Genomic DNA, 57,074 nt, shown 5'->3' with positions numbered 1-57,074 from the left:
TGAGCCGGCCGATATGCGGTGATCCTGCCTGAGGTCGGTCCGCGCCGCCCGTCAGGCTTCACGTTTTCGCGCAACTGAGTGGGACGGCTGACGCTCAATATATGGGAAGTTGTCGCAGCAATGGGTCACGTCGGCCGCGAATATCTCGCGCGGTTGTCGCAATTTTTGCCCACGCTTCCGTTTCCATGCAGGCGCTCTTTCCGTGCGTAACCTTCAGCCGCGGCATCGCCGAGCGGTATCCATCACGACGCTTGCTTCGTCCAGCGGTAAGCTTCTAGTGTAATTCGGAACCGTAACAGAGATCATCGGGGCAGCAATGCACCGCACCGGTGCAGAACCATCCTGAGTGATCGCTGAATTGTTGCTGTCGGACCTCGCGCTGCGTGGGAGACGACGTATGGCTGTGCGTCCGATCATCGGCGGATGGGAGCCGCGCGGCATCGCCGCCATCACGACCGATGAAGCGCGCCGGCTGGTTCGCCTTCCCGTTCCTGGCCTCGTCGGGGATCTGCACCAGGATATCGGGCGCGAAGCGCTGGCGCTGCGCATCTGCGGTTCACTGGCCGCCGAAGAGATGCGCGACGAGCACCTCATCGAATTGCGCAGCCGCTTCAAGGACGGCGTTCCGGTCGATTTCGTCGCCGACATCGTCGCGGAATCGGAGCTCGAGCAGGTCCTGATCAGCGCGTTCCGGCTGGAGGAGCGGGCCGGCGATGCCGACCGCTTCCGCTACGAGATCGTGCTCGTCGAATACACTGAGCCGCCGGCGCCGCCCGCGCTGGGGCTGCCTGGCGACCTGGGCGACCTCGGTCTGGACATCGACCTTGGCCTCGACCTGCTGGACCTCGCGGGTCTGATCGGCGGCGTGCCGCCGCTCGGCGATCTTCTCGCACCGGTGGAGGAGGGTGCTGCCTCCCTGAAGGATGCGCTCGGCGGCGCCGGCGAACTCCTCGCCCCGATGCAGCGGCTGTTCGGGTGACGCCATGGGGCTCGGCACCGACCTCGGCGGGCAGCTCGACATCGGCGGGGTGGTTGCCGAGCTGGGAACGCTGCTCGGCCAGTCCGGCGCCGATCTCGGCAGCATCGTCCCGCCGGTCGATCCCGCGGCCCGGGATGGTGCGACCCAGGCAACCGCCGGGATCTCGCTCGACGCCGTCCTCGGCGCGACGACCCGCCTGACGGGCGCCATCACGCCGCTGCTCGGGCGCGTGCCGAGCGCGGCGGCGATGCTGCCGGCGATCGAGGATGCGATCCTGCTGCTGGAGCAAGCGGCCACGCCGGACCTCGCCGGGCGCGTGGAGGCCCTGGTCGTCGGGCTGGATGCGAGCGTCGCTGCGGAGCAGGGCGGCACGCTCGGCTTGGTGCTGCGCATTCTGGAGGTGGTGCGCCAGGCGCCGGAGGCGGATCTGCTGCGCGGCGTCGCCACCGGACTGGAGCGGCTGGTCTCCGGCGGCGCGCCGATCTCAGGCCAGGCTTTTGGCGGCTTCGGGGAACTGCTCCCCGCCTTGGCGGGCGCGGCCGGGGCGATCGGCGCGCTGGCGCGGCTCGACGGGACGCTGGAGGAGGCGGAGCGGGTCGCGGGGTTCGCGGCGCAGCAATTGGACCGTGCCGCGCTGGACGGGCTTCAGGCCGAAATCGCGGTGAGGCTCGGCAGCGGACCGACCGCGCTGAGCAGTTTCGTGGCGGGCCTCGACCTGGATGACGCCGCGGCCGTGGCGACGGCATCGCGCGAGCTGTCCGTCATTACCGAGCGGGTCGGCAGCATTGCGGCGACGCTGCGCGGTGGTATGGCCTTCGGCGAAGCGACCGTCGCGCATCTCGATCTCTCCACGCTCCGCGCGACGGTCGAAGTGATCCGCGGCGAAATCCGCGGCGCCGACCTCGCGCCGCTGGAGCGCGCCGTGTTGGGGATCGCCGAACGGCTGGCCGGCGTCTTCACCCTCGATCTCAGCCTGGCGCCGGCGCAGAGCTTCGATGCGATGCTGACGCAGCTCGAAGGCCAGCTCGAGGCGCTGTCGGAGAAGATCGGCGAGATCGACATCGCGCAACTCCTCGGGCCGATCGGCGAGGGGCTGGCGCTGGTCACTGGCTTGCCGGGGCGGCTCGTTACGGTGCTGGAGGAGGCGACGGCGCCGATCGGCGACGCGCTCGACCAGCTTCGCGATGCGGTGCGGGCCTTGCCGCTCGACGACGTGGCGAACCAGCTTCGCGGCGTCATGGCGGCGATCGCCGGGGCGATCGAGACGCTGACGCGCATCCTCGGCGGCGTCGAGGATGTCCTGCGCGACGCGGCGGACCAGGCGGACGGCGTCCTCGCGACGGCGGAACAGGGGATCGACGGCTTCAAGTCGGCGGTGGACGGCGCCTTTGCCGGCGCGCGCCAGATCGTCGAGACGGCCGACCTCGACGCCGTCGCCGGCGAGATTGAGACGAACATCCGCGCTTTCCTCGACGTCGTCGCCCAGGCGGACATGACGCCCTTCTTTGATGCGGCATCGGGCGCCATCGGCACCGCCGCCGGGGTGGTGGAGCAGGTGCCCTTCGATCTGCTGCCTGATTCCATGGAGCAGGAGGTGGTGGATGCCATCCGCCCGGTGAAGCAGGTGGATGTCGACGGCGCGCGGCAGCAGATCGAGGTGACGCTCGAAATCGAAGACGGCCGTTTCAACCTGCGCCCGGCGCTGGAAGAGGCGGTCGCAGACATCAAGCAGCAGGTGACGGCGCTGGTGGAGGAAGTTCGGGCACTCGACCCCGAGGTGCTGGCCGCGCCGCTGCAGGCGCCGCTCGACGATTTCCGCCAGCAGGTCGCGGCGATCCGGCCGGATCTGGAACTGGCACCGCTGCGCGAGGCGATCGACACGGCGAAAGCAGCCATTGCCGAGCTCGATCCGGCCGACCTGCTGCAGCCGGTCGATCAGGCCTTCGACGATCTGCTCGCGGCGATCGACCGTTTCTCGCCCGATCAACTCGTCGCGCCGCTCGACGAGCGGATCGACGCGGCGCGGGAGAGCCTCATCGAGCTGGTCGGCCTGCGCGACTGGCGTGACCGGATCGACGAGACGGAGGCGGAGCTGGGCCGGCTGATCGGCCTGCTCGACATCACCACGCTGGAGCGCGAGTTGACCGTCGCTCTTCGCGCCTTCCAGTCACAACTCGCCGATGCGCCACGGCTCGGCATGATCGACGCCCTGCTGGCGCTGCTCGGGCCGCTGCTCGGCGGTGCCGGGTCCCGCGATGCGCTCGCCCGCGCCGCCACCTGGCTGGAGGAGGGTGGCGGCGCGGCGGCGCGGCTGGGCGAGCGGGCAGGTGCGATCCGCGCGCGCATCGACGAAGCGGCGGCCGTGGTCACCGCGACCGACCCGGGCGCGCTCGCGGCCGGCCTGCGGACATCGCTCTCGGGCCTTTCGGCGGCGATCGCGGCGCATCCTCCGGGGCCGGCGCGGCTGCAACTCGAGGCGTCGCTGTCGATCGAGGCACCGCTGGCCGCGCTCACCGCGATGCAGGCGCCATGGCGGCAGTATCTCGCCGCGCTCGATGCCGCGCGGCAGGCCGCCCGAGACCTTGGCGCCGAGGGCTTCTCGGAGGCCGACGCCGCGGCCCGTCGTCTGGCCGGCGCCGTCGCACCGCTGGCGCCGATCGGGCGGCTGACCCGCGAGATCCTACGCCCGCTCGGCCTCACCCGGCTCGATCGCGGTCTGGCCGGGCTGATGGAGGAGATCTTCGCGGTCGCCTCGCCTAAGCGCCTCGCCCAGATCGCGACGCCGCTCGTCGCCGCCCTGCGCGGACGGCTCGATGCGCTGGTCGCCGCCATCACCGGGCCGATCCGCACCGCGATCGACGACCTGCTGGAGGTGGTCGGCATCTTCGACCTGTCGCCCCTGCGCGAGCGGCTGGCGGCGATCACCGCGGCGGCCAAGGCCGAGATTTCGGGCTTCCGCCCGAGCACGCTGCTGGCCGAGCCGCTTGCCGCCTTCGCCGCCGCCAAGGCCGAGATTGCGGCTTTCGATCCGCTCGGCGCCGTGACCGAGGCGCTCGACCGGCTGCAGGCGAGGATTGTCGGCATCCTCGGCAAGCTCGATCTGGGGGCGTTGCTGGAGCAGCCGATCCAGCTCTTTGCCGCCATCATGGAGGCGCTGACGCGGCTCGATGTCGACCGGCTGCTCACCCCGGTGCTGGATCAGCTCGACGCCCTCGCCGCGCAGGTGCAGGCCGGGCTCGAAGACACCTTCGGAGCCTTCAAGCGGCTGCAGGATGCGCTGCCGGACCGTGTCGGCGGCACCAGCGTCGGTGCCAGCGCCTCGGTCAGCGTGGGTTAGGGGGGGGAGGGGAAGCATGCCCGCCGTCGCCACCCACACCGCGATCATGTTGCTGGCGCGGGCGCGGCTGAAGGATCTCAGCGCGGTGCTCGATGCGCGCATCCGCGCCTATCCGGCGAATCAGCAGCCGCTCGTGCTCGAGCGCCGGCTGCTCGACCTGGCGAATCAGGCGATCGCGGCCTTCGCGGCGGACCCGCTCGCGCCGCAGGACGTGCTGGGTGGTGCGGCGCTCGGCGCCGGTGTCTCGAAACTCGCGGTGATGGGGGCGATGGGGCCGGACATCCCGGCCTTCTCCAACCTGCTGCAGCCCGGCCAGGCCTGGTTGTTCGACACCGTCCACAAGGCCAGCCCGGATTCCGACCGCGAATTCGTCATCGCGCATACCACGGACCTCGCCTTCGACATCTGGGCGAAGGCCCTGCCGCGCATCCGCGCCGAGGTGGCGCAGGACAAGCAGGATGTCGCGCTGCAGCGCGTGCGCGCCTATGTCCTAGGGCATCTCTGCCACGTCGCCGGCGATCTCGTCTCGCATCCCTTCATCGCCGACATCGAATGGCACCTCGGCACCGATGCGCGGGAGAAGCTCTCCCACGCGGATGGCGAGGGCTCGCACGACGCCGCCTCGGCGCAGCGCGTCTTCGGGCGGGGCGGCCTGCGCGACGGGCCGGACTGGGAAGGCGCCTGGCCGAAGCCTGGCGACGAGGTGCCGGACCAGCTCTTCGCCGCCTATACCGAAGCACTGGAGACTGTCCTCAGTGCGCAAAGCAACCGGCCCAAGGGGCTGGCCGATTTCGAGCGCATCCTGCAGTCGCTCGAACCGCCCGTACTCGACGACGGCTTCATCAAGGATGGCTACGAGACGCTGAAGAGCGGCATCATCCGCCATGTCTACGACCGCGGCGCGCCGGGTTGGGCGCTGCTGCTGACGCCGGCGATGCTGCCCATCATCGCGCTGCCCTTCCTGGCGCTCGCCCTGCCCGGGCTGCGCTTCCTGCCGCTCAACAGCAATGAGGCCGATACCGAGCGCCAGGTCTTCGAGATGATCGCGCATGCGATCTACCCGGCGACGCTGTCGGGTGTGATCTACCAGGCGATTTCCATGAGCGTCTCGATGCGGGGCGAGAAGCCGCGGCAGGTGCTGAGCCTGGTCAGCCTGATCGTGCACCTGATCCCGGCGGTGCTGTTCTATGTCGAATCCGGGCGCCAAGCCTGGCCGCCGGAAGTCCGATGGACGCTGCTTTTCGCGCTGCCGCTCGCGATCCAGGGCATCTTCATGGGTTTCACCATCGCCGACCTGACGCGCAAGACGGAAGGTTCCAAGCTGCACAAGCGGCGGGCCGTGACGACGCTGCTGCCACCCCTCTTCACCATCGGCATGCTGGTCGTCTGGGCCGTCTTCCTGCTGGTCTTCGTCGGCTTCCTCGCCATCACGGCGACCATCAGCGGCATCGCGGAACTGGCGAGCGACGATGGCTTCAACCCGGTGGCGCCGGCCTTCTGGATCGCCGCGGTGGCGTGGTTCGTGCTCGGCATCGTGCTGTGGGTCTGGGCCTCCTTCAAGCTGCGCGACATCAAGCTGCCGGAGACGCCCGACCTGTTCGCGGCGCAGAAGCGGCATGTGGTGCGGCTGTTCGACGAGGAGACGCTCTACCTCGATCCGGTCGCGCCGAACCCACGCGTCTTCCCCTCCGGCCGTCGCGCGCTGGCGCGCCTCTGGTGGACGGGGGAGGGCACGATGAGCATCCGATCCGACCGCTTCGGGCTCGTCTTCCGGCTGAATCATGGCGGCGCCGACCGGCCGGACCAGGTGGTGCCGGCGCCGGTCGCGCCGATGACCCTCGCCGAGTACCTCACCTTCCTCACCGCCACCATCCAGGACCATGCCGGCGCCACAGGCAGCCTGCAGGCCCGCGCCCTGCAGCCGGCGGAGGATTACGAGCTTCCTCCCGGCGCGGTGTTCGCCGCGCATGGCGATGGCGGCAGCACTGAGGAGGAGGTGCGAGACGGAGCCGCGCGCCTCATCGCCCTCGGCACCGCAGATGATGACGCTGCCCATGTCCTTCAGCACGCGCCGAAGGTCTGGCAATCGATCCGCTTTGGGCCGCTCGCGCCCGTCGCGCGCACCGTGCTCGACCGGGAGGGTGAGCAGACCGGCATCGAGGCCGCGAACGGCTACGCCTATGTCCACGATCACAACGCGGCGCAGGGACGGGGCCGCATCGATTCGGATTCGCTGATGAGTCTCGCCGGCGATCTCGGCGCGCTGCTCTGCCTCGGCGCCATGCCGCATCTCGGCGGTCCGGACAATGAGCGGATCTTCCAGGTCTTCCGCAACTGGAGCCTCGACCGCCGGCGCGTCAACGAATGGCGCATGCTGATCGCCGGGCGCGCCTGGAGCGAGAAGACAGGCCCCGACCGCTATGACGCCGCGATGCCGCAGGGCGCGCATGGGCCGGCCGACCAGGCGGCTTGGCGCGCGCCGATCGGCGCAGCAGCGGCGGGCGAGGCGGAGAACACTGCATTGGCCCAGGGCTGGGTTCCGGCCTTCCGCAAATGGCTCGACGTGATGCGCGAGCCTGCCCAGGACCCGAATGCGGCCGCCGCCTTCAGGCCCGATGATCCGACCAACCGCGCGCTCAGCCGCGCCGTCGCATGGCTCCTCGACCTGCCCGAGCCGGCGACGCGGGTGAATGGATAGGCCGCCATGCCCGAGACGGCCTTCCTCGACGCGTTGGCGAATTTCCTCGAAGGGCCGGCGGGGCTCGTCCCCACGCCGGCGCTGGTCGGCATCGCGGTGCCGGTCGCCGTGACGGAGCTTCCCGCACTGGCGCTCGCCTTGCCATCGGTGGAGCGGGTCAGCGGCGGTGCCGGCGGCGCGGGCGAACCGGTTACCGGCGCACTGCCGGTCGTGGCGAGCACCGACCTCGCCAATCCGGTGCTGCCGGGACTCGAGGATTTCAGCCTCGTCAGCGCGGATCGCCGCGAGCTGATCCTGCCGCATGGCGGCCTGGTGCGCGCCGATGGGACCGATGGGCCGCTCGGCGTGCCGGATATCGCCGTGACGCTCGATGCCGCGCCGGTGCCGCTGGCAGCGGCGCCGCCCGGCAACGGCCAGGTCAGCGCCGATGCGCTCGAAGGCCGCCTGACCTTTGGGACGGCCCTGCCACCGACGGGCACGGTGGTCGCGCGATACAATGTCGGGCTTTGGGAACGCCGCACGACGATGCTGGCCGGTGAGCTGACGCTGACCGCCTATGCGGGCGCGGCGGCGGATGCCGGCCAGCTCAGCGTCGCCGCGACGCGGGCGCTGCTCGCCTCGGGGCTGCCGGGGCTGCGCAAGCTGGTCCTCGTCGGGCTCGGCGCGATCGGGACACCGGACGCAGCACTCGCCGGCGCGCGCGCGCGGCAGGCCAGCTTCCGCTTCCAGTATGAGCATGTGGTCGATGACCCCGCCTCGGCGGGCGGCATCATTCGCCGCATTCCGCTGACCACGGTCCTGAACGCGCTGCGTCTGGACCGTGCGAGCGGCGTGGTCGTGGAGGAGCGCGAGACGGAGACCGGCTAGGGCGGTCGCTGCGCCGCGCGGCGCAGGGCAACCGCTCCGGCCATGTGATTGGCGGGCAACTTCACCCGTCCGGGTGCTTCAATCCGGACGGGAACTGCTCTGGGAGGAGTGGCAGCATGGGCGAGACGATCGGCGAGCTGATCATCCCTGGAACCTATATCGAGGTTCGAGCCGAAGGACTGATCGGCGTCGGCGGCATCGCGACCGGCAATGTCGGCGTGGTCGGCACCGCCAACCGTGGGCCGCTGAACGAGGTCGTCATCCTCGGCAGCTATGCGGAGGCGCTGGCGGTGTTCGGCACGCCGGACCCCTGGCCGGCGGACCCCGCCGCGACCGCGCACCTCACCCTGGTGCGCACGCTGGAGCAGCTTTTCGCCGGCGGCGCCGCAACGGTGTTCGCAGTGCGCGTCGCAAGCCTCGCCGCGGATGTGACGATGCGCGCGATGACTTGGCGCGTCACCGCGGGGGCGACGGATCTCTTCACCCTGACCGCCACCTCGGCGGGCAGTTGGGCGAATGCCATCCAGGCCACGTTGACCGCCGGGGCCGATGGCGCGCCGGCGCGCCTGACCCTGCAGCTCGGCCGCATCCGCGAGGCCTTCGAGGCCACGACGGCGACCGACTTGGCGCGTGAGGTGAACCAGGAGAGTTCCTTCGTGCGTGCCGGCGCCGTGGCAGCCGGGCAGGCCGCGACGGCACCTACCGGCATCACGCCGGCGGCCGAGGCCAATCGCGGCGGGCCGGATGGCTCCGGCGCGATGGGCACCCTGATCCCCGAGATCGCCGACGGGCTCGCGCTGCTGGAAGGCGAGGAGATCAACATCCTCGTCATTGCCGGCTACGGCGCCGACACGGCGGGTGGGGCTGCGCTCGCGCATCTGGAGCGGACCGAGGCCGCGGGGCGCGAGCGCATCGCCATCCTCGGCACGCGGAGCGACCAGCTTGCCGGCATCGGGCAGGATGCGGCCGCCATCAGCAACGGCCGCATCGTGCTGGTGGCGCCGGGCATCCAGGCGACGGATGCGGCGCGGGCCGGCGCGCCGCTGGTGCCATTGCCGCCGGCCTATGCGGCGGCGCTCGTCGCCGGCAAGCTCGCCGCCCTGGCACCGCATGTCAGCCTGACCAACAAGGACGTCGCGACGCAGGGGCTGACGCAGCTCTACACGCGGGCGCAGCAGAAGCAGCTCCTGCAAAACCGCATCATGGTGCTGTTCCGCAACCTCGGCTTTCGCGCGTTGCGCGGGCTGACGACGGATACGGGGCCGTTCCGGCAGATCTCGGTCCGCCGCATCGTCGACTACGCCAAGGCGGGCGTGCGCAAGGGATCCAACCCCTATATCGGGCGGCTGAACAATCCGCGCGTGCGCTCCGCGCTGCGCGCCACGCTCGACGGCTTCCTGGCGCAGATGGTCCAGGACGAGATGCTGACCGCGTACACGCTCGATGTCAGCGCGACGCGGCGGCAGGAGATTGAGGGAATCTGCTCAGTGACGATGACGCTGCAGCCGACCTTCTCGATCGACTTCATCCGCGTGACGATGATCCTCCAATAACCGAACCCGGGGAGAGCGAAGATGGCGAACAATGTCTATCGCGGCTCGGACGGCAGCCTTTCCGTCGCGGTCGAGGCCGGGGCGGAAGGCGACCTGGCGGGCGAGGTGGACCAGGCCTATGGCCTGGCGCCGGTCGGGCGCGTCAGCGGCGTCACGCTGCGCGTGACCAACGACGTGAAGCCGTTCCACGAGCTTGGCCAGCGTTTCGCGACCGAGCTGCGGCCGGGTAACCTCAACGTCTACGGCACGATCGAGCGGGCGCATGTCAACGGCGCGCTGCTCAAGCTGATGCTGGGCCAGGGGCCAGCGCAGAGCCGGCCGCAGGGTTCCTTCCCGAACCCGGCCTTCAACCTCAGCATCCGCCTGGAGAACCCCGCGCTGCCGGGAAATTTCTCCGCGGTGACGGTGATGGGCGTGAAGCTGTCCGAATGGAACCTGAACCTGCCGGAGGATGATTTCGTGCTGGAGAATGTCGGGTTCCGAGCGCTCTGGGTGAAGATCGAGGACGGCTCGGCGGGCTGAGACGATCATGGCACGTCCCCTCAGCGCGCAGGAACTGCTGGCCGGCGCCGGCCAGACCCGCACCGTCGCGATCCCGGAGGCGCTGTTGCGCGGCGGCGACGGCGCGGCTTCTGGCGCCGCGATGGGCGAGGTGACGCTGCGCCCGCTGACGCTCAGGGATGTGCAGCGGCTGACCCAGGCGGCGAAGGACCAGAAGGTGCTGATGAGCGCGCTGATGGTCCAGCAGGCGCTGACCGTACCGGAACTGACCACGGAGCAGGTGGCGAGCCTGCCGGCCGGCCTGGTGCGTTTCCTGGTGCAGGAGGTCAACCGGCTTTCGGGCCTCGATGTCGGGGAGGATGAGCTGGAGACGGCGGTGCGCGCGCCGATCGCGCGGGCCTGCTTCGTGCTGGCGCGCGAGTTCGGCTGGACGCCACAGCAGTGCAGCGACCTCACGCTCGGCCAGGTGCTGCTCTACCTCGAGATGCTGGCGCGCGGCGAAGCGCCGCAGGAGGCGCCGTGATGGGCGCGCCGCATCCGCTGCTGCGCGATCTGTGGCGCGCCGCGGCGGCGCCGGCGGCGACCATGCGTGCGCTGACGGCGCCGGAACGAGGGTTGCGGCCGCTGATGGCGGAAGGGTTTGCCGACCTCACGGCGACGGCGGAGCTCGCGCCCTTGCTCGATCCCTTGGCCGAGGAGGATGCGATCAGCCGCGTGCTCGCCAGGCTGCGGAGCGTGGGGGTACCGGCCTCCGTGGCGCCGACGGCACGGCGCCGGGTAGGCCTGATGGAGCAGGGCGCGGCGGCGACACCGGGGTCGGCAGCGGCGCATTCCATGGCCGTGTCGAGGCCGGCGCTTCCCGCGGTGGGAGCCGTGGCGGCGATGCCGGCCGAAGACCGCGGCCCGGTACGTCAGGCGGCGCCGGCCGTGCGTTTCCGGCCTCTCGTTCACGCGTTGCCCGACGCCTCGCTTCCGACGATGCCGCCGCAGCATGCGCCGGATCATGTGATCCCGCACCGTTTGGTCGCGGCGCTGGCGTCCGAGGCCGCACGCCGCCCGATCGCCGCCGCCGTGCCGAACGCCGCTGGCCGTCAGGCCGTCGCGCTTCTGCTGGACGGCATTCAGCCGCCCGTTTCGACCCTTCTCGCCGCGCTCGATGAGACAGAGGCGACGCAGAGGGTGGCCGCGCAGCAGGCCGGCCCGGTGGAGGAGAGGCTGCTGCGCATCCTCGGGCGGGTCGAGGCGACGCGTCGCACGGCGGCGTGGCCGCACGCTTCCGGCGCCGAACGGGGCGGCCCGGCTTCCGCGCCGGCGGATGCACCGGCCTCCGGCTTCCGACGCTTGGCGGCGCGCTTCGGCGGTGGTGCGGCGCAGACTCCGAGGCAGAGCCTCGACGGCACGCCGGCAGACTCGGCCGCGCAGCTCATGCCGGGCCTGTCCTTTGCTGCCGACGCCGCGCCGGATGCGATCGCGCCGATCCTGTCGCGCGTGAATGGCGTCGCCGCAACCGATGCCGAACTCTCCGACCGGCTGGCCCGGATCCTGCGGCGCGAGGCGCGGCGGCAGGGCGTGCCTGATGAGGGAGGCGCGGGATGACCTACACCTTCCGCCCGAACGCCGTTCTCACCCTCGATGGCCGCAGCTTCACGGCGGCCGAGGCCGGGCTCGTCGAACTGGAGATGGAGACGGCGCTCGGCGAACTGGGCGAGCTGCGCCTGCTGCTGTGGCCAGGCTCGAAGCTCGCCGACGCCACGCCGGGGGCGCGGCTGGAACTGGCACTCGGCGCAACGGACAGCGAGGCGGCGGTGTTCACCGGCGTGGTGGAGCACGTCGCCCGCACGGCGACGACGGTGATGGTGGACGCACTCGAGCCGACCGTCGCGCTGCATCGCGCGTTCCTCAGCCGCGCCTATCTCAATCAGACGGTCGCCGCCATCGTGCGCGACCTGGCCGGCCCCGTCAGTGTGGCGGAGGCGGATTCCGATCTCGAACTCGGCCAATACGGCGTCGAGAACCGGCGGAGCGTGTGGTGGCACCTGCGGGATCTCGCGATGCTGGCAGGATGCGACCTCGCCGCGGCGGTCGATGGCGGGCTGGTGTTCCGCCCGCGCGGCCGTGGTGACGCGCATGGATTCCGCTACGGCGCCGACCTGCTCGGCTTTACCGATGGGCAGTCGGTGGAGGCGACGGCCCCGGCGCAGGCCGCGCATGGCAGCGCGAGCAGCGCGGGGACCGATCGGTGGCACTGGGTCAACGCGGATCCGCTCGGACCGGCATCGGAACCGGCCCGCATACGCGGCGCCATCGCCAGCGAGGCCGCCGCCGATGCGGCGACGGAGGCTGCGCGCGCGCGGGCCGCGGCGCGGGCGAAATGCGGGCGCATCGCCCTCTGGGGCCGGCCGGAATTGCGGCCCGGAGATGGCGTCGACCTGCAGGACATGCCAGGCGGCGAGGGCGGGTTGCTCGGCGCGGCGACGGCTGCCGTGGCGGGCCTGGGTGGGGGCGCGCCGGGCTGGCGCGCCACCCGCGTGCGCCATGCCTTCGGCCGCAGCACGGGCTTCGTCACCCTGGCGGAGCTCGAGGGCGGAGGCGATTCCGCCGGAGGCTTTCCATGAGCTCGCTGATCGAGGTGCTGCGCGCCATCATCCGCGACGAGATCGCCGCCCGGCGACCGCCGGAGCTCGGCATCGTCACACAGGTGCATCCGGGCGACGGCGATGCGGGCAACCACCAGGCCGATCTGCGGCTGAGGGCGAGCGGGCTCGAACTCGCGCGCGTCCCGGTGGCTGTGCCGCGGCTCGGCTTCTCGCTGCTGCCGCGGCCGGGCGATCTCGTCGTCGTGCTGTTCGTGGATGGCGACGTGCATGCGCCGGTCGTCGTCGGCAGCCTGTACGATGCTGAGCGACACCCGCCGGAGGCCGGCGCGCTCGACGCCTCCTTCGTCCCGCCGGACGACGAGGATTCGGCGGTGAAGCGCTTCCACATCGCGACGCCGGGCGGTGGCGTGCTCACCATCGACGATGCCGGGCTGCGCTTCGAGGCCGGCGGCACCAAGCTTGAGATCGCGCAGGACGGCGACGTGACCGTGACCTCCGCCAAGGCGGTCAGCGTCGAGGCCGAGAGCAGCATCACGCTGAAGGCGGGCAGCGACATGACGATCGAGGCGGCGACGTCGCTCACCCTGAAGGGCGCCCAGGTCACCATCGAGGGCCAAAGCGAGGCGAAGCTGAAGGGCGCATCGGTGACGATCGCCGGCATGACCAGCTTCTCGGCGGCATGAGGGAGGAAGCGATGCCAGGTTCCCCCGTCAGTATCGGTTGCGCCGTCGTCCTCAGCCCCGGCGCCGCGGGACCGCCGGACAGCGGCTTCATCACGCAGGTGATGCAGACCGTCGCCACGGCGAACGGGATGCCGCTCGCGACCGTAGGCAGCCTCTGCCAGATGGTGAATTCGGTGAGCGGCGTGCCCTATCCGCTGCCGATCGGGCCGGGCGGCGGATCCGGTTCGCTTACCATCAACGGCCAGGCGCTCGTGCGGATGGGCGACCTGATTCCGTCGGGCCCCGGCGTGCTCAGCATCATCGGGCCGCCGGCAGCGCCCTTCGTGACCGACCAGGGAGCGCCGTGATGGCCAGGAAGCCCGTGCTCGGCCGCGACCTCGCCTTGGACTGGCTGCTCGGCGCCTTCCGCGAGGATGCCGACCTCAGGCCGCTGCGGCCGGGCGGCATCCGGCGTACCGACCTCGACGTCGTGGAGGATGAGAGCAACCTTGCCCAGGCCGTGTTCAACCGGCTGAAGACGCGCAAGGGCGAACTCGCCGGGCTCGGGCATCCGGATTACGGCTCGCGCCACCATGAACTGATGGGCGAGCCGAATGTCGAGCGCACGCGCAACCTGATCAAGCTCTATATCCTGCAAGCACTGCGGGACGAGCCGCGGATTGAGAAGGTGCTGCGCGCCGATGTCCGCGCCGATCACGACCCGCCACGGGAGACCGTGCGGATCGAGCTGACGATCCGGCCGATCGGCCGGCAGGTACCGCTGAACCTGGTTATCCCCTTCATGTTGGAGGGCGGCGCATGACCTTCGTCGCCGAGCCTTTCGGCCTCTTCGTCGACGACCTGCTGACGGGGCTGACCGGCGGGACCGTTCGCGAAGGCTTCCGTTTCCTGCCGGAGGAGGCGCCGTTCCGGCTCGATCCACCGGCGCCGGTGCTGCGCGACACGGTCCGCGTGCACGGCATCGCGGGCGGCGCGCACACCGTCTTCCGCAGCGGCACGGACTATCAGATCGATGCGCTGGCGATGGTGCTGTGGCAGCAGCAGGCCGATGGATCGCCCAAGGCCGGCGCGGTGCTGCCCGACGCCGGCAGCCGCTTCTGGGTGAACTACGAGCACCAGGGCCTGGTGGAGGCCGCGCCGCGCCTTACCGACCGCAACCCCGGCAGCGTCACGCGCCTGCTGGCGGAGACTTTCGCGCGCGAATACGCGGTGCTGTCGGGCCAGCTTGACGGCATCTACAAGGCGGCCTTCCTGGAGACGGCGACGGGGCGGGACCTCGACCAGATCGCCCTGCTGCTGGGTGCTGCGCGCGTCACGGCCGGGGCGGCGGCGGGCAGCGTCGTCTTCGCGCGCGCGACGCCGGCGCCGGCCGATATCGTGCTGCCCGCCGGCACGCGTGTCTCGACCGCCGATGCGCCGCCCGTACTGTTCGAGACCATCGAGCAGCGGAGCCTGCGCCGCGGGGAGCTCTCCGCCGAGGCACCGATCCGCGCGCTGGTTCCCGGCCGTGCCGGGATCGTGCCGGCGCGGGCGATCGGCATCCTGCACCGTCCACTGCTCGGCATCGAGACCATCACCAATCCGCAGGCAACGGCCTTCGCGACCGGCGCGGAGGACGATGCGGCGCTGCGCGCGCGGTTGCGCCGGTCACTTGAGACGGCGGGCAAGGCGACGACCGGCGCGCTGGTTGGCGCCCTGTCGAGCATTCCCGGCGTGCGCGAGAAGGATATCCGCGTGGCCGAGGACCCGATCGCCCGGCCCGGGCTGATCGAGATCGACGTGACGCTGCCGCCGCAGCCGGAGGACGCGCAGCCCGCCTTGGATGCGATCGCGGTACGCGCGCTGGAACTGATCGAGACGACGCGGCCCGCCGGGGTGCGGGTGCTGGCGCGGCTGGCCGCGCCGCCGCGCCCGGGTGGCCCGGCACCGCCGCCGGCCGGTGGTGCGCCGGATGAGGGGCTCGATCCTGTCCGCATCGTCGCCGGCGAGACGCTGTTCTACCCGGTTGATGTCGATGTCGTGCTGGCGCCGGCGAGGCTTGGCCTCTCGGCGGCGGAGCAGACGGCGCTGCGGGTCGCGGGCGAAGCGGCGGTGCGCGGCTTCATCGAGGAGGCCGGGCTGGGCCAGGCGCTGGTCTACAACCAGCTCGTCGCGCTGCTGATGGCGATCGAAGGCGTGCTCGACGTCGCGGCGGAGATGAGCCCGTCGGGCGTCGCCGGGCCACGGCGCAAGAACATCCTGCCGGCGCTGCCGGCGGCGCGGGCCGCCGCAGGGGCGATCAGCGTGCGGGTGGGCGGGCTGCTCGTGCTGATCGATGTCTCGGTACGCATAAGGCTCAAGGGGGTCGGGCTGATCGAGCCGGTCGACGCCAACCGCCAGGCGGCGTTGCAGGATATCGAGGCACAGCTTCGAGGGATTCTGGCCGCATTGTCGCCGGAGGAGAGCGGCGGCGCGGTCGTGCTGACGCCCGCCTACCTGCTCGGCAAGCTGGTGGTGGCGGACAGCTACGACGTGCAGGAACTGCACACGCAGGTAAGCTACGAGGATGCCGGACTGCGTGTCCTGCAGCGCGACCCGGCCCTGCCGGTGACGGGGCTGGAGCGCTTCTGGATCGGCAGCGTCACTCTGGCGAGCGAGGCCGGGGCATGAGCCGCCCGCTCACCATGCTCGCGCGGCTGCCGACGCATCTGGAGGCGACGCGGCCCGGCAAGCTGCTCGGCGAGGTGACGGCCGCGCTGGCGCGCGACCTGGATGTGCTGGCGGCGCAACTCGCCGGGGTTCGGCGCGCGCATCGGCTGGGCGAGGCGGACGAGTTCGCCGACCTCCACGCGCTGGCCGCGCTGCATGGCATCCGGCAGGGCGAGCTCGCCATGCTTGCCCTACGGTTCGACCGCGTCGCGGCGGCCTTTGCTTCACTTCAGGCCGAGACGGACCGGGCGGCGGCGCTGGCAGCGGCGGAGGATATGCTGTCCCTCTGGGGTCTCGATGTCCCGGCGCCGGTGCTGGCCGCCTTCGCGATGGGGCCGGCGCCGGACCTCGCCGGCGCAGCCGGTGCGGATGCGCTCGCCCGGCTCGGCGCCGCCATCACGGCGTCGCTGCGCCATGCCGAGCGCATCGGCGCGGCGCGCGCGCGCGTCATCCGCATCTGCCGCCGCCATGCCGAGGGCAATGGCACGGTGTCGGCGCTGATGGACGGGGCGGCGATCGCGCTCGATCTCGACCTCGGCCCTGTCGAGCACAGCGCCGACCGGTTCCTGCACGCCGCCTTCGCGCGCGACAGGCTGCGGCTGACACCGCCACCCTTGCCGGCGCCCACGCCCGATGCGCGGCCCATCATCCTGCCGCCGTTGCCGCCGGCGGCCGAAGTGCTGGGCCTGGTGGAGAACCCGCTGCGGCGCACCGGCACCGACCCCGCGGAACGGCATTCCGGCGAGCTCTTCGACCTGCTGCGCCGCGGCTTCGAGCGCTCGCTGCTGCAGCTTCGCGTCACCGGCGCGGGCGAGACGGCGCCGCGCACCCTCGGCCCGATGCTGGTCAACCGCGACGAAGGCCACGGCATCGGCTTCGCGGGAGAGGTACCGCCCGGCGCCACCCTGGTCTTCGACGAGGAGGGCCGCGTGACGCTCGACGGAGCGGACGTGACCTCTTTCGCCTTCGCCTTCCGCGGCGCGGTATTCGCCGAGGCCGGGCAGGAGAGCCCGCATGATTTCCGCTTCGACGACGAGGCCACGCGTTTCGCCGAGGCGACGCCGGCCGGGGCGCTCGACCGCGAGTTCAGCTTTCCGCATGCCGGGGAGGCGATCACCGTGCCCGGCGTCGCGGTCGGTGTCACACGCTTCGCCTTCTTCGTGCGTGACGCCCATTTCGCCGCCGGCGATCCGGCCGGCGAGGTGCTGGAGGCGACGCCGCATCCCTTCCAGGGCGTCTTCGACGAATCGGCTTTCACCGCCGGTGCGGGCGAAACGCCCCCAGTTGCCGCGCTGGTCGCGCTAAGCTGGATGGAGCACGAGGCCTACAAGCTGCGCCTCGTGATCCCGGCACGCTTCCGGGGCTTTGTGGACGACCCCGAGGGCACCGAGGTGCGCCGCCGCGTGGCGCAGGCGGTCGATCGCTTCCGGCCGGCGGGCGTAGCGCTCGAGGTCGCCTTCATAGACGAGCGTTGGGTGCTGGGCGAAGGCACGCTGGGGACGGCTGAGACGTCCGCCGTGGCGGCACTCGCCGGCGGGATGGCGCTGTGGCCGGCGCCCCCGGATTCGGGCGGCTGAGACGAGGAGGGAGGGCATGGCGCTGCAACCGTTCACCGCCAGGGAAGCCAGGGCCGGCGAGCCAGTCACTGCCCAGGCATGGAACGACATCGTCCGCGCGGTCGTCGATATTCGCGCCTTTATCGAGGCGACGACAGGCGCGCGGCTGGAGGTGCGCGTCGCCGGGCCGCCTGCCGGCGCCGCGGTGCGCGTCAGCGCCATCGCGGGGGATGGTGCCGTGACCGACGCGGCGGCCCCGGTGCCGCCCGGCGAGAGCTTCACCCTGCTCGATCTGCTGCCGGGCCCCTACACGGTCCGCGCCGAGGCGCCCGGCTTCACCCCCGCCACCGCGGCGGTGACGGTGCCCGCGGCCGCGCCCGTGACGCTGACGCTCGCGCGCAGCGCGCCCGCCATGCCGGCGCTGTTCGGGCAGACCCTCGGCCAGGCGCTCACGGCCCTGCAGACTGCCGGCATCGTGCCGAGCCGGGTCGTCGACATCACGGGGCGGGAGGTGCCGCCCGCCAATCCGGGGGCGGAGTTCGGCGAGTCCCTGGTGCTGGTCCAGTTGCCGGATCCGGGCGAGCCGGTGGCGGCAAGCACCGGGGCGCAGCTCGTCATCTCGGCCGCGCTCGAGGTCGAGGCGACGGTGGAGATGCCGTCGCTCGCCGGCCTCACGCTGAACGAGGCGCGGCGCGTGCTCGACGAACTCGGCCTCGTGCTCGGCCGCGTGACGACGAGAAGCTGAGATGTCAATTCGGGAGTGAGCCATGTCTGATCGATTGAGCGGCATCAGCGCGACGACTTCCACCACCCGCTTCGTCAGCGGCGCGATTAAGGTAATCGACGTCAGCGAGAAGCCGGCACAGGCGAATGTGGTGCGCGAGGGCAAGCTGGTCCCCGCCGTCACCACCAACGCCACGGCGTTGCAGAACTGGCTCAATCTCGGCGTTATCAGGCCAGTGGAGGATCTGCGCCGGGTGGTGTCCCAGACAATACCGGCGGGCACGCGCGTGGCACGCGGCGTGGCCGTCGATCTCCTGCTGGCGGAGGCGCGGCTGATCCCGCTCGATGTGCTGGAGCGGCCGCATCGCGGCCTGGTGGACCGCGGCTTCACGGTGCAGGCGATCGCCGACGACTTCCTTGGCGATGCCGAGATACGCAACGCGATCCTCGACGCGTCGACGCCGGAGGCGCTCTCGCCGGCAGCGCAGCAGCGCATCCGCAACGCCTTCACCGAGCGCGACCTGACGGTCGATGACGGCGATCCGGCGCGCGATTTCAGTTCCGCCTTCCGGACGCTGAAATCGGCGGCCGCCTTCCGCTGACGCCATGGTTCAGGTCTCCCAAGGCATCGGCGACTTCATCTTGGAGCAGGAGGGCTCGCGACCCTTCCTCGTGCAGGATCACTCGCGCCTGATCGACCGGCTGGGAGAACCGGAGCTGGTCGTCGAGGGTACGCTGCAGGGCAGTCTGGCGCTGGACCTGCCGGCCAATGCGCTAGTCGATCGGCTGGAGGTGATTGTCACCGCGCGGCCGGCAAGCGCGACGCTCGCCGCCGCCGTCGCGCAGCTGCGCCTCGGTGCCGGTGGGCAGGATCTGGTGGTCGATTTCGGCACGCCGCGGACGGTGAGCATGATCCGTCCCGCCGGCGGCTTCACCGTCGCGACCGTCAAGAGCTGGAACGGCATGGCCTTCACCGATGTGGTGCCGCGGCCGCTCACGCGCGGCACGACCGCGGTGCTGAGCGAGGTGCGCACCGAGCGGCTGCAGCTTCTCCTGAACGGGAATGGCGACGCCGCGGAGCTGATCGCGGGGCTGTTGCTGGTGCTGCCCGATGCGCCTTCCGACCTCGAGCTGCGCATCGATGGCGGGCCACCGGTCTGGCGCCATCCCGGGGCGGTGCGGCTGGAACCCGGTACGGCGCTGGGCTTTGAGGGCTTCAACGAGGACGGGCATCGGCTGGTGGACCTGGCTGCTGCCTTCGGCGCGCTGACCGGCGATGCTCTGCAGAGCGCGACGAGATCCTTCCGCCTCGAACTCACGAGCCGCAGCGCAGGACGGCTAAACCTGGCGGCGCCGGTTGCGCGGCGCAGCCTGCGGCGCATCTGGCGTGCGCGCATCGATGGCGAGGCGGAGCCGCGCATCGGCTTCGAGGAGGAAGGTCCACGGAGCCTACTGCCGCAGGTTGAAGCCCTGCCGGCGGAAGCGGTGGCGACAGAACTGCGCCTGACCGTGAAGGGGGCGCCGCCGCCGCAGCGCGCCGTGCCGCCGGTCGGGCCGGAGGCATCGGACCTCGCGGAGATCATCGTCGATCCGAACCGAGCGGCGATCGTCCGGCTTGCCATGGGAAGCCGGCTCGGCCTGCTCAATGCGCTGCGGCTGCCGCTGGCGGCGGGGGTGGGCGGCGCCGAGGCCACGGTCGCCCTGTGGTCGAGCAACCAGGCCGGGGTTCCGGACCAAGCCTTGCCCAAGGGCACGAGCCAGCCGGTCGCGCTCGACGCCGGCCCCGAACGTTGGGTGACCTTCCTCTTCGCCGCACCGGTGGCGATGCCGGCGACACCACTCTGGGCGGCGCTGCTGGTGGCGCGCGGCAGCCTCGTGTGGCGGCCGACTGCCATCGACCCGGCCGATGCCGGTCAGGCGGCAGGCACGCTGCGCACCGGCGCCCAGGCCGGCCCTTGGTACGGCTTGCCGGCCCTCTTCGCGGAGCTGCCGGGCAATCCCTTCGGACGCTTGCGCGGCCGGGTGCGTCTGTTCGGCACGCCGGCTGCGGAAACCCCGATAGCGGCTGTCTCCTTCGGCGCCGGCGCCGCGACTGTGGAGGCGACGCCCGGCGATTCCGGCCTGCGCGTGATTGTGCCGGTTTCGGGCGGCGTGGCGCTGTCCATCGTCGCCGGCGCCGCGATGCTGCTGAGCCTGAGTGAGATCGATCTGGTGACGACGGGCTGACGGAGATTCCCATGGTCGATGATGCCCGATCCATCTTCGTCGACGGCCTCCGGGTGACGGCCGACCATCTGCAGCATCTGCAGGACCGGCTGCGCGAGGCTGTCATGGATTTGCGCCGCACGGTCGGCCTCGGCCGCGTGGCCTGGGGGCTGCGCGCCATCCTGGCCGATGGAGTGGTGCGGCTGAGCCCCGGCGTCGCCTTCGCGCCGGGCGGCGTCAGGCTGGCGCTGGACGCCGAGGCGGCCCTGCCGCTGCCGGCGGGGGAGGGCGCGTTCAGACTGGTGCTCGGCGCCGTCAATGCGGACCGGGCGGCATTGCGGGTCGCGGGCCAGCCGACGTTCATCACGCTCGTGGCCACGCCGGCGATCGAGGCCGATGACGGTACGCCGATAGGCCCCGACCGGCTGGTGCTGGCGCGGCTGCCGGCGCCGGCGGAGGGTGGCGCGCGCAGCCTGTTGCAAGATGACGCGATCTTCGCCGCGACCGGGCATCACCGGCACACGGGACAGCATGTGCAGGACGAGTTCGGCGCCTGGCGCTTCGACGGGCCTGTGCTGGAGGCGGGTCTGGGGCCGCCCGGGCCGGAGGGGCCGCAGGGGGAGGCCGGGGCTGCCGGACCGCCCGGTTCGCCGGGCGAAGCCGGGCCACCGGGTCCGCAGGGCGATGCCGGCCCGGCCGGCCCGCAAGGCGAGGCCGGGGCAGCCGGGCCACCGGGTTTGCAGGGAGAGGCCGGGCCGCCTGGCCCGCAGGGTGAGCCGGGGTTGCCGGGACCGTTTGGTCCGCAGGGGACGCAAGGTGAGGCCGGTCCGCAGGGGCCGCCGGGGCCGCCCGGCCCTGCCGGTGCGCAGGGCGAGACAGGCGCCGCGGGACAACCGGGGCCGCCCGGAGCCCAGGGAGATCCTGGCCCGCCAGGGCCACCGGGCCCGCCGGGCGCTACGGGAGAGCAGGGGCAGCCCGGGCCGACCGGAGCACGTGGGCCGGTCGGGCCCGCTGGCCCCGGGCTGGCAGCGGACTGGCCCTTCCTGGAACGCCTCAACTGGCAGCACGGCGTGACGCTGCCGCTCGCGCAGGTCCTGCCGCTACTGCAGAACTTGGAGATGCGGCCGTCCCGGCCGATCCATGCGCGAACGCAGGAGCAGCAGCCGCAGATCGTCGAGCTGTGGTTCGCCGTGAACGCCGCGGCGGGCACGACGCCGGCTTCGCCCCTGCCGCTGCTGGCGATCCATGGCACGACCAAGATCGCGCCGGATGTCGTCAACTGGAGCACGAGCGACAACACCGAGCGGATCGCGGCGCTGATGAGGCCCGGTGGACGGCTGCTGATCCGCATCCACGCCGGCCACCTGATGGCCGATGACGGCCGCATGTTCTCCGACGCCCTCGACGCCGCGACCGGGGCGCGGACGCTCAAGGGCGCGGGCGGCGTGCACGAGACTTGGCTGTTCACAACGCCGTAGGGGGCAGAGATGGCCGCCGACGAACCCCTGCCATTCACCGAGGACGACCCGCAGGCGCGGATCACCTCGGGGCCTGTGCGGCCATTGCCGGAGACCTCCTTCGCAGGGATATCCGATGCCGCGATCGACCATGCCGCCGATGTGCCGCGGCGCGACGCGCAGAGCGCCACGCTTGTCTGGGCACCGATCGGGCCGCGCAACATCGGCGGGCGCATCCGCTGCTTCGTGCAGGATCCGCAGGACCCGCGCATTCTCTATGCGGGCAGCGGCCAGGGCGGGATCTGGAAGAGCGAGAATGGCGGCGACACCTGGCGGTCGCTCGGTACGCTGCTGCGCGAGGGCAAGGAGGTCGCGGCGCCAGTCGGCGCCATCGCCCTCTGCCACCGCGCGACGCAGCACCTCTATGTCGGCACCGGGGAGCATGTACCGGGCTTCTTCGCCGGCCATGGGCTGTTCTACTCGGACGATGGCGGCGCGCGTTTCACGCGCATTGCGCCGCCTTCCTCGGGTGCGGCGGGCGCTCCGATCCTGGCCGACCGCTTCGAGCGCATCCTCGTCGACCCGTGGCAGCCGAAGCGGGCCTGGATCGCCGCGCCGACCGGGCTGTGGCGCAGCGGGCCGGGCGCCAATGCGGCTGCGGCGCCGATCTTCGGCGCGACGGCCGATGTGATCGACGACCCCGCGGCCGGTGCGGCGCCGCAGGATGTCACGGATGTCATGATCGATTTCGGCGACCGCACCCAGGCGGCGCCGCCGGCGACCTTCACGGTCTACGCGGCCGTGCGGGGCGGCGGCCTGTTCCGAGCGACCTTTGACACGGCGACCGGCATCTATCGCCTCAATGCCGGCGTCGCCTGGGCACGGCTCGGGGCGGCGGCAGCGGGTGCCGGCTTCGTCGCATTGCCGGTGCCGGCGGTCACGAATGTCAGCGGGCGCATCAAGCTCGCACTGTGCGAGGCGCAGCCGCAGCATCTCTACTACATCGCCGCCCTGGCCGGCGGGGCGCCGAGCCGGGTCTTCCATTCCGACAATGGTGGTGCGCGCTGGCGCCAGCGTGCCTCAGGGCCGGAGCAGGGCAGCGTTATCGGATGGTACGCCCTGACGCTCGCGGTGCATCCGACCAATCCGGCGATCCTGGCGGCCGGGTCGGTGCATCTGGCGCGCTCGGTCAACAGCGGCGCGAATTGGACGCGCATCATCGACAGCGCGAATTACGACCGCGGCGACCGTTCGCAGCATGCCGACCAGCATGATGCAACGTTCGATCTCGCGGATGTGCGGCAACTCCTGGCCAATACCGGGGTCGGCACGCCGCAGCGCCAGGCCGCAGAGCGCACCACGCGGCTCTGGTCGGCCAATGACGGCGGCATCGCGCTGGCGAGCGACCAGGCCGGCGCGACGCGCTGGCGCAAGCGCAGCCACGGCATACTGGGCGCGCAGTTCTACGACGTGACCGTGCACCCGACCTTTCCCTTCATCAGCGGTGGCGGGCTGCAGGACAACGGCACCTGGGTCGGCTATGGCGGGCCATCTTGGTACTATCTCGACACTGCCGACGGCGGGGCGATGGGCTTCGAGCCCGGCGATCCGCGGCGCTTCCTGACCACGACGCAGGGCGTGGGGGGCACGCAGTTCGGCCTCCGCCGCTCCCGCATCGATTCACCCGCGGCAGGCACCGTCGGCGGGCCCAATGCGATGGTGAACCCGATTCCCGATGTCGAGACGCCCGGGATGGGCACCATGCGCTCGACCACGACGGAGATCTTCAACAACTTCGTCGCCGCCGACAGCGGCGTGTTCGGCGGCCGGCTGGAGGCGGTGACCGGCGTTGCCAACACCTGGATCGTGGCGCGGCAGAATCGGCCCTACCGCTCGGTGAACGGCACGGTGTTCAACCCGCTCGGCACGCCGGCCTTCGGTGCAGCGGGGGAGGTCTCGGCGATCGCGGTCGCGGCGAGCGACGCGGCCAACACCTGGTGGATCGGCAGCAGCGTCGGCGACATCTTCCGCAGCACCAATGGCGGCACGGCCTGGACACCGCAGCACGCGGCGCCGATCCCGGCCGGCACGCGGATCGCCGACATCGCGGTGCATCCGCAGAACACCAACATCGTCGCCGTGGTGGTGGACAACCCCGTGACGACTGCCTTCCTGTCGCGCGATGCGGGCGCCAACTGGTTCGACATCTCGAACAGGGCGGTGGCGGCGGACTCGCTGCCGCCAAGTGCGGCCACCTGTATCCGCTTCGACCCAACGGCCGGCGCGGCACTGACCGATCCGCAGACGCTCTATGTCGGCACGCCTGCGGGGGTCTATGTCGCGCGGGGCGTCGTTCCGGGTGCTGCGGCCGGGCCCGCGCCGCAGGCGCAGTGGCGGACGTTGAATGCGGGCATGCCGCTGGTGCTGGTGCAGGATCTCGCCTTCTCCGAATTCCGCGACGGCGGCGGCAATGTGACTCAGCGCCTGTTGCGCGCAGCAAGCTTCGGCCGCGGCATGTTCGAGGTGGATCTCGCCGGCACCCCGGCGGTACGGCTGCTGATCCGCACCAGCGTCGTCGATGACGGCCGGGTGCATGCGGGTGCGGCGGACCTCACTTTCGACCCGCGGCTGCGTGGGCCCGCCGCGGCGCCGCAGGTGACGCTCGACCACCAGCGTGGCTTCGATATCCGCGTCGATGCACCGGTTTCCTTCGATGTCGGCCAGGTGATGGACGGCGCCGAGTTCGACGAGCAACTGCGCAACGGCGTATTGCGGCGCGGCGACGTCAACCACGTCTATGTGCAGGTGCAGAACACCGGCTTCGACCGTGTGGATGACGTGCGGGTCGGGCTGTATTTCGCGCGGCCGGACGGGGCCGGCGATGCGCCCGACCTCGATGCCGACTTCTGGACGACCTATCCCGCGCCCCCGGCACCGGACCGCGTGTGGCAGCGCGCCGGCGAGGTGACGCTCAGCCAGGTCGGTCCGGAGCAGCCGCAGGTGGCGCGCTTCGTCTGGAATGCGCCGCTCGACCTGCCGCGCAACGTTGCGCTGCTGGCGCTCGCCAGCCACGCCCGCGATGCGCTGGGCGCACCGGCGCCGACCCTGCAGGTCGATCCGCGGGCCCACGGCGCGGCCAGCTTGGTGCGTGCCGAGCGCCGCGCGGCAATGCGGCTGGTGCGCAGCCAGGGTGCGCTGTTCACGCGCGACGCGGTGGATGACACCGGCGAGGTTGGCGCCATCGCCTGGGGCGCGCGCAGTCACGACATCGTCGTGCGCCAGGCGGCCGAGGCCAACCCTGATACCGCCTTCGCCTCACTGACCGACCGGCGGCTCGGGGACACGCTTCGGGCGGGTACGCGTAACCATATCTTCGTCCGCGTCCACAATCGCCAGGCGGCGCAGCAGCAGATCAGGGTGCGGCTGCTGCGCGCCGTCTTCCCGAATTTCCAGCAGGCCGGCGGATGGACGGAGATCGGCACGGCCACTGTGACGGTTCCGGCCAATGCCTCCCGCTTCACACGGCCCGGGCTGATCTTCGACGCGCCGGCGGATGTCGCGCCCGGCCAGGCCTACAAGGGCATGCTGCTGCTGGCGCTGGCCGGCACCGACAACGACCCGCAGGCGCAGCTCACGGACATCACCGATCTCGCCGCCTTCTGGCGGGTCCTGGTGACGAGCCCGGAGTCCAACAATGTCGGCTGCCGGGCCATGAGGGTCTCAGCGCCACCGTGACGGCGGAGCAGAGCGGTCTCCGTAGCCTGTCCCGCAACGGCGGTTAGATGGTCAGGACAGCCGTGCTTCCAACGGGTTGTCGAGACCGGGTTGGATAAACGGCCTGATGGCGACACCGACGGCCCGCGTTCTGTCGATGAGCGCGTCATGGCTCTCGTTCTGCTCCGTCGCTAGCTGAAATTGGCTCCCCACCGATCCGCTGTAGCCGTTCCCTGGAACCCACGGCTGGCCCGGGTCGACGTTGGTCGGTTCAGGGCGGTGCGGCGTGTTGTCGCCGGTAGGCGCGGATGGCGCAGACGGCTCTTGGGGTGTGGTGGTAGGCGCGGCCAATGAGGTTGCGGACTGCGGGCGGGCGTCCGGCGATGAGCTTCTCGACCTCCTCGGCGGCCTCGCAGGGGATGATCGACAGCATGAGGCCGACATGGTCGTTGCGTTCGAACATGGGGCGCCACGCAACCGACCATCGGTTAACGGCGATCGTGAAGTCCACGGCCCAGGGCTGGGTGAGGACGGGGTCGTCGTCGGTCCGCATGTGGAGCGGGCTCCAGCGCTGGCCTGCGTCGGTGTGGAGCGCACGGTGGACGGTGTGGCGTTGATCCAGAACCCGCCACCGACGAGCCCGCCCGCATCGCCTCCTCAACCAGCGCCAGCTTCTGCTCCGTCGGCCAGCGGCGACGCGGCTGCACCACGCTGATCAACTCACCCCGCTGACGTCCGGCAACGTCCATACCCCTATGCGTAAGGGCGACAACCGACATCCGCGCCGCCCGGCAGCCGCGCAGGTCAGCAGACCAGCGCACCGCGCCACAAGCCAGCCGAGGGAGGACACTTACGGAGTTCGTGCCAAGCGTGCATGGATCTCCCGTCGGGTTCGATCGGCAGAGCGCGATACCCGAGAACGGCGCAGTGCCTTCGCGACCAGCGCTGATTCATGAACGTCGGACATCCCTCTAAAGATCCAGCAGCGCGGACGCTGTCGAAAAGCGCGATGCGTCCTTTGGCACTTCGGACGGTCGGCCGACCGAGAGTTCCGACAGTTTGCGCGCGCGATCGCGGGTGGCCAGCAGTTCGGTACGATAGCTGTCGATCAGGGATCCGGCTTGGCCGGGAGTGAGGTCCGGACTAACGGCCATCTGCTGCCAGCATTCAGCGAGGGTTGCCTTTGCCGCCTTCCATGCCTCATCCGTCCCGGCGGCGGCGTCGCGCACGGCGCGCAGGTACATCGCATAGAAGGGCAAGGTCCGTTCGTCTTCGCGGCTGACCTGACCCGTAAGGCTGTACAAAACGTAGTCAGCATCGCGAACCGGCTGCCGGCCTTCCCCGTTGGCATGCAGGAGCCGGCCATGCTCGACGCACAGCGCCTTGGGATCGACGCGTGGCGCGTCGATCAGGGCCGCGTACCAGGAACGCAGGCCGCCCTGGATCATCGTGTCATACTCGATCCGATGTCCGGCAATCGGTACTGTTGCGCCCATGCCCAGCAGGGCCTCAAGCCCATCGAGCATCGGGCCGCCAACCTTCGACAGCAATCCCATGTCTGCCGCTGGGCCGATTGCGCCCGATACACCCTCGACGATTTGCAGCAGCTTACGCGCGTAGTCGTCCCGTCGCACGCGGTAGAGCACGATGGCTATTGCCACAGACCCGCCTCGGTTGGGATAGGGACCGGCGACCGTGGTGTCCTGAATCAGCACGCCGTGGGGCACGCCGGCGCCAGCGTGCTCCTTCAGGAGCGAAGGGCCGACGACGAACGGCACCGTGATGCGCTCGGTGCCGTGGATGAAGTTGGAGGTAACGATCACCATCGGGTCATAGGTCGCCCAGAGTTCACGCCCCTGTGCCAGATGCAGCTCGTTCACCCGCAGCGTGAAATACGCTGCGTCGCGCGGGATCTCGGCTTCCGCGCTGCCGGGCGGCAGGCACTGCGCGGCCGGCAGGGTCGCGACGGTCGGAAGTGGCGTGGGTCCGGCGGTCAGCCCGCCGACGAAGCGCGCAATGCGATCCAAGACGGCCGTCATGGCATGGCTCCCTTCAGGTGCAATCCAGCTCGCGGGTTACCGCGCGGCCTGGGGGCATGGTTGACGCGCGCTCGACCTACCATTCTTGATGATCGGCCGTTCATTTAGCCATGCCAGTTGTTCGACCAGTGTCATCTGGTTGCCGAGCTCCCCTGCCGTGGCGGCCGTATCGCAGCCGAGGGCGAACAACTCGGCATCGCTGCGGGACTGCAGCGCACGACGGCGTGCCTCACTGCGCAGATCGAAGACGCGCAGCTGCACAGCCTGATCCGCGAAGCCGGCGCGCGCCTCGACGAATAGCAGCGCACCGTCTTCACTGAACGAAAGGCGTCCCCAGCCGGAGCCGCGAGGAAGGTCCGCAAAAAGCAGGCGTGAAGGATCCAACTCGGCCTGTTCCCCGAGTGCGAACCCCGCTTCGATCATGGCTACCCCGCTGGGCACCAACCAGGCGACGCGGAGCATTTCGGCCCCGTCCGCCGCGGAAGCGGTGGCCGCGGCCAGGAACGGCTGCGCCATCGAATAGCCGGCAGGTACGACTTGCGCGAGTTGTGATGGCACCGTGATCCGGCGCCTCAATGTGCGGCGCAGGGGGCCCGCTCCGGCCGGCGCATCGGGCTCGGCCACCGGGATCACGCGCAGTGACGCGGACGCGTCGCGGACCACGAGATAGCGGCAATCGGGCGTGTGAGCGACCGACCAGGCGGAAGGGGCCGTCGGGTCGTATGAGCCAGCGTCACTCAGCGGGGTCTCGATCACCTGGGTTGTGCCGAAGCCGCCGCGGTAGACGTTCAGGGTCGCGCTGGTGCCGGGCTGCCCCTTCGGAATTCCCAGGAACGCGTACCGACCTCCGCATCCCTCGTCGATCACCGGCATGCGGGTACCGCCATAGGAGCCACTCGTTTCCCAGGCCATGCGGTTATTCTCGCTATGGACCGGTTCGATCACCGGCAGCCCGTCCTGCGGAGCCCGGGCGGAGGTGCGCAAAATCCGCAACCTCTCCAGCCGGCCGCCAACCATGACCCAATGGAGGAAATGCAGCCTGCCGCCGTCGACCTCACCCATCGGCGGGAAGGGCGGGTTCTCGATGAAATCCGACGGCAGGAGCAGCTCACGGGCGCCGGGCACCGGCGCCCGTGGGCCCGCACCGCGCCATGTGACGACCGTGGCCGCCAGTTCGCCTGTCGGCGCAGCCGATTGTGTGCTGCCACCCGGCTGAATGGGCAGCGGCCACATCCGAAGGACCTGGTCTTCATACAGCACGACCAGCGGTGGCATGCCGGCGGATGGCGCCAGGATTCCCAGTGCCGGCGGTTGGCCCGGCGGGTCATTAGGTGGCAGCCAAGCCTCATCGAGCACGGTCACCGGCGGGGCGCGGGAGGCCCCGAAGGCGTGAACGCGAATCACCTGCCGGCGACCCTCCCGGGACAATGTCGCCACCATCCGTCGCGCCCGGTCGTAACCGACCGCCGCAAAGGTGTCGCCCAGCACTGGCGAGGTGATCAACGTTTCCACCATAACGCGGCGGGCATCTTCGCGGTCAGCGCTGATGAACGGGCTGACGAAGAAGGGAGCGTCGCGCGCCTCGTTCATCGCTTCGGCCACCAACAGCAGCGGCAAGCGAAGTTCAGCGTTGTTCAGCCGGGCCGCCTCGGTCAGTCGGTGCATGGTCTGCTTTGTCGACAGAATGCTCCAGGCGCCAACGCCGACAACGGACAGAATGGTCACGCCAAGGGCGGCAACGATGGCAAGGCGTGCCCGGCGGCGGCTGCGTTTTGCCTCCCGCCTAGGTTTCTCGGCTTCCTTCCAGCGCGCCAGGGCGCCGGCGATCACGTCATGGCCCAGGCTCAATCCGGCATCGCCATCACCCTGCCAGGGTGCGCGACGCAGAAGGCGCCAGCGCTGCCCTGGCATGCGATCGATCACCGCGACGGCATCCCGGCCGAGACGCACCTGACCGGCCGCATCCAGCAACGCCGCGCGTGGCAGCATCTGGGTGCGAACGGCGCCGCCCTCGTCACGCGCGACGAGGGCCGACAGCACTTCGCGCCAACGCTCGAGCTGGTCGGGGCTGATGCGCGCGGGCTCCCGGAGGTCCACCGCATGCGTGATGCCGGTGTCGATGTATGAATCGAGTGCCACATCGACACCGCGGCCCCTATAGTCTGCAGCCGTGACCACGACCGCGCCGCCATTCCGGCGTTCCACGCGCGCACGGGCAGCGTCGTAGAGGTCGGCGCAGACCACCTGCACAAGCGCCAGCGCGCTGGTGCCGCGCGCCTGGTTCAGGCAATCCCTGGCGATGTGTTCGGCGAGGCCCGGTTCAAAAGTGAAGTGATAGGTCTCGAAGGGCGGTGGATATGCGTCGACTGCTTCCTGTTGCGTCGGCCGCAGGATGATGTCGACCAGTCGATTCTCGTCGTTCAGCGGATTGAGGAGATAATCTTCAAGCCCGGCGCGAGCGTTTACCGCCGCGGTGACGGTCCGTGTTGGCTGCATCGACAGACGTGCGCCGAACTGGCCGACATATTCCGTTCGCAGCGTGATGATCAGCCGAATGTCGAGGCGCTCGCGCACAATCTCCTCGAGCCAGGCAAAGAACGCCGCGGCGCGGTCCTGCGGGTCGCGGGACTGCCCCAGCGTCAGCACCTCCTCGGCCTGGTCGACGATCAGAAGAAGGCTGCCGGGCAACCGGCGCTGCATGTGGGCGATCGCACGCGTCAGCCCGGCCGCGAGGACGTTTCGGTCGAGACCGTCGCGCGGACCGTCAGGCACGGCGAGTTCCTTGCGCATGTGCACACGCACATCGTCCGCAATTCGCCGGTCGCCCTCGGCTGCGTCGAGCACGGCCGCATGCAGCTGACCGATCGGATCGTCTGTCGCGCGGAGAAAGATTGGCTCGCCGCTGCCACGCTCCTTGCGCAGTAGGAAGAAGGGTACATCACGATCCGGCATTGAGAGCAGCGGCACCAACCCCGCCCGCAGAAACGAGGACTTGCCGACGCCGCTAAGACCATGGAGCAGAAGGATCCGAGTAGACGCGTCCTCGACCAAACCGGCCACTTCGTGAACTTCCCGGTCGCGTTGGCTGAACAACGCAGCGTCGCGCGCCTCAAGGAAGTCCAGTCGCTTGTAGGGTTCGCGCGGCCAGACGCTCCGCGTTCCCGATGCGGGGGGGGCCTCCTGGGTTGAGAAAGCTTCCGGCGCGGACATCAGGATTGCCATTAGCCATGCTCCGCCAAGACCGGCGGGTCGAATGCAGCTCCCGTGTTGACGACTTCAGGCTTCGGTATGCGGAATTCCGGCACCGCAAAGCATGAGTAGTAGAGATTGAACGGCAGCAGGTCTTCGCGAGAGGCAAGCGCATCGAACGCGTCGCCCAGCGAGAAGCCTTCAGCGTAGACGAGGTACAGGAACTCGGAGGCGAACTGCAGTGAATCCGCGTTCCCGACCTCGGCTTCTGTGCCAATGAAGCCATGGAAGCCCTTCTGCCGCGTTGCCTTAAGAAAGCTTGCGTTGAACAGCGCTCCGCCGGCGTTCGGGTCCGGCGAGGCGGTGCGACAGGCGTTCAGGAAGCAGATTGAAGCGCTGTTCGCGTTCACTTTCCGGATCAGGTCGCGGAAAGCGGCTGAACTCATCGCGTACCGTCGGCGATCCTGACCAGCGGACGTCTCGCCCAGCTCCAGCGTCTCGCCATCGGAGTGACCGAACACGAATACCAAGCTGTCGTTGGTGTCCCTGATGCGCGCCCATTCCGCCCGCGTCGCCGCCCAGTCGCGCACAAGACTGCTTCCGCGCACGGGCCGGAAAAAGACATCCTTCACTCGATCCGCAGCGTTTGCACGATCGCGCAAGACGCTCATCGCGTCAGAAAAGAGTTGTTCATTGACGATGTGCAGGCCGCGGAAATCTGGCGTCGCTCGGGGCATGTTGGGCAGTCGGTCGAGACCCGCGAAGCGCTGGCGGATGCGGAAATCCGAAAGCCAGAATCCTTGGAAATCGCGAAGGCGCAGCGCGCGGCGGCTGTCCGGAGCCTCATCGACGTTGTCCGGCACGGCGTCTGCATCGAAGACAAAGGACCAAGGCACCAGCACACCGTCGTCGCGCAGCACGATTGCAAGATTGACCGATGTGGCCTCGCCGGCGGCCATCCGGCGGGCATGGTTCTGCAACTCGTCCCGGATCGCCCTCGCTTGGTCTTGCTCACCACCCTGCGCGTCGAAGATAGCACTGAACAATACCGCGCCGGCGCTGCGAAGCGACTCCAGCCGGGCGACGAAATCCGGTACGGCGCCTCTCCTCTGGGCGTCGAGCGCGAGGTTGGTGATGTCTCGCAGCTCTCGACGTAGATCCTCACTCGCGCGCAACAGATTGGCGCGGTCGACCATGTATGTACCAGCATCCCAATCCGGATCCCGCGTCGACCAAGAAAGTTTTACTTCCCGGTCGCCGAGGCTCTCCACGATCAGCTTGAAGTCCATGGCCGTTGCTCCGCCGCAACATCTCGCCACAATTTGCCCACAATCTTCAACGGAAAAACGTGTCTTCTCGCACACATCGTGCGCGGGTGGTCGAGAAGCCAGCGTGCGCAGACCTTTCTTCATTCGTGGCCGGCCAGCGTGAGTGGGGCCTGTTCCTCACCGGCATTTTCGGCGCCAACCGGGCACCCGCTGCAAAGCCATCAGACTTCATGCGGCTCCGGTCGCTTGTCGCGGGCCGATCGTCAAAGCCGCGCAAAGCCTGCGACCGTCAGGCGCATGTCCTGACGGCCGTAGTGGAAAAGCTCGGGCAAGGTCGGCTTGCCGTCGATGGCGGCGCTACTCGCTGCGCGGCGAGGTCGCCTTGGCGGTACGGCCGCGGTGGCGCGGTCCCTTCGCCGCGGTGGCCTCCACGGAGAGGCTCAGGCGGACCAGCGCCTCGGCGGAAGCCGCGTCACCGTCCTCCGCCCGCTGCATCAGGCCGGCGAGAACCCGCTTCCGGTTCGCCGCCGACAGGGGATGCCGGCCCTGCTGGCCTGCTCCACGCTTGGCGTCGGGCATCGGCATCAGACCGGCCGCCCGGCGGCGACCAGAGGAAATTGTGCGAGCCGGCGCACCGGTTGGTGATGGCTTGGCCGACCCTCAGTTCCTCTATCACGTTCTCGAACTCGCTGGGCATCTTCATCTTCCTGATGCTGATCCGCGGACTTGGACGCTCCTCAACCTCTGCCAAGGGTGCGGTCACGACCGCGCGGTTGCCGCCCGCTGCTGGCATTTCGCGGTCCTTATTATCGGGGGCCTGTTCCGAATTGGCAGAGCAACGCGCGCTCGCTTGGCGTTGGCCTGAACCCGCGTCGTCTCCTCCGCTTCCGCCACGCCATATGCATCGGCGAGCGCGGTGACGATGGCGTGCAACTCGACCGGACCAGCGCCGGGGACGGTGTGCCACACCCGCGCCACCACGCCAGTTCGCTCGACCATGAGGCTATCGCCGACCGCGCGGTATGGCCGGCGGCAACGGAAATATGCCGATCTTGCCATGGAATGGCGCGCCAGACTTACGGCGCGGTAACCAGTCCTTCATCCTGTTCCGAAGACAATGCCGCCTGATCCCGGCGCCGCTGGCCTCCAACCCTGGTCCACCATGCCAAGCTCGCGATGCCTTGATTACGGTTGCGTCGGGAAGGCGTCGCCAGCATACGGAAGTTGAGAAACAGAAGAAATAATCAACTATTAGGAGGGCGCCGGTTGGCGCCTGTGAGGAAATGGCGACCGACAGCATCACACTGATCCGCGAGGGACGTGCCGAAGCGCCTCCACTCGCCGCCAACATGGCCGGTCTGTCCGACGATATCGCACGGGCCGCCGTCCTGCTTGCCGGCGGCGAAACCGGCGAGGCCCTGCTCCTGCTGCGGGCCCTGCCCGACAAGGCCGCCTCCCGGGCCGTGGCGGTCGAAACGACGCTTGCCGCGACGGCGCTCGACCCCGAATTCCTGTCCCTGGTGGCGCAAGCAGACGCGGCGCGCGATGCTCGGAACTTCCTCCAGGGAGAGTTTCTCTACTGGAGCGCACTCGGCCTGTACCGGCTGCATTGCGGCTACATCACGCAATATGCCCATTGCCTGAAGGAGCAGGGCAAATGGGCGGAGGCCGAGGCCCACTACCGCTCCGCTCTCGCGCTCGGCGGCCCGGCTGCGGACCTGCACCGCCATATCGCGGCCTGCGCCCAGGCGCGTGACGAACCGCCAAGCCTGCCGATGCCGGTGCCGCAGGCCGCCGATCCGATCGATCTGCCGCCGACGCTGAACGACGTGTTGGATTTGCTCGCCCTCCTGCTGCACCGGGCGCCAACCGGGCCGGCGGAGTCCCTTTCCCTGCTGCGGGATTGCCCGCGGCGGCGCGATGTCGTCCTCGCCCTCGTCGCACAGGCAGCGTTCACGCGCGCCAACCCCGACCTCATGACCCTCCTCGCCGCGGAGCGTTGAGACCGTCCATGGCTATCCCGTCCGTCTCCATCATCGTCAACACCTGCGATCGCGCGGCATACCTACGCAACGCGCTGCTCGGCATCGCTGGGCTGCGCTATGGCCCGCTCGAGGTCGTCGTCGTCAACGGCCCGTCCGGAGACGACACTGCCGCCGTGCTCAATGCCTGGCGTGGACGCATCAAGCAGCGCGATTGCGCCGAGCGAAACCTGTCCGTCTCGCGCAATATCGGCATCGCTGCCGCCTCTGGCGACGTCGTCGCCTTTCTCGATGACGACGCCGTGCCGCATCCCGACTGGCTCGCGCACATCGTGCAGCATTACCGCAACCCGAACGTCGCCGCGGTCGGCGGCTTCACGGTCGACAACACCGGGATGCGCTTCCAGGCGCGCAAGACCTTGTGTGACCGCTTCGGCCACGCCCACCACGTCTCGGACTTCTTCGACGAACGCCCGCTGTGCCGACCGGGCACGCCGCTCTACCCCTCCCTGCTGGGCACCAATTCTAGCTTCCGTCGCACCGCGCTCGCGGCCATCGGCGGCTTCGACCACGCCTTCGCCTATCTGCTTGACGAGACGGATGTGTGCCTGCGCCTGGTCGATGCCGGGCACCGCGTGGTCTATGAACCGACCGCGCTCGTGTTCCACCAATATGCGGCGAGCCATATCCGCGACACCCGGCGCATCGCCCGCACGCTGTATCCCTCCGCGGTCAGCAAGGCCTATTTCATCATGCGCCATGGCGCGGCGCAGAGCATGGACCGCGCTGCGGAAGCGCTCGCGGGATATCGGCGCGAACTCCTCGACTCGAACCGCTGGCTCGAGACGGAACGGTTGATCCACCCGACACACCGAGCCTCGCTCGACCAAGACCTCGAGGCAGGCATCATGGAAGGGCAGACGCTCGCCCGCCGGCGCGGCGCGATCTCGGGCGGCGACCTGCGCCGAGAGGCCGTGACCGAACCCTTCAGGCCGCTGCCCCGACCTGAACCCGGCCTCCGGGTCTGCCTGGTCAGCCAGGGTTGGCCCCCCGCAACCGAGGCCGGCATCGCCCGCTGGAGCGAGGCAGTCGCGAGCGGCCTCGCCGCGCGTGGGCATGCCGTGCATGTCATCACGCGCGCGGCGGCGGAGGAGGAGGAGGAGTCGGTCCACTTCGAAGGTGGCCTGTGGATCCATGCCCTGCGGCCGGAGGCGGCCGGCGCGGCCGGGCCGATGCTGACCCACGACCTGCCGCCCAATATCGCCGCCTGGAACCGCCGCGTCTGGCGGGAGGTTCAGGCTATCAAGAGCTTCGGCCTCGACCTCGTCTCCTTCCCGATCTGGGACCTGGAGGCGCTGGCCTGCATCGATGATCCGGACATCGCCCTGGTGATGTCGCTGCACACCACCTACGCCTTGGCGCGGCCGCACAAGCCGGAATGGCTGGCCCGGCCGCTCTACGACCATTTCATGGTCCAGCGCATGATCCGCGCCGAGCGTCGCGCCTTGCTCGGCGCGCCGATGCTGCTGGCGAATTCGCAGGCGATCCTCACCGATATCGAGGCGGCCTACGGCATACGTCTCGCGCCCGGGCGCAGCGTCATCGCGCCGCATGGCACCGCGGACCTGCTGGCCCGGACCCGCCCCGCCCCCCGGCGCGACTTCTTCCGTGTGCTCTTCGTTGGGCGGTTCGAGCCACGCAAGGGCTTTGACCTCGCCCTGACCGCCGGCGCCGCGCTGCTGGCCGAACGGCCCGACGTCGAGATCCATTTCGCCGGGGGCGAACTCGACGAGGAGGCCCGCGCGGTGATGACCGAGACGGCGACGAGCCGGCTCGAACACCACCCGCGCGCCCGTTTCCTGGGCCTTCTCCCGCGTGACGCGCTCGAACAGGCCTATCGCGAGGCGGACGTTGTGCTGGTGCCGAGCCGCTATGAGTCCTTCGGCCTCGTCGCGATCGAGGCGATGGCGGCGGGGCGCCCTGTCGTGGCACTGGCGGCGGGCGGCCTCGCTGAGGTCGTCACCGATGGCGTCGATGGCCGCCTGGTGCCCGATACGCCGGAGGCTGCCGCTTCCATCGCCGCCGCGCTTCTTGACCTCAGCCGCGACCGCGACGCCTGCGAGCGCCTGGCCGCCGGCGCCCGCCACAGCTTCGAGACCAAATACAGGATGGACCACATGCTGGATGCGATCGAGGCGGCCTATCGGCGCGCCACCGGGCAGCGCGCGGCCCGGCAGGCGGCAGAATGATGCGTCAGCTGGACGCCGCCGCCGCCCGCGACGCGATCGCCTTGTTCGAACCCGTGCCGTCCCCCAGGGAAGCTGAGCGCCTCGCCGCGCTGGTCGGGTCGTGGGAGGAGTTGCTGGCGTATCTGCTGCTGCGTCGTGGCAGCGTGCCCGGCGATGTCGCCGGCGCGATCAGGGCCGCGACAGGTCCGCGCGGAGGCGCTGCCTCACCACGGCCGCAGGGGCCTGACGCGATCCGCCTGCGCGAGACCGAGGAAGGGCTGGCCGCCGCGATCGCCGCGCTGACGCAGGCGGAAGCGACCGTGCGCGCGGCCGGCGATGCGCTGACCGCCGCACTCGGCGCCCATGCGGCCGAGCGTCCGGTGAGCGGCTTCGACCTGCATCTGCGCATCGCGCCTGGAGGGCATTAGTGGAAACCGAAGCGCCCGACGGCATCGAGGCGATGGCGGCGCGCCTTGCCGCGATGGAACAGCGGCTGGTCGGCATGGAGCGCGTGCTGCGCGAGATCCGCCAACTCGTCGGCCCCTTCGCCGTGCCGATGGGGCCGGATGATCTGCTCGTGCAGACCATCCACCAGGTGAAGTACCTGGTGCCGGCGCGCGACATGGTGATGACGCCGCAACTGGTCGTCTACCGGCAATGGGAGGCGCAGCTCTCGGCCTTGCTGCCGCGGCTCTGCCCGCCCGGGTCGGTCTTCGTCGATGTGGGGGCGAATTTCGGCTATTTCACCTGCCTGCTCGCGGCGCGGCTGGGGCGCGCGGCGGGGTCGCGCGTGATCGCCATCGAACCCAACCCAGATCTGCTGCGGCTGCTGCACGCCAATGTCGGCATCAACTGGTCCGGCGCGCCGGTACGCATCGAGCCGGTAGCCGTGGCGGAGAGCCCCGGCGCGATGGTGCTGACCATCCCCGATGACCGTTCGGCGAATGGCACGCTGGCGCCGATCGCGGCCGAGGGGCGCACGCTGCGCACCCATCGCGTGACCGTCACGCGGCTCGACGACGTGCTGCGCGATGAACCACGCGTCGACCTCATCAAGATCGACGTCGAGGGCTTCGAGCCCGCCGTGCTGCGTGGTGCGACCGAAACACTGGCGCGCGACGGGCTGCGCCTCGTGATCGAATGGTCGGTGCCGCAATTGCGCGAGGCCGGCTTCGACCCGATGGAGACGCCGCGGCTGCTCGAAGCCGCCGGCTATCGCCTGTTCGAGGCCGAGGCAGGGCCCGACCCCGCCGCCGGCACACCCCTGACCGCGGCGGATTTCGCCGCGCGAACCTATTGCAACCTGTTGGCGGTGCGTTGAGCCATGGCCGATATCGAAGAACCCGACCTCGGCGACCCATGGGATGCGGATGGGCTCGCACTCGATCGGCTCGACCCGCTGCCGAAGCTGCCCTACCCCTATCCGGATGGTTGGATGCGGCCCATCGAGCTCCGCATCCTCTATACCCTCGCGCGCCGCACGGCGGGGCCCGTGCTGGAGGTCGGTTCCTGGATCGGGCGCTCCAGCAGCGCCATCGCGGCTGGGCTACGCGACGGCGGCCGCCACCCGGCGCCGGTCTTTGACATCGTGGATTTCGGGCCGTGTTCCGCCACCGAATGGCAGGAACGCTTCGGCCAGAAGCTGAACCTCGACAATGCCGGCGGCAGCGTGGCCGCGGCGGTGTTCCATCCCGGCGGGTCGATCGCGGTGCTGATCGAGAATCTGCGTCGCAATGCGCTGCTCGGCCAGGTCAACGGCATCCTGCGTGGCGACCTGCTCACGGCACCGCTGGGGCGCCGCTACGGCATGATATTCTGCGACGCCGTGCACGGTGCGGCCGAGGCGGCGCGCACCATGCCGCGCATCGCCGAGCTCGCGGCCGACCAGGCGCTGCTCATCTTCGACGACGTCAGCACCGAGGCCTTCGCCGACGACATCTGCGCCTATCTCAAACCGGTGCGCCGCTTTCTGCTCGCCGCCGCGAGCGGCCAGGGCAAGCTGCTGGTGGTCGAACACAACGCGACGCGCGTCGGTGGCGCGGCAAAAGCCGAGCTGAAACCCGTGGCCGACCGCATGCTGCCTCGTCGCGCGCCGCCGCCGGAGGCGGCCGCCGAGCGTCGCGCCGCGGCGAGCGCCATCTGGCGGGACGCCCTTGCCGAGCACGGCATCGAACGGGCAGTGATCGTCGCGAGCACCTTCCGCTCGGGCAGCACCTATGTGTCGTCGCTGCTGCGGGAGAACGGCATGCCCGGGCTCGATCTTGAACGTTTCGCCGAAGCCTGGCGCCACATCACCGCCCCGCCCGGCGAGGCCTTCGCCACCTTCCTGCGCGATGTTTTCGCCGGCGCGCAGGACGGATGCTTCGCCAGCAAGGTGATGTGGCCGCATATCGCCCGGCTCGCCGAGGCCACGGGACATGGCCGTGACCAAGCCGCTGCCTTCGCGGCGCTGTTCGGGCCGACGCAATGGGTGCAGGTGCGCCGGGCCGACAAGGTCGACCAGGCCATCTCCTTCTGGCGCGCCAAGAATTCCGGGCGCTGGCATGTTTATGCGCAGGGGGCGGAGCCGGAACTCGACTACGACTTCAAGGCCATCCGCGAGGCCCTGCACGAGATCGAACTCCATGACAGGCTGTGGGACGACTTCTTTGCCTGCGCGGGGATCATGCCGTTCCACGTCACCTATGAGGAAATGGAAGCGGACCCGGCCGCCAGCATGGGCCGTCTGCTCGGCGAGCTTGGCCTGTCGGTCGCGGCACCGGTCCTGCGGGTTTCACTGCGGCGCCAGCGCGACGCCTATTCGGCCACGCTGCGGGAACGGTTCCTGGGCGATTTCTATCGTCTGTAGGACGGTGACGTGGTGCCGCCCCCGGGGCGGTTGGCGGCACCAGGCACGTCCTGCAGGGCAGGCGTAGGTGGGCTGTCCGGGCCAACCCTACAGGTGAATGATGCGGCTCAATCCGGTTGAGCGAGCATGATCACCATCGGGCTGATCCCGGCCTGATGCGACGGGCTCTACCGGGCCTTGATCGGCCGATTGCCGTGGCTGTCCTGCGGCACGCCGCGGCCGAGCGACATGTGGCTATGGACACCAAGCCAGCGCCCGTCCGGCTGCTTCTGCAGCACGATGGTCGCACGGCCGGGGCGGGGAAACTCACTGCCATCGGGGTGAAAGCCGGTGCTGGTCCAGGGCAGGATCGCCACCGCCATCGACCCGTCGCCCGAGGCCAGCACCTCGGTATTCGCGGCATCCAGCGTGAAGTCCTTGGTGCGCGGCCAGACATTCGACCATTGCGTGTCGGTCCAGGCCTGCCGGCTGCGCACCAGCTCCTGGAAGGTGCCGAAAATCACGATGTCGTCGTGCCAGAACGGGTAGGCGGATTTGAAATCCACCTCGCGCACGCAGGCGAAGAAGCGTTCGAGCCAGTCGATGATCTCGGCCTTGGTCGCGGCATCGGCGTCGGGGATCGGCAGGTTGGTCATGCAGGGTTCACCATGTTGCGGCGGAGGCAAGCTCAACGTGGCCCCGCCGGTGTGGTCAATGGGTCTCGGTCAGGCCGGCTGGATGCCGAGCCGTTCGTCGCGCCGGCGCATCAGATGCACGAAGGGCAGGGCGATCAGTACCATCCAGGCCTTGCCGACCACCTGGCCGGCCAGGAAGTCGAGGCTGCCAAAGGCTAGCCACAGGAAAACCAGGCTATCGACCACCAGCCCGACTGCGCCGCTCGCCGCCACCGCCAGCACCAGCCGGCGCTTCTGCAGCGGGGTATAGACGGCGAGGTCGGCGAATTCGCTGAGCAGGAAGGCGGCGGCCGAGGCCAGCACCAGCGAGGGCGGCGCGAGGAAGGCCGACAACGACGCGCCGGCCAGCACCGCCGCGGCGGAGAAGCCGACGCCGAGCCGCCGCTGCACCAGATCCCGCAACACCAGCGCGAGGCCGATCATCAGCACGCCCGAGGGCGCCATCAGCCCCGGCGCGACCGGTACCAGACAGGGCCCATTCGGCACGCAGAAGGTTCCTACATTGCCGATCAGCCAATTGGCGGCGGGGATGCACAGGCCGAAGCCGATCAGGGCGAGCACGCCCTCGGCGCGGGGGGTCAGGGTCATAGTCTCTCCGCCACGAAATCCTGCCAGCCCTTGGCGCGCAACTCGCAGGCCGGGCAGGTGCCGCAGCCGAAGCCCCAGGGATGACGGTTGGTCCGGTCGCCGAGGTAGCAGGAATGGGTGTGCTCGACCACCGCCGCCACCAGACCCGCGCTGCCAAGCTGTTCCGCCAGCCGCCAGGTATCGCCCTTGGACAGCCACATCAGCGGGGTTTCCAGCACGAAGCGGCGCTCCATGCCGAGGTTCAGCGCCACCTGCAGCGCCTTGATGGTGTCGTCGCGGCAGTCGGGGTAGCCGGAATAATCCGTCTCGCACATGCCGCCGACAATGTGCTTGATCCCGCGCCGGTAGGCCAGCGCCGCGGCGAAGGTCAGGAAAACCAGGTTGCGGCCGGGGACGAAGGTGTTGGGCAGGCCCTCGGCGCCCATGCGGATCTCGGCATCGCGGGTGAGGGCGGTGTCGGAGACTTCGCCCAAGGCATCGAGGCGCAACGTGTGGTCCGGCCCCAGCCGCGCTGCCCAACCTGGCTCGATGGCCGGCAGGGCGTCGCGGAAGCCGGCGCGGCAATCGAGTTCCACGCGGTGGCGCTGGCCGTAATCGAACCCGAGCGTCTCGACATGGGCAAAGCGGTCCAGCGCCCAGGCGAGGCAGGTGGCGGAATCCTGCCCGCCGCTGAACAGCACCAGGGCTGCGTCGTCCCTCATTCGGTCTCCTCCAGCCTGATGGCGGCCCAGCGGGCGGCATCGGCCACCACCGGGTCGGCATCCTCGGTCAGCGCCTGCGCGACAGGGCGCAGCGCAGCATCGGCCGAATTGCCGATCGCCACCATCACGTTGCGAACGAAGCGGTCGCGGCCGATGCGCTTGATCGGGCTGCCCGAGAACAGCGCGCGGAAGGCGGCGTCATCCAGCATGGCGAACTCGGCCAGCAGCGGCGCGCGCAGCGCCTCGCGCGGGGCGAAGGCAGGTTCGGCGTGCGCCTGGGCGAATTTGTTCCACGGACACACCGCGAGGCAGTCGTCGCAGCCATAGATGCGGTTGCCCATCAGCGGGCGCAGTTCAACGTCGATCGGCCCGCGATGTTCGATGGTCAGGTAGGAGATGCAGCGCCGCGCGTCGAGTTCATACGGCGCCGGGAAGGCCTTAGTCGGGCAGGCATCCAGGCAGGCGCGGCAGGACCCGCAATGGTCGCGGTCCGGCACACCATCGCCGAGGTCGAGGGTGGTGAAGACCTCGCCCAGGAACAGCCACGATCCGAGCCCGCGCGACACGAGGTTGGTGTGCTTGCCCTGCCAGCCAAGCCCCGCCGCCTGCGCCAACGGCTTCTCCGCGACCGGCGCGGTATCAACAAACACCTTGATCCCCGCTTCCGGCCAGCGCCCCGCCATCCAGCGCCCGAGCGCCTTCAGCCGCTTCTTGAGCACGTCATGGTAGTCGCGGTTGCGGGCATAGACGCTGATCGTCGCACGGTCGCGCCGCGCCAGGGTTTCGAGCGGGTCGGTCTCGGGGCCGTAGTTCAGCCCGAGCACGACGACGGAGACCGCCTCCGGCCACAGCACCCGCGGATGGGCGCGCTGCTCGGCGCGGCTTTCCATCCAGCCCATCGAGCCGTGGCGACCCTCGGCGAGGAAATGCATCAGTCGCGCGCGGACCTCCGGGGCCAGATGCGCGCGGGTGAAGCCCACGGCGTCGAAGCCGAGGGAGAGGGCCTGGTCGCGAATGTCGCTACGGTGGTCCATCATCGAATGCCGGGTTCATAGCGCAATCAGGCCGCCCGGTCTGGCCCCGCCGTGCGTGCTCTGCCAGACTTGTCGCATGCGTGCCCTCAGCCACATCCGCCAGATCGACTACACCGTGATCTTTGCGCGCGATCTTGCCGCCATGCGCCATTTCTACGGGGAGGTGATGGGCTTTTCCCTGGAACGGCAACTCAGCGAGCGCTGGTTCGAATACCGCATCGGCTCCACCCTGCTGGCACTGACGACGCATGGCGGACGATTCGACGATCCGCCGCCGCCCAAGGGTGCCTTGTCCGTCCAACTCGCCTTCCGCGTTCCACCGCCGATGGTCGCCGCCTGCGCGACGGAACTGGAAGTGCAGGGCGTCACGCTGGTCTCGCCACCGACCGACCACGCTTTTGGCCATCGCACGATCTTCTTCCGCGATCCGGACGGCAACGTGATCGAGATCTACGCGGAGATCTGACGCGGCGGGTCAGCCGCGCCCACGATAGGGCTGGACCTCCTGCGCCGGGATCCACACCCGCTCAGGCGCCGCGCCCGACTGCCAGAACACGTCGATCGGAATGCCGCCGCGCGGATACCAATACCCGCCGATGCGCAGCCACACCGGCGCCAGCAACGCCACCAGCCGCTGCGCGATATCCAGCGTGCAGGCCTCGTGGAACGCCCCGTGGTTGCGGAAGGAAGCGAGGTAGTTCTTGAGCGACTTGCTCTCGACGATCCATTCGCCGGGAACGTAGTCGATCACCAGATGCGCGAAATCCGGCTGGCCGGTCAGCGGGCAGAGCGATGTGAATTCGGGCGCGGTGAAGCGCACGCAATAGCGCAGGTCCGGATGCGGTGCGCGCACCTTCTCGAGCACCGCTTCCGCAGGGCTCGCCGGCAGCGCGGTCGGGCGGCCGAGCTGGGTCAGCCCGTGATATTCATGGTCCGGTCCGCCGCTCATGCCGCCTTCTCCTCGTCATCCGCGCGCCATCCGGCCTCGAGCCGCGCGGCGGTTTCCTCAAATGTGCCGGCGATGATGCCCTCGCGCAGGTCACGCATCAGGTCCTGGTAGTACTGGATATTGTGCCAGGTCAGCAGCATTGGCCCGAGCATTTCCCCCGCCTTGAACAGGTGATGCATATAGGCGCGCGAATGCCGCGCGCAGGCCGGGCAGGAACAATCCGGGTCGATCGGGCCAGCATCGTCGGCATGGCGCGCATTGCGCATGTTGAGCACGCCGCGCCGCGTATAGGCTCGCCCGGTGCGGCCCGAGCGCGTCGGCATCACGCAATCGAACATGTCGATGCCGCGCCGCACCGCGCCCACCAGGTCCGACGGCGTGCCAACGCCCATCAGATACCGCGCCCTGTCGGCCGGCAGCAGCGGCACCGTGCTGTCGAGCACGGCGAACATCATCGCCTGCCCTTCGCCCACCGCGAGGCCACCAACCGCATAGCCCTCGAAGCCGATGCCGGTCAGCGCCGCGACGCTCTCCGCGCGCAATTCGGGATAGGTGCTGCCCTGCACGATGCCGAACAACCCATGCCCCGGCCGTGGCACGAAGGCCTCCCGGCATCGCGCCGCCCAGCGCATCGACAGCCGCATGGACTCCGCCGCCTGTGCCTCCGTCGCCGGGAAGGGCGTGCATTCATCGAGGCACATCGTCACATCGGCGCCGAGCAGCCGCTGGATCTCGACGCTGCGCTCCGGCGTCAGCCGGTGCTTCGACCCGTCGATATGGCTCTGGAAGGTGACGCCCTGCTCATCCATCTTGCGCAGGCCGGACAGCGACATGACCTGGAAGCCGCCGGAATCCGTCAGGATCGGCCCATGCCAATCCATCATCCTGTGCAGCCCTCCGAGCCGGTCCACGCGCTCGGCCCCGGGGCGCAGCATCAGGTGATAGGTGTTGCCGAGTACCATACGCGCGCCGGTCGACCGCACCGCATCGGCCGTCATCGCCTTCACCGTGCCGGCGGTGCCGACCGGCATGAAGACCGGCGTCGGTACTTCGCCATGCGCGGTGTGCAACAACCCGGCGCGAGCCGCGCCGTCGGCCGCGTCCCGCGTCCAATGCAGCGTCATGGCGCGCGCTCCAGTAGCGAGGCATCGCCGTAGGAATAGAAGCGATAGCCTTCGGCCACAGCGTGGGCATAGGCGGCCTTCATGCGCTCGGTCCCAGCAAAGGCGCAGACCAGCATGAACAGCGTGCTGCGCGGCAGGTGGAAATTGGTCATCAGCAGATCCGCGCTGCGGAAGCGATGCCCCGGCAGCAGGAAGATGTCGGTCAGGCCGCGGAAGGGCTGGATGCGCCCCGCTTCATCCACCGCGGACTCCAGCAGGCGCAGCGCGGTGGTGCCGATGGCGACGACCCGCCCGCCGGCCTCGCGCGCCGCGTTGATGGTGGCCGCCGCCTCCGGCGAAACCTCGCCCCATTCGGCATGCAGGCGGTGGGCGGCCGGGTCATCACCGCGCATCGGCAAGAAGGTGCCGGCGCCGACATGCAATGTGACGGTCGCCCGCGTCACGCCCCGGTCGGCGATCGCCCACAGCAGCTGTTCGGTGAAATGCAGGCTGGCGGTCGGCGCCGCCACCGCGCCGGGGCGGGCGGCAAAGATCGGCTGGTAGTCGACCGCATCCTCGGGACGCGGGCCGTCGGGTCGGGCGATATAGGGCGGCAGCGGGATCTCGCCGGCGGTCGCCAGGGCGCGCGCCAGCACCGCCGGGTCGCGCCCGAAATCGAGCAGCACCGCGCCGTCCTCCGGCGCGCCGAGCACCGTCGCGGTGCAATCCTCGGCCCCTTCGATCACGATGGTGTCGCCCTCGCGCAGGCGGCGGGCATTGCGCACCAGCGCCTGCCAGACGCCGCCATCCTCGGCGCGGTTCAGCATCACCTCGATCCGCGCCTGGCCGCGCCTGGCGCGCAGTCTGGCGGGAATGACGCGGGTGTCGTTCACCACCATCACATCGCCCGGGCGGAGCAGGTCGGGCAGGGCGCGGATGCCGGCATCGGCCACGCCGTCAGGCCGCACCACCAGCAGGCGCGCGGTATCGCGCGGCCGGGCCGGCGCCTGGGCGATCAGGGCATCGGGCAGGTCGAAGTCGAAATCGGCGGTGCGCAGGGGCGCGCTGGGGGTGGCGGTCACGGGCGGGGCGGTAACCCGCGCGGCCGCCTGACGCAACCGCCGCGCTTCAGTCCCGCCGCCGGCGCATCTGGAAGCTGCGCACGCATTCCGAACTGGTGTAGGTGGCGGTCATGTCGGACCCGGTGGCCTGGCCCTGCAGCCGATTGTTCCCACTGGCCAGATCGAAGCTGCCATTGGCCTGGATCGGGCCGCTGAAGCTGACCCCATAGCGGTTGTCATACGCCCAGGTGATCTGCCCGCCCTGGATCGTGAAGCGGCGGTTGGTGGTCTCCGGGCCGCACGAAGTTCCTCGGCCGCGACGCTGGGTCAGCGTGCCGGTGCCCGACCAGGTGCCGTCGAAGGCCGTGCTGGCCTGGACCGGGATCACCAAGTCAGCCGGGGCGGAAAGGGCGAGGGCGAGAAATAGGGTGGCGTGCATGGCGGCTCCTTACATCAGGGAGAAAATCATCAATCCTATATCGGAACGGATGGATTGCGTATCGAGCTGCGCCAATTGTCACGAAGGTGGGATGGTGCGGACCCGGCGGCTCGGCCAACCTGACCTTCCACGGAGGCCCGCATGCGCTACGCCCTTGCCCTGATCGCCACCTTGCTGGCCATGCCCGCCTCGGCCGAACCCTTCCACTTCGTCGCCTTCGGCGACATGCCCTATTGCACTCCGGGTGCGCCGCAGGACTGCCCGGCCGAGGAAGGCCGTGTCGCGGCGCTGATGCGCGAGATCAACGCGGCACGTCCGGCGTTTTCCATCTTTGTCGGCGACACCAAGGGTGGGTCGGAACTCTGCACCGATGAACGCGTGCTGCGCGCCTTCACCTGGATGACCCTCGCCAATCACCCACTGGTCTATACGCCGGGCGACAATGAATGGACCGATTGCTGGCAGGACCGCGCCGGCCGCTTCGACCCGCTGGAACGCCTGGCATTGATCCGGGCGCGGTTCTTCCGCGACGCGCGCAGCCTGGGCCGGCCCATGCCCGTCACCCGCCAGGCCGATGCCGACCCGACTCACGCCGCCTTCGTCGAGAACGCCCGCTGGGAGCGCGGCGGCGTCGTCTTCGCGACCCTGCATGTGATCGGCAGCAACAACAACCGGCCGACCGACCCGGATGAACGCCCGGCTTCGCGCCCGCCGGAAGGGGCGATGGCCGAATTCGAGGCGCGCGACGCCGCCAACCGCGTCTGGCTGGCCGCCACGTTCGCGGCGGCGCGGCAGGGCAATGCCCGCGCCGTGGTGCTGGCGATGCAAGCCGATATCGACTACCCGGCCCGCTGCGGCCGTGGCCAGACCAGCGGCCTGGTCGCCATGCGCGCCGCATTGGCGAGCGAGGCCGCCGCCTTCGGCCGCCCCGTGCTACTGATCCATGGCGACAGCCACACCTGGTTGCAGGACCGCCCATTCGCCACCGCGACGAATCTCACCCGCATCATGGTTCCTGGTGAACGGGATGTCCGGGCCGTGGTGGTGACGGTGGACCCCGAGGCCGTCGATCCGTGGAGCTTCCGCCTGGTTGGCGCCGCGGACCGCGTGCGCAACGACCCCTGCTGAACGCCGCGTCGGCGCGCCGCGCGGCTCGGCGGGAGGCCGGCCCTCGACGTGGCGGTCCTCGCATGGTCGAGTGCGCGAAGGCCGCGCATGCGCCGCGCGCCGCCGCGCTCACTCGAACCGTGCTGGGAAAGGCCCCGCGTGACACTTGCCGCCACACCGCGTCCCGTGCGCATCGCCGTCGACATCGGCGGCACCTTCACCGATCTGCAGATCCTCGACGCCCGGCACGGCATCGCGCGGGCCTGGAAGACGCCGACCACGCCAGAGGACCCCTCGATCGGCCTGCTGCGCGGGGTGACCGAGGCATCGGAACGCTTCGGCTTCGCCCTGTCCGAGGTCGGGCTGCTGCTGCATGGCACCACCATCGCGACCAATGCGGTGCTCGAACGCAGATTGGCCAAGGGCGTGCTGCTAACCACGGCCGGCTTCGAGGATGTGCTCGAGATCAACCGCCATGTCCGCCGCGACATCTACGGCCTGTCGCCGGACCCGTTCCCGACGCTGATCCCGCGCGACCGGCGCCTCGGCGTGCCGGAACGCCTGCGCGCCGATGGCACGGTCGAGGTAGCGCTGGACGAGGCCGCGATGCCCGCCTTGCTCGACCGCATAGCCACGCTCGGAGCAGAATGCGTCGCGGTGTCGCTGCTGCATGCCTACGCCAATCCGGCGCATGAACAGCGCCTCGCGGCGATGCTGCGCGCCGCGCGGCCGGACTTGCCGGTCTCGCTGTCGTCGGAGATATCGCCGGAGATCCGCGAATACGAACGCACCTCGACCACGGTGCTGAACGCGCTGCTGGTGCCGGTAGTGAAGGCCTATCTCGACCGGCTGGAAGCGCGGCTCGGGGAGGGCGGGTTCCGGCCGCTGGTGTTCCTCGTGCAGTCCAATGGCGGGGTGTGCAGCCTGCGCATGGCCGCCAACCAGCCGGCGCGGCTGCTGCTGTCGGGCCCCTCGGGTGGGGCGCTGGCGGCGGGGCGGCTCGCCGGGTTGCTGGACCGGCCGAACCTCGTCGCGGTCGATATGGGCGGGACGTCCTTCGACGTGTCGGTCGTGCAGGATGGCCGCGTCGCAGTGATCACCCAGGGCGAGATCGACCGCCTGCCGGTGCGCCTGCCGATGGTCGAGATGCGCACCATCGGTGCCGGCGGCGGGTCCATCGCGTCGGTCGATGCCGGAAACCGCCTGACGGTCGGGCCGCGCAGCGCGGGCGCGCGGCCGGGGCCGGTCTCCTATGGCCGCGGCGGCACCGAGCCGACGGTGACAGATGCCAACCTCGCCTTGGGCCGGCTCGATCCGGATTTCTTCCTCGGCGGGATGATGAAGCTCGACATGCCGGGCACGCGGGCGGCGCTGCAATTGCGCGTCGGCACGCCGCTCGGTCTCGGCGTCGAGCAGGCGGCGGAAGGCATCCTGACCGTCACCAACGCGAGCCTGGGTGCTGCGATCCGCCTGTCGCTGTTCGAGAAGGGGCTCGACCCACGGGAATTCTGCCTGCTGTCCTTCGGTGGTGCCGGCGGGCTGCATGCGACCGAGGTGGCGGGCGAACTCGGCATCACCGAGGTCGCCTTTCCTCGCGAGCCCGGCACGCTGTCGGCCTATGGCATCCTGTTCTCCGACCTGACGCAGGACATCGCGCGGTCGCGCCTGGTGCGCGCCGAGCCGGTGAACCTCACCGCCATCACCGAAGCGATCGCCGCCCTGCGGGCGGAGGCCGATGCGCGGCTGGCCGAGGACGGCATCCCGTCCGAGCGCCGGCGCATCACGATCGCCGCCGACATGCGCTACCACGGCCAGGCCTTTGAATTGCTGATTCGCTGGGGCGAGCTCAGCGCGCCGGACGCCGCGGATCTCGCCGCGCTGGTCGAGACCTTCCACGACACCCATCGCCAGCGCTTCTCCTATGCCAATCCGGGCGACCCGGTGGAGATCGTCACGCTGCGCGCCATCGCGACCGGGCTACTGGAGAAACCCGAACTGGGCGACCCGCCACCGGCCGAGCGCCCGGCGCGCAAGGGCACGCGCCGTGTCTTCGAGACCGGTGCCTGGCGCGACATCCCCATCTGGGACCGCGAGGCGATGACCGCGGCCGACACCATCGAAGGCCCGGCCGTGGTGGAGGAAGCCTTCGCCACCCATTGGATCACGCGCGGCTGGACCGCGCGTCTTGGCGCCGCGGGCACGTTGATCGCGCGGAGGGAGACGCCATGACGCTCGGCCCGATCGAAATCGAGGTCATCCGCAATGCTCTGACCGCCGCCGCCGCCGAGATGGACATCACCATCTGGCGCACCAGCCGATCGACCACCGTGCGCGAGTTGCTGGATTACTCGACCGCGGTGTTCGACGCGGCCGGCAACAACGTCGCGCAATCCGCGCGCATCCCGCAGCATCTGAATTCCATGGGCGCGGCGTTGCGCACGCTGCTCGACCGCTTCGTCGATGCGTCGGATTGGGATGAGGGCGATGTCGTCATCACCAACGACCCTTATTGCGGCGGGCAGCACCTGAACGACGTGCTGGCCTTCAAGCCGGTCGACCACCAAGGCCAACGCATCGCCTATGTCGGCACGTTGTGCCACCACATCGACATGGGCGGCATGGCGCCTGGCTCCTACGCCGCGACGGCGACCGAGGTGTTCCAGGAAGGCATCCGCATCCCGCCGCTGAAGCTGATCGAGAAGGGCGTACTGAACAAGGCGCTCTGGGCGATGATCGGCCAGAACGTCCGCAAGCCGGCCCTGATGCTGGGGGATCTGCAGTCGCAGTTGGCGAGCCTCGAGGTCGGCTCGGCGTCGATCCGGAGGCTGACCACGCGCTATGGCGCGGCGGCGCTGATCGAGGCGGCGGGGCGCATCCTCGACATGAGCGAGACGGCGATGCGCGCCGCGATCCGCGACATGCCCGACGGCACCTATGAGTTCGTGGATTTCCTCGACGATGACGGCATCTCGGCCGATCCGGTGCGGCTGCATGTGTCGCTGACGGTCGCGGGAGACGAGATCACCGTCGACCTCTCGGGCTGCGCTGACCAGCAGCGCGGTCCGATCAACTGCACGCCGGCGATGTCCAATTGCGCTGTGTACTACTCGATCATCGCCGCGACCGATGGCGCGATGCCGGCCAATGCCGGCTGCTATCGGCCCATCCGCATCATCCATCGCGAGGGCAGTGTGACGTCATGCCGCGCGCCGGCCTCTGTCGCGCACCGGGTCGCGGTCTCGCACCGGCTGGCCAATGTCATGTTCGGCTGCCTGCACCAGGCACTGCCGGACCGGATGCCCGCGGCCTATTACGGCGGCTCCTATGTCGCGACCTTCCAGACCGAGGGCGAGGACGGATCGCGCGAGGTGCTGGTCGAGATCGAGATCGGCGGCACCGGCGCGAGCCCGGCGAAGGATGGCGTCAACGCCTGGTCCTTCGGTATGCACAACAACTCCAACATCCCGGTCGAGATGATCGAGAGCCAGATGCCGCTGACCATCACCCATTACGGGCTGGTGCCCGGTTCGGGCGGGGCGGGGCAGCATCGCGGCGGGCTCGGGCTGGTGCGCGAATGGCGGGTGGACAGCCCGGCCGGCGTGTTCACCGCGAACATGGACCGCTTCCGCTTCCCGCCCTACGGCCTGGCCGGCGGGCAGCCAGGCAGCCTCGGCCGACTGCTGCGCATCCGCGACGGCGTCGAGACGCCGATCCCGCCGAAGTCGGATGGCGTTCGGCTGCTCAAGGGCGACATCGTGCGGCTGGAGACCTCGGGCGGCGGCGGCTTCGGCGCGCCGGCCGCACGCGACCCGGCGGCGCGGACGCGCGATGCAGAACAGGGCTACGCATGACCGACTTCGACCCCACCGCGCACCACATGGTGCCGCAGCAGCGCTGGTTCGAAAATTTCGTCCTCGGCGAACGCTTCATCCTGCCCAGCCGCACCATGACGGAGGCGATCTTCCTCGCCTTCCAGGCCGCCTCCGGCGACAACCATCCCGTCCATTACGACGTGGAATATTGCCGCGCCCGCGGCATGCCGCACATGCTCGCCCATGGCTTCCAGGTGGTGATCCAGACCGCGGCGGGGGCGGGAATGTTCCCGCACATGGTCGAGGAATCGCTGAAGGGCTTCCTCGAACAATCCAGCCGCTTCCTGCATCCGGTCTTCGTCGGCGACACGCTCTATGCCGCGCTGGAAGTGGATGAGGTGACGCCGCAGCGGTCCACCGGCGTCATCGGCTTGCGCAGCACCGTGCACAACCAGAAGGGCGAATTGGTGATGGATGGCCGCCAGCGCTACCTGCTGCGCCGTCGTCCCGACTGACTTCACGGCGATCCTCCGCCGCGCCACACTCAGCGCAACGGAGGAACGAACCCCATGGCCCGCATTCCCTATGCCGACCCCGCGCAGCCCGATCTGCGCGAGGCCGCTGAGACGATCCGCGCATCGCGCCGGAAGATCGGCCATCTGCACCGCATGCTGCTGCACGCCCCGCCGGTCGCGCAGGGCTGGATCACCATGTTCGACGCGGTGCGCTGGAACTCCACGCTCTCTGGCAAGATCCGCGAGTTGATGATGTGCCGCGTCGCGGCGATCAACGACGCGCCCTATGAGTGGGAGGCCCATGCGCCGATCGCCTTGAAGGAGGGCGCGACCCAGGCGCAGCTCGACGCGCTGCGCGACTGGCACGGCAGCGATGCCTTCGATGCGACGGAACGCGCAGCCCTTGCCTATTGCGACGCGATGACGCGGCACGTGCATGTGCCCGACGATGTGGCCGCGGCGGTGCGCGCCTTGTTCCCCCCGCGCGAGTTGGTGGAACTCACGGTCACCATCGCCGGCTACAACTGCGTCTCCCGGGTGCTGGAGGCGCTGGAGATCAACGGCGCTGACCCTCTACCCGAGGCCTGAGCCCGCCGTCCGACCGCGCGGCGGGGGAGGGCGCGCCCTCCTTGCGTCACGCGTGCCGATGCAGCAGCCGCCCCGCGCATGCCCCGGTGACGCCGGCCCCGTGCACATAGGCCGACTGCCCGTTTACCCAGGTCTCGATGATCCCGTCCGCCGGCTGGATCGGATCGTCCCAGCTAGAGCGGTCCTTCACCGTCGCGGCATCGAGCAGCACGAGATCGGCGAAGGCGCCGGGGCTGATCGTGCCGCGATCGGCGATGCCGAAGACCATCGCGGTGCGGCCGGTCATCTTGTGGATCGCCATCTCCAGATCCATCAACCCGAGCTCACGCACATAGTGGCCGAGCACGCGCGGGAACGTCCCCCACAACCGCGGATGCGGCTTGCTGGCGAGCGGCCCGCCATCGCTGCCGATCATCGAGAGCGGATGCGCCATGATGCGGCGCACATCCTCCTCAGCCATGTTGTGGAAGACGCCGGTCGCCGGCAGCAGCCGGTCGCGCGCCTCGATCAGTGACACACCCCAGTCGCCGGCGATGTCGGCCAGCATGCGCCCGGCCATGGCCGGGTGGGGCAGGGAATTGGTCACCTGCACGGGCACATCCGGCCGCGGGTCGCGCGCGGCGAGCGAGGTCGAGGACGCGGTGTAGGGATAGACATCGAAGGCGACCGGGTAACGGGCCGCGTAGCTCTCGATCAGCGGCAGCGTCTCGCGCGACCGTCCGTGGTTCTCCGGCTGGGCGCATTTGTGATGGCTGATGATGACGGGCGCGCCGACGCTTTCGCCGATGCGCAGCGTCTCCTCGATGCTGTCGAGGACGTGGTTCGCCTCGTCGCGCATATGCGTGACGTAGAGGCCGCGATGCGCGCGCAGCGCCTCGGCCACGGCGATCACCTCATCGGTCGGCGCATGCTTCGATGGCGGGTAGAACAAGCCTGTCGAGAATCCCGCCGCTCCCTCGGCGAGGCTCTCGGCCAGCCAGCCGCGCATGCGTTCCGCCTCGCCGTCCGTCGCGGCACGCTGCGTATCGCCGCCCATCGCGCCGACGCGCAGCGACATGTGGCCGATCAGCGCCAGCGTATTCACCGCCGGCGGTTCGCGCCGCAGATGCTCCGCATACTCGCCGAACGACCCGAAGTGCCACCATTCAGGCGCGCAGATCTGGTCGAGCGGCGCGGGCGGCCGCGTCGGCATCCGCACCGGCGACAGGCTGATGCCACAATTGCCGACGACGACGCTGGTGACGCCCTGCGACAGCTTGCAGCACATGCATTGCGCACCCTGCAGGACAATCTGGTCGTCATGGGTATGCGCGTCGATGAAGCCCGGGGCGAGGACACGGCCACCGGCTGCAACCTCGCGCTGCCCGACCGCGGCGCCCAAATCACCCACGGCCACGATGCGGTCGCCATCGACGCCCACATCGCCGCGAAAGCCGGAGCGGCCGGAACCGTCAATGATCGTCGCGTCGCGGATGACGAGGTCGCAGCGAAGCGCCATGTGCGTGGTCTCCTGTACCGCGCACATCCTGCGTCACCCCGCCCGGCTTGGGAACATGACGCACCTGCCTCGGCAGGCTCCAGGGCACGAGGCCCAGGGGCGTTCAGGCGTCCCAGGCCGCGGGCGGTCTGGAGGAGGGCCGAGGCCGTTCGACCTGGAGATCCACCGCGCCGCTCTCACTCCGCCGCGCGCAGTCCGGCGGCTTCGATCAGCGAGCGGAACTTCTCGCTCTCGCTTTGCGAGAAGGCGGCAAAGGCAGCGCGGTCGCGATAGAGGATCGGCTGCGCAACGCGGTTCATGCCGGCCACCACTTCGGGGTGGCGCATGGTGCGCGCGCAGGCGGCCTCAAGGCGCGCCATCACCGCCTCCGGCGTACCGGCCGGCGCGTAAAGGCCCGACCAGATAGTGTAGACGAGGTCGTAGCCCTGTTCGCGCATCGTCGGCACATCGGGGAAGTCCGGATTGCGCGCCTCGGTCAGGAAGGCGATCGGGTGCAGGTCGTATTGCCGGATCAGCAGCGTCTGGTCGGTGAACAGCTGCACCTGGCCCTGCTGGAAGGCGAGCATCACCTCGCCCGACCCGCGATACGGGATGTGGTTCATCTGCATGTTCGCCAGCCGCATCAGCCCGACCATCGAGATATGCGGGATGGAACCGGCGCCGGTCGAGGCGAAGGGGAAGTCCATCCCCTGGGCACGGCCGCGCGCCACCACATCCGCCACCGTGCGCAGACCGGAATTCTTCTGCGTCATCATCACGACCGGGCTGTCGGCCACCTGGCAGATCGCGGCGAGGTTCGCGAGGGTATAGGTCAGGTCGCGCCGGAAATGCGGCTGGATCGCCACCGGCCCGACCGGGCTGAACAGGATGGTCTGGCCATCCGGCCTGGCGCGCGCCGCTTCGGCCGTGCCGATGGTGCCGCCCGCGCCGGCGACATTCCGGATTACCATCGTCTGCCCGAGGGCGGCGGCCATTTCGTTCTGCATGAGGCGGGCGACGATGTCGGTCGGCCCGCCTGCGGAGAAGTTGACGATCATCTGGACCTGCGCCCGCACGGGCGTCGCGGCCAGCAGCACAGCCGCGATGATCGCGGCACAACGTCGTTTCATGCGCTTCCTCCGGCCCGCTGTGGTCGCGGGTTCGGGGGAAGCCTAGCGGCAGGTGGAAGCGGCGCGATAGCCCGCTGTCAGGCGCGCCCGCCCGGTTTGCCGCCCAGGGCGCCCGCCATCATCGCCAGCGCGGTGAGCCCGCGCCGATGGTTGGCCTTGCCAAGGGGCACGCGCAGCAGCGTTCCGGCCTGGCCACGCAGATGCAGTTCGGCCCCTTTCGCGGATTCGAGAAGGGCAACCGAGGACAGGTCTTCGGGCTGACGATGGGGGTGCGCGAGGGCGGTCATTTTTTCGGCCTCCGACAGGATCGCCGCGGTTTGCGGCCTCCCTACGAAAGACCAACAACCTTGCCGAAGCGTTAAGCTTGCGTCTTGCAGCAGGCGATTTTGCGCCGCAGCATGGCCGGCAAAGTGAAGGACCATGCCCATGCCGAGGATCGATACCGAGCGCTTCCTGCGCGACCTCAACGAGTTGCGGAAGATCGGCGCGTACAAGACCGGCGTCCATCGCCCGACCTATTCGCCGCAGGACATGGAATCGCGCCGCTGGCTGATGGAACGCCTGACGGAATGCGGGCTGGAAGCCTCAATCGACGGCATCGGCAATGTCTATGGCCGACACAAGGGGCCCGGGCCGCATCTGCTGGTGGGCAGCCACATCGAAAGCCAGAACCAGGCCGGCTGGCTGGACGGCGCGCTCGGCGTCATGACCGCGGTTGCATTGGCCCGGGCCGGCCTGCCCGTCGATGTCTGCGCCTTCGCCGATGAGGAAGGGCATTTCGAGGGCGGTTTCCTTGGCTCGCGCTCGATCATTGGCGAACTGTCGGAAGAAGAGATCGACCGCTCGCGCAGCCGCAATGACGGCCAGCCCCTGCGTGACGCGCTGGCCGAGGCGGGCCTCGCCGGCAAGCCACGCATGCAACTCGAACCAGGCCGCCACAAGGGCTTCTTCGAGATGCACATCGAACAGGGCACCAACCTGGAATCGAAGGGTCTGCGCGTCGGCGTGGTCACCGGCATCGTCGCCATCTGGCAATGGCTGATCCGCTTCGAGGGCCAGCAGGACCATGCCGGCGGCACCTCCATGGCCGAGCGCAAGGACGCCGGCCTCTCGGCGGTACGGTTGCTCTCGGCGATCGACCAGGAATTCCCCCGCGTCTGTGGCGAACGCTCAACCTGGACGACGGGGCGGATCAGTCTCGACCCCGGTGCGCCCTCGATCATCCCCGGCACGGCCGAGGTGCTCTTCCAGTTCCGCGACGTCTCCGTCCCGGTGCTCGAACGGATGGAGGCGACGCTGAGGTCGCTGGTGCAGGAGAACAACCGGCGCGAGAAGTGCCTGGCATCCCTGATGCAGAAATCCCGCGCCACCCCGGCGATCTGCGACCCGGCGATGATGGCCGCGCTGGAAGCGGCAGCGCAGGAGGAAGCGCCGGGCGCCTGGACGCGGATGCCCTCGGGCGCTGGCCATGACGCGCAATACATCGCCAAGCGCATGCCCGCGGCCATGCTGTTCACGCCGTCCATCGGCGGCATAAGCCACCATTGGGCGGAGGACACGAAGGAAGAGGATCTGGCCCTGTGCTGCCAGGTGCTGGGCAACGCGGCGGCGAAGTTCCTTGCCGCCTGACCCTTCGCATTCTGTGATCCCGCGCACGAACGGGGAACGTTTCGCCTCTGGCGTCGCGACGGCGATGGCGCCATGTTTCGCCGCGACCGCATCGCGGCGCGACGGACGTGACGCAGCGTCGGCCCAGCGATGCTGGCAGGGATCATGGACATGCTGGAACACAGGACTGATCTCGGCGTTGCCGACGCGACGCCTTCCCTGACGAGCGCGGGCACCGTCGCTTGGCCGCGCAAGACGCGCGAACTGCACAACCACCATTTCGATTCCACGGTGTGGAACGACCTCGCCATCCGTGACGGCGATATCGTCATCGCGACTTATGCGAAGTCAGGCACCACCTGGACCCAGCAGATCGTCGGGCAGTTGCTGTCCGGCGGTGATCCGGAGGTCGATGTCGGCGCGGTCTCACCCTGGGTTGATCTGCGCGTGCCGCCCAAGGCGGAGAAGATCGCCGCCATCGATGCGCAGCAGGGGCGGCGCTTCCTCAAGACCCATCTGCCGGTGGATGCGCTCGTCTATTCACCGAAGGTCAAATACATCTACATCGCGCGCGACGGCCGCGACGTGGTCTGGAGCATGCACAACCACCACGCCAATGCGAATGCGCTCTGGTACGAGGCGCTGAACGATTCGCCCGGCCGCGTCGGCCCGCCGATCGAACCGCCGCCTGAATCTGTGCGCGACTACTTCCTCGAATGGCTGGCGCGGGACGGGCATCCCTTCTGGCCGTTCTGGGAGAATGTCCGGTCCTGGTGGGCGATCCGCGACCTGCCGAACTTGATGCTGCTGCATTTCGAGACGCTGAAATCCGATCTGCCCGGACAGATGCGCCGCATCGCCGAATTCCTCGACATCCAGGTCGAGGAGGATCGCTGGCCCGCCATCCTCGAACATTGCAGCTTCGACTGGATGAAGGCGCATGCGGCCATGTCCGCGCCGCTCGGCGGCGTGTTCTGGGATGGCGGCCCCGAGGTCTTCATCAACAAGGGCACCAATGGCCGCTGGCGCGACGTGCTGACGGCCGAGGACAGCCGCGCCTATGAAGCCCGCGCGCGGGCCGAACTGGGCGAGGAAGCCGCGCAGTGGCTCGCCACCGGCCAGCGCCGGGGCGTCTGACGCGGCATTACCCGATCGTCAGTGTCGGCTGCGTGTAGG

General features: G+C 69.8%; 50 protein-coding genes (2 of these 50 running past the window's edge). 33 read left to right on the top strand and 17 right to left on the bottom strand.

Annotated elements, in window-relative coordinates; genetic code table 11:
• The 20 genes from IEY36_RS03260 to IEY36_RS03165 form a co-directional block, all read left to right on the top strand.
• Positions 1-22, top strand: the 3' end of a protein-coding gene (locus IEY36_RS03260) for a hypothetical protein (protein ID WP_188965459.1). 194 nt of this gene lie to the left of the window's left edge; only the last 22 of its 216 coding nucleotides appear in the window; its start codon lies beyond the left edge, outside the window; its stop codon occupies positions 20-22.
• A gap of 339 nt (positions 23-361) precedes the next feature.
• Positions 362-979 (top strand): hypothetical protein, encoded by a 618-nt coding sequence (locus IEY36_RS03255; protein ID WP_188965458.1) that lies wholly within the window; start codon positions 362-364, stop codon positions 977-979.
• Positions 980-983: 4 nt separating this feature from the next.
• A complete protein-coding gene (locus IEY36_RS03250; RefSeq protein WP_188965457.1) occupies positions 984-4,316 on the top strand; it encodes a hypothetical protein in 3,333 nt (1,110 codons plus the stop codon).
• A gap of 16 nt (positions 4,317-4,332) precedes the next feature.
• Entirely contained in the window at positions 4,333-7,014 is a 2,682-nt protein-coding gene (locus tag IEY36_RS03245; protein ID WP_188965456.1) for a hypothetical protein, read from the top strand.
• 6 nt (positions 7,015-7,020) lie between these two features.
• Positions 7,021-7,881, top strand: a complete 861-nt coding sequence (locus IEY36_RS03240; RefSeq protein ID WP_188965455.1) for a hypothetical protein — start codon at positions 7,021-7,023, stop codon at positions 7,879-7,881.
• A 116-nt stretch (positions 7,882-7,997) separates the two neighbouring features.
• Positions 7,998-9,434: a phage tail sheath C-terminal domain-containing protein gene (locus IEY36_RS03235; RefSeq protein WP_188965454.1), complete on the top strand. Its 1,437-nt coding sequence runs from the start codon at positions 7,998-8,000 to the stop codon at positions 9,432-9,434.
• 21 nt (positions 9,435-9,455) lie between these two features.
• Positions 9,456-9,956 (top strand): hypothetical protein, encoded by a 501-nt coding sequence (locus tag IEY36_RS03230; RefSeq protein WP_188965453.1) that lies wholly within the window; start codon positions 9,456-9,458, stop codon positions 9,954-9,956.
• A 7-nt stretch (positions 9,957-9,963) separates the two neighbouring features.
• A complete protein-coding gene (locus tag IEY36_RS03225) occupies positions 9,964-10,458 on the top strand; it encodes a hypothetical protein (RefSeq protein ID WP_188965452.1) in 495 nt (164 codons plus the stop codon).
• Entirely contained in the window at positions 10,458-11,531 is a 1,074-nt protein-coding gene (locus IEY36_RS03220; RefSeq protein ID WP_188965451.1) for a hypothetical protein, read from the top strand. Before IEY36_RS03225 ends, IEY36_RS03220 begins: the two co-directional genes overlap by 1 nt.
• On the top strand, positions 11,528-12,550 hold the full coding sequence (locus tag IEY36_RS03215; protein ID WP_188965450.1) for a hypothetical protein: 1,023 nt from the start codon (positions 11,528-11,530) through the stop codon (positions 12,548-12,550). Before IEY36_RS03220 ends, IEY36_RS03215 begins: the two co-directional genes overlap by 4 nt.
• Positions 12,547-13,215 (top strand): DUF2345 domain-containing protein, encoded by a 669-nt coding sequence (locus tag IEY36_RS03210; RefSeq protein ID WP_188965449.1) that lies wholly within the window; start codon positions 12,547-12,549, stop codon positions 13,213-13,215. The genes IEY36_RS03215 and IEY36_RS03210 overlap by 4 nt, the downstream gene beginning before the upstream one ends.
• A gap of 11 nt (positions 13,216-13,226) precedes the next feature.
• The gene (locus IEY36_RS03205) at positions 13,227-13,562 is read left to right on the top strand and encodes a hypothetical protein (protein WP_188965448.1); all 336 of its coding nucleotides are present in this window, start codon (positions 13,227-13,229) and stop codon (positions 13,560-13,562) included.
• Positions 13,562-14,017, top strand: a complete 456-nt coding sequence (locus IEY36_RS03200; RefSeq protein ID WP_188965447.1) for a GPW/gp25 family protein — start codon at positions 13,562-13,564, stop codon at positions 14,015-14,017. The genes IEY36_RS03205 and IEY36_RS03200 overlap by 1 nt, the downstream gene beginning before the upstream one ends.
• Positions 14,014-15,864, top strand: a complete 1,851-nt coding sequence (locus IEY36_RS03195) for a baseplate J/gp47 family protein (protein ID WP_188965446.1) — start codon at positions 14,014-14,016, stop codon at positions 15,862-15,864. Before IEY36_RS03200 ends, IEY36_RS03195 begins: the two co-directional genes overlap by 4 nt.
• Entirely contained in the window at positions 15,861-17,480 is a 1,620-nt protein-coding gene (locus tag IEY36_RS03190; RefSeq protein ID WP_188965445.1) for a hypothetical protein, read from the top strand. The genes IEY36_RS03195 and IEY36_RS03190 overlap by 4 nt, the downstream gene beginning before the upstream one ends.
• A 16-nt stretch (positions 17,481-17,496) precedes the next feature.
• Positions 17,497-18,204 carry a carboxypeptidase-like regulatory domain-containing protein gene (locus IEY36_RS03185; RefSeq protein WP_188965444.1) on the top strand — a complete coding sequence of 236 codons (708 nt, stop codon included), beginning with the start codon at positions 17,497-17,499 and terminating at the stop codon, positions 18,202-18,204.
• Between the two features lie 22 nt (positions 18,205-18,226).
• Complete coding sequence (locus tag IEY36_RS03180; protein ID WP_188965443.1) at positions 18,227-18,784, top strand: hypothetical protein; 558 nt, start codon at positions 18,227-18,229, stop codon at positions 18,782-18,784.
• A gap of 4 nt (positions 18,785-18,788) precedes the next feature.
• Complete coding sequence (locus tag IEY36_RS03175; RefSeq protein ID WP_188965442.1) at positions 18,789-20,408, top strand: serine/threonine-protein kinase; 1,620 nt, start codon at positions 18,789-18,791, stop codon at positions 20,406-20,408.
• Between the two features lie 11 nt (positions 20,409-20,419).
• Positions 20,420-21,865, top strand: coding sequence for a collagen-like domain-containing protein (locus tag IEY36_RS31055; protein ID WP_188965441.1), 1,446 nt, complete (start codon positions 20,420-20,422; stop codon positions 21,863-21,865).
• 9 nt (positions 21,866-21,874) lie between these two features.
• Positions 21,875-25,579: a WD40/YVTN/BNR-like repeat-containing protein gene (locus IEY36_RS03165; protein WP_188965440.1), complete on the top strand. Its 3,705-nt coding sequence runs from the start codon at positions 21,875-21,877 to the stop codon at positions 25,577-25,579.
• 250 nt (positions 25,580-25,829) lie between these two features.
• Here the strand turns inward: IEY36_RS03165 and IEY36_RS03160 are convergent, their stop codons facing one another.
• From IEY36_RS03160 to IEY36_RS03140, 5 genes are all read right to left on the bottom strand, one after another.
• Positions 25,830-26,111 (bottom strand): hypothetical protein, encoded by a 282-nt coding sequence (locus IEY36_RS03160; protein WP_188965439.1) that lies wholly within the window; start codon positions 26,109-26,111, stop codon positions 25,830-25,832.
• 418 nt (positions 26,112-26,529) lie between these two features.
• A complete protein-coding gene (locus IEY36_RS03155; protein WP_188965438.1) occupies positions 26,530-27,597 on the bottom strand; it encodes a hypothetical protein in 1,068 nt (355 codons plus the stop codon).
• Between the two features lie 36 nt (positions 27,598-27,633).
• A complete protein-coding gene (locus IEY36_RS03150; protein ID WP_188965437.1) occupies positions 27,634-30,819 on the bottom strand; it encodes an ATP-binding protein in 3,186 nt (1,061 codons plus the stop codon).
• Complete coding sequence (locus IEY36_RS03145; RefSeq protein ID WP_188965436.1) at positions 30,819-32,075, bottom strand: hypothetical protein; 1,257 nt, start codon at positions 32,073-32,075, stop codon at positions 30,819-30,821. Before IEY36_RS03145 ends, IEY36_RS03150 begins: the two co-directional genes overlap by 1 nt.
• A 336-nt stretch (positions 32,076-32,411) precedes the next feature.
• Positions 32,412-32,639, bottom strand: coding sequence for a hypothetical protein (locus IEY36_RS03140; RefSeq protein ID WP_188965435.1), 228 nt, complete (start codon positions 32,637-32,639; stop codon positions 32,412-32,414).
• A 698-nt stretch (positions 32,640-33,337) separates the two neighbouring features.
• Here IEY36_RS03140 and IEY36_RS03135 point away from each other — a divergent pair.
• The 5 genes from IEY36_RS03135 to IEY36_RS03115 are packed head-to-tail and all read left to right on the top strand — an operon-like array spanning position 33,338 to position 39,112.
• Entirely contained in the window at positions 33,338-34,057 is a 720-nt protein-coding gene (locus IEY36_RS03135) for a tetratricopeptide repeat protein (RefSeq protein ID WP_188965434.1), read from the top strand.
• A gap of 8 nt (positions 34,058-34,065) precedes the next feature.
• Positions 34,066-36,285, top strand: coding sequence for a glycosyltransferase (locus IEY36_RS03130; RefSeq protein WP_188965433.1), 2,220 nt, complete (start codon positions 34,066-34,068; stop codon positions 36,283-36,285).
• Complete coding sequence (locus IEY36_RS03125; protein ID WP_188965432.1) at positions 36,282-36,692, top strand: hypothetical protein; 411 nt, start codon at positions 36,282-36,284, stop codon at positions 36,690-36,692. Before IEY36_RS03130 ends, IEY36_RS03125 begins: the two co-directional genes overlap by 4 nt.
• Positions 36,692-37,585: an FkbM family methyltransferase gene (locus IEY36_RS03120; RefSeq protein WP_188965431.1), complete on the top strand. Its 894-nt coding sequence runs from the start codon at positions 36,692-36,694 to the stop codon at positions 37,583-37,585. Before IEY36_RS03125 ends, IEY36_RS03120 begins: the two co-directional genes overlap by 1 nt.
• Before the next feature lie 3 nt (positions 37,586-37,588).
• Positions 37,589-39,112, top strand: coding sequence for a Stf0 family sulfotransferase (locus tag IEY36_RS03115; protein ID WP_188965430.1), 1,524 nt, complete (start codon positions 37,589-37,591; stop codon positions 39,110-39,112).
• Positions 39,113-39,279: 167 nt separating this feature from the next.
• On the opposite strand, the gene IEY36_RS03110 is transcribed toward IEY36_RS03115, so the two are convergent.
• The 4 genes from IEY36_RS03110 to queG all read right to left on the bottom strand — a co-directional run bounded on the left by IEY36_RS03110 (position 39,280) and on the right by queG (position 42,112).
• Complete coding sequence (locus IEY36_RS03110) at positions 39,280-39,747, bottom strand: YybH family protein (protein WP_188965429.1); 468 nt, start codon at positions 39,745-39,747, stop codon at positions 39,280-39,282.
• A 69-nt stretch (positions 39,748-39,816) separates the two neighbouring features.
• Positions 39,817-40,374 carry a VUT family protein gene (locus IEY36_RS03105; protein ID WP_188965428.1) on the bottom strand — a complete coding sequence of 186 codons (558 nt, stop codon included), beginning with the start codon at positions 40,372-40,374 and terminating at the stop codon, positions 39,817-39,819.
• Positions 40,371-41,075 (bottom strand): 7-cyano-7-deazaguanine synthase QueC, encoded by a 705-nt coding sequence (queC, locus tag IEY36_RS03100; RefSeq protein WP_188965427.1) that lies wholly within the window; start codon positions 41,073-41,075, stop codon positions 40,371-40,373. The genes IEY36_RS03105 and queC overlap by 4 nt, the downstream gene beginning before the upstream one ends.
• On the bottom strand, positions 41,072-42,112 hold the full coding sequence (gene queG, locus IEY36_RS03095; RefSeq protein WP_229681060.1) for a tRNA epoxyqueuosine(34) reductase QueG: 1,041 nt from the start codon (positions 42,110-42,112) through the stop codon (positions 41,072-41,074). The genes queC and queG overlap by 4 nt, the downstream gene beginning before the upstream one ends.
• A gap of 73 nt (positions 42,113-42,185) precedes the next feature.
• Between queG and IEY36_RS03090 the strand changes: the two genes are divergently transcribed.
• On the top strand, positions 42,186-42,575 hold the full coding sequence (locus IEY36_RS03090; protein WP_188965426.1) for a VOC family protein: 390 nt from the start codon (positions 42,186-42,188) through the stop codon (positions 42,573-42,575).
• Positions 42,576-42,584: 9 nt separating this feature from the next.
• Here the strand turns inward: IEY36_RS03090 and queF are convergent, their stop codons facing one another.
• The 4 genes from queF to IEY36_RS03070 form a co-directional block, all read right to left on the bottom strand.
• Positions 42,585-43,058 carry a preQ(1) synthase gene (gene queF / locus IEY36_RS03085; protein WP_188965425.1) on the bottom strand — a complete coding sequence of 158 codons (474 nt, stop codon included), beginning with the start codon at positions 43,056-43,058 and terminating at the stop codon, positions 42,585-42,587.
• The gene (tgt, locus tag IEY36_RS03080) at positions 43,055-44,182 is read right to left on the bottom strand and encodes a tRNA guanosine(34) transglycosylase Tgt (protein ID WP_188965424.1); all 1,128 of its coding nucleotides are present in this window, start codon (positions 44,180-44,182) and stop codon (positions 43,055-43,057) included. Before tgt ends, queF begins: the two co-directional genes overlap by 4 nt.
• A complete protein-coding gene (gene queA, locus IEY36_RS03075; RefSeq protein WP_188965524.1) occupies positions 44,179-45,219 on the bottom strand; it encodes a tRNA preQ1(34) S-adenosylmethionine ribosyltransferase-isomerase QueA in 1,041 nt (346 codons plus the stop codon). The genes tgt and queA overlap by 4 nt, the downstream gene beginning before the upstream one ends.
• Before the next feature lie 70 nt (positions 45,220-45,289).
• Entirely contained in the window at positions 45,290-45,661 is a 372-nt protein-coding gene (locus IEY36_RS03070; RefSeq protein WP_188965423.1) for a TorF family putative porin, read from the bottom strand.
• 141 nt (positions 45,662-45,802) lie between these two features.
• Here IEY36_RS03070 and IEY36_RS03065 point away from each other — a divergent pair, with 141 nt between their 5' ends.
• From IEY36_RS03065 to IEY36_RS03045, 5 genes are all read left to right on the top strand, one after another.
• Positions 45,803-46,789: a hypothetical protein gene (locus IEY36_RS03065; protein ID WP_188965422.1), complete on the top strand. Its 987-nt coding sequence runs from the start codon at positions 45,803-45,805 to the stop codon at positions 46,787-46,789.
• Between the two features lie 138 nt (positions 46,790-46,927).
• Complete coding sequence (locus tag IEY36_RS03060) at positions 46,928-48,997, top strand: hydantoinase/oxoprolinase family protein (RefSeq protein ID WP_229681059.1); 2,070 nt, start codon at positions 46,928-46,930, stop codon at positions 48,995-48,997.
• On the top strand, positions 48,994-50,619 hold the full coding sequence (locus IEY36_RS03055) for a hydantoinase B/oxoprolinase family protein (protein ID WP_188965420.1): 1,626 nt from the start codon (positions 48,994-48,996) through the stop codon (positions 50,617-50,619). Before IEY36_RS03060 ends, IEY36_RS03055 begins: the two co-directional genes overlap by 4 nt.
• Positions 50,616-51,095 (top strand): MaoC family dehydratase, encoded by a 480-nt coding sequence (locus tag IEY36_RS03050; RefSeq protein ID WP_188965419.1) that lies wholly within the window; start codon positions 50,616-50,618, stop codon positions 51,093-51,095. The genes IEY36_RS03055 and IEY36_RS03050 overlap by 4 nt, the downstream gene beginning before the upstream one ends.
• A gap of 54 nt (positions 51,096-51,149) precedes the next feature.
• On the top strand, positions 51,150-51,683 hold the full coding sequence (locus IEY36_RS03045; protein ID WP_188965418.1) for a carboxymuconolactone decarboxylase family protein: 534 nt from the start codon (positions 51,150-51,152) through the stop codon (positions 51,681-51,683).
• 46 nt (positions 51,684-51,729) lie between these two features.
• Here IEY36_RS03045 and IEY36_RS03040 read toward each other — a convergent pair whose 3' ends face one another.
• From IEY36_RS03040 to IEY36_RS03030, 3 genes are all read right to left on the bottom strand, one after another.
• Positions 51,730-53,181 carry an N-acyl-D-amino-acid deacylase family protein gene (locus IEY36_RS03040; RefSeq protein ID WP_188965417.1) on the bottom strand — a complete coding sequence of 484 codons (1,452 nt, stop codon included), beginning with the start codon at positions 53,179-53,181 and terminating at the stop codon, positions 51,730-51,732.
• A 176-nt stretch (positions 53,182-53,357) separates the two neighbouring features.
• Positions 53,358-54,290 (bottom strand): Bug family tripartite tricarboxylate transporter substrate binding protein, encoded by a 933-nt coding sequence (locus IEY36_RS03035; protein WP_188965416.1) that lies wholly within the window; start codon positions 54,288-54,290, stop codon positions 53,358-53,360.
• 77 nt (positions 54,291-54,367) lie between these two features.
• Positions 54,368-54,577, bottom strand: a complete 210-nt coding sequence (locus IEY36_RS03030; protein WP_188965415.1) for a hypothetical protein — start codon at positions 54,575-54,577, stop codon at positions 54,368-54,370.
• Positions 54,578-54,716: 139 nt separating this feature from the next.
• On the opposite strand from IEY36_RS03030, the gene IEY36_RS03025 reads away from it, so the two are divergent.
• The gene (locus IEY36_RS03025; RefSeq protein WP_188965414.1) at positions 54,717-55,919 is read left to right on the top strand and encodes a Zn-dependent hydrolase; all 1,203 of its coding nucleotides are present in this window, start codon (positions 54,717-54,719) and stop codon (positions 55,917-55,919) included.
• Between the two features lie 150 nt (positions 55,920-56,069).
• Positions 56,070-57,035, top strand: a complete 966-nt coding sequence (locus IEY36_RS03020; RefSeq protein ID WP_188965413.1) for a sulfotransferase domain-containing protein — start codon at positions 56,070-56,072, stop codon at positions 57,033-57,035.
• Positions 57,036-57,042: 7 nt separating this feature from the next.
• On the opposite strand, the gene pdeM is transcribed toward IEY36_RS03020, so the two are convergent.
• Positions 57,043-57,074: the 3' end of a ligase-associated DNA damage response endonuclease PdeM gene (gene pdeM / locus IEY36_RS03015; RefSeq protein WP_188965412.1), read on the bottom strand. It continues 688 nt past the right edge of the window; 32 of the gene's 720 nt are visible here — the last part of the coding sequence; the start codon falls outside the window, past its right edge; it ends in the stop codon at positions 57,043-57,045.

Origin of the sequence: Neoroseomonas lacus (assembly GCF_014644535.1) — a bacterium.
In the GTDB taxonomy this organism is placed as follows: domain Bacteria; phylum Pseudomonadota; class Alphaproteobacteria; order Acetobacterales; family Acetobacteraceae; genus Neoroseomonas; species Neoroseomonas lacus.
This window is presented reverse-complemented; position numbering and strand designations above follow the sequence as displayed.

Bases quoted from the DNA above. Each gene is read 5' to 3' on its own strand.
- IEY36_RS03165 (WP_188965440.1), top strand. From the start codon at position 21,875: ATGGCCGCCGACGAACCCCTGCCATTCACCGAGGACGACCCGCAGGCG.
- IEY36_RS03190 (WP_188965445.1), top strand. From the start codon at position 15,861: ATGAGCCGCCCGCTCACCATGCTCGCGCGGCTGCCGACGCATCTGGAG.
- IEY36_RS03065 (WP_188965422.1), top strand. From the start codon at position 45,803: ATGCGCTACGCCCTTGCCCTGATCGCCACCTTGCTGGCCATGCCCGCC.
- IEY36_RS03180 (WP_188965443.1), top strand. From the start codon at position 18,227: ATGTCTGATCGATTGAGCGGCATCAGCGCGACGACTTCCACCACCCGC.
- IEY36_RS31055 (WP_188965441.1), top strand. From the start codon at position 20,420: ATGGTCGATGATGCCCGATCCATCTTCGTCGACGGCCTCCGGGTGACG.
- IEY36_RS03210 (WP_188965449.1), top strand. From the start codon at position 12,547: ATGAGCTCGCTGATCGAGGTGCTGCGCGCCATCATCCGCGACGAGATC.
- IEY36_RS03220 (WP_188965451.1), top strand. From the start codon at position 10,458: ATGGGCGCGCCGCATCCGCTGCTGCGCGATCTGTGGCGCGCCGCGGCG.
- IEY36_RS03145 (WP_188965436.1), bottom strand. From the start codon at position 32,075: ATGGACTTCAAGCTGATCGTGGAGAGCCTCGGCGACCGGGAAGTAAAA.
- IEY36_RS03115 (WP_188965430.1), top strand. From the start codon at position 37,589: ATGGCCGATATCGAAGAACCCGACCTCGGCGACCCATGGGATGCGGAT.
- IEY36_RS03245 (WP_188965456.1), top strand. From the start codon at position 4,333: ATGCCCGCCGTCGCCACCCACACCGCGATCATGTTGCTGGCGCGGGCG.
- IEY36_RS03125 (WP_188965432.1), top strand. From the start codon at position 36,282: ATGATGCGTCAGCTGGACGCCGCCGCCGCCCGCGACGCGATCGCCTTG.
- IEY36_RS03045 (WP_188965418.1), top strand. From the start codon at position 51,150: ATGGCCCGCATTCCCTATGCCGACCCCGCGCAGCCCGATCTGCGCGAG.
- IEY36_RS03055 (WP_188965420.1), top strand. From the start codon at position 48,994: ATGACGCTCGGCCCGATCGAAATCGAGGTCATCCGCAATGCTCTGACC.
- IEY36_RS03215 (WP_188965450.1), top strand. From the start codon at position 11,528: ATGACCTACACCTTCCGCCCGAACGCCGTTCTCACCCTCGATGGCCGC.
- tgt (WP_188965424.1), bottom strand. From the start codon at position 44,182: ATGACGCTGCATTGGACGCGGGACGCGGCCGACGGCGCGGCTCGCGCC.
- IEY36_RS03230 (WP_188965453.1), top strand. From the start codon at position 9,456: ATGGCGAACAATGTCTATCGCGGCTCGGACGGCAGCCTTTCCGTCGCG.
- IEY36_RS03200 (WP_188965447.1), top strand. From the start codon at position 13,562: ATGGCCAGGAAGCCCGTGCTCGGCCGCGACCTCGCCTTGGACTGGCTG.
- IEY36_RS03140 (WP_188965435.1), bottom strand. From the start codon at position 32,639: ATGCCGATGCCCGACGCCAAGCGTGGAGCAGGCCAGCAGGGCCGGCAT.
- IEY36_RS03105 (WP_188965428.1), bottom strand. From the start codon at position 40,374: ATGACCCTGACCCCCCGCGCCGAGGGCGTGCTCGCCCTGATCGGCTTC.
- IEY36_RS03020 (WP_188965413.1), top strand. From the start codon at position 56,070: ATGCTGGAACACAGGACTGATCTCGGCGTTGCCGACGCGACGCCTTCC.
- IEY36_RS03040 (WP_188965417.1), bottom strand. From the start codon at position 53,181: ATGGCGCTTCGCTGCGACCTCGTCATCCGCGACGCGACGATCATTGAC.
- IEY36_RS03050 (WP_188965419.1), top strand. From the start codon at position 50,616: ATGACCGACTTCGACCCCACCGCGCACCACATGGTGCCGCAGCAGCGC.
- IEY36_RS03195 (WP_188965446.1), top strand. From the start codon at position 14,014: ATGACCTTCGTCGCCGAGCCTTTCGGCCTCTTCGTCGACGACCTGCTG.
- IEY36_RS03150 (WP_188965437.1), bottom strand. From the start codon at position 30,819: ATGGCAATCCTGATGTCCGCGCCGGAAGCTTTCTCAACCCAGGAGGCC.
- IEY36_RS03160 (WP_188965439.1), bottom strand. From the start codon at position 26,111: ATGCGGACCGACGACGACCCCGTCCTCACCCAGCCCTGGGCCGTGGAC.
- IEY36_RS03240 (WP_188965455.1), top strand. From the start codon at position 7,021: ATGCCCGAGACGGCCTTCCTCGACGCGTTGGCGAATTTCCTCGAAGGG.
- queC (WP_188965427.1), bottom strand. From the start codon at position 41,075: ATGAGGGACGACGCAGCCCTGGTGCTGTTCAGCGGCGGGCAGGATTCC.
- IEY36_RS03155 (WP_188965438.1), bottom strand. From the start codon at position 27,597: ATGACGGCCGTCTTGGATCGCATTGCGCGCTTCGTCGGCGGGCTGACC.
- IEY36_RS03185 (WP_188965444.1), top strand. From the start codon at position 17,497: ATGGCGCTGCAACCGTTCACCGCCAGGGAAGCCAGGGCCGGCGAGCCA.
- IEY36_RS03130 (WP_188965433.1), top strand. From the start codon at position 34,066: ATGGCTATCCCGTCCGTCTCCATCATCGTCAACACCTGCGATCGCGCG.
- IEY36_RS03235 (WP_188965454.1), top strand. From the start codon at position 7,998: ATGGGCGAGACGATCGGCGAGCTGATCATCCCTGGAACCTATATCGAG.
- IEY36_RS03110 (WP_188965429.1), bottom strand. From the start codon at position 39,747: ATGACCAACCTGCCGATCCCCGACGCCGATGCCGCGACCAAGGCCGAG.
- queG (WP_229681060.1), bottom strand. From the start codon at position 42,112: ATGATGGACCACCGTAGCGACATTCGCGACCAGGCCCTCTCCCTCGGC.
- IEY36_RS03250 (WP_188965457.1), top strand. From the start codon at position 984: ATGGGGCTCGGCACCGACCTCGGCGGGCAGCTCGACATCGGCGGGGTG.
- IEY36_RS03070 (WP_188965423.1), bottom strand. From the start codon at position 45,661: ATGCACGCCACCCTATTTCTCGCCCTCGCCCTTTCCGCCCCGGCTGAC.
- IEY36_RS03205 (WP_188965448.1), top strand. From the start codon at position 13,227: ATGCCAGGTTCCCCCGTCAGTATCGGTTGCGCCGTCGTCCTCAGCCCC.
- IEY36_RS03225 (WP_188965452.1), top strand. From the start codon at position 9,964: ATGGCACGTCCCCTCAGCGCGCAGGAACTGCTGGCCGGCGCCGGCCAG.
- IEY36_RS03175 (WP_188965442.1), top strand. From the start codon at position 18,789: ATGGTTCAGGTCTCCCAAGGCATCGGCGACTTCATCTTGGAGCAGGAG.
- queF (WP_188965425.1), bottom strand. From the start codon at position 43,058: ATGAGCGGCGGACCGGACCATGAATATCACGGGCTGACCCAGCTCGGC.
- IEY36_RS03025 (WP_188965414.1), top strand. From the start codon at position 54,717: ATGCCGAGGATCGATACCGAGCGCTTCCTGCGCGACCTCAACGAGTTG.
- IEY36_RS03135 (WP_188965434.1), top strand. From the start codon at position 33,338: ATGGCGACCGACAGCATCACACTGATCCGCGAGGGACGTGCCGAAGCG.
- IEY36_RS03035 (WP_188965416.1), bottom strand. From the start codon at position 54,290: ATGAAACGACGTTGTGCCGCGATCATCGCGGCTGTGCTGCTGGCCGCG.
- IEY36_RS03030 (WP_188965415.1), bottom strand. From the start codon at position 54,577: ATGACCGCCCTCGCGCACCCCCATCGTCAGCCCGAAGACCTGTCCTCG.
- IEY36_RS03090 (WP_188965426.1), top strand. From the start codon at position 42,186: ATGCGTGCCCTCAGCCACATCCGCCAGATCGACTACACCGTGATCTTT.